31 protein-coding genes and 1 pseudogene are annotated in these 41657 nt (G+C 71.2%); 19 read left to right on the plus strand and 13 right to left on the minus strand.

Going from position 1 to position 41657, the window contains the following annotated elements; translation table 11 throughout:
• Positions 1-527: 527 nt before the first annotated feature.
• Positions 528-1010, plus strand: coding sequence for a cytosine permease (locus tag ACIHEI_RS06340; RefSeq protein ID WP_396605835.1), 483 nt, complete (start codon positions 528-530; stop codon positions 1008-1010).
• 162 nt (positions 1011-1172) lie between these two features.
• Here ACIHEI_RS06340 and ACIHEI_RS06345 read toward each other — a convergent pair whose 3' ends face one another.
• Positions 1173-1751 (minus strand): TetR/AcrR family transcriptional regulator, encoded by a 579-nt coding sequence (locus ACIHEI_RS06345; protein ID WP_396605836.1) that lies wholly within the window; start codon positions 1749-1751, stop codon positions 1173-1175.
• 90 nt (positions 1752-1841) lie between these two features.
• Here ACIHEI_RS06345 and ACIHEI_RS06350 point away from each other — a divergent pair, with 90 nt between their 5' ends.
• The 7 genes from ACIHEI_RS06350 (at position 1842) to ACIHEI_RS06380 (ending at position 9094) form a co-directional block, all read left to right on the plus strand.
• Positions 1842-2078, plus strand: a complete 237-nt coding sequence (locus ACIHEI_RS06350; protein ID WP_396605837.1) for a hypothetical protein — start codon at positions 1842-1844, stop codon at positions 2076-2078.
• A gap of 130 nt (positions 2079-2208) precedes the next feature.
• Complete coding sequence (locus ACIHEI_RS06355) at positions 2209-4065, plus strand: protein kinase (protein ID WP_396605838.1); 1857 nt, start codon at positions 2209-2211, stop codon at positions 4063-4065.
• Between the two features lie 189 nt (positions 4066-4254).
• On the plus strand, positions 4255-4683 hold the full coding sequence (locus ACIHEI_RS06360; RefSeq protein ID WP_387858719.1) for a nitroreductase family deazaflavin-dependent oxidoreductase: 429 nt from the start codon (positions 4255-4257) through the stop codon (positions 4681-4683).
• A gap of 3 nt (positions 4684-4686) precedes the next feature.
• Positions 4687-5001 (plus strand): alcohol dehydrogenase catalytic domain-containing protein, encoded by a 315-nt coding sequence (locus tag ACIHEI_RS06365; protein WP_396605839.1) that lies wholly within the window; start codon positions 4687-4689, stop codon positions 4999-5001.
• 69 nt (positions 5002-5070) lie between these two features.
• Positions 5071-5313, plus strand: a complete 243-nt coding sequence (locus tag ACIHEI_RS06370; protein ID WP_396605840.1) for a hypothetical protein — start codon at positions 5071-5073, stop codon at positions 5311-5313.
• Between the two features lie 156 nt (positions 5314-5469).
• Positions 5470-6705 (plus strand): low temperature requirement protein A, encoded by a 1236-nt coding sequence (locus ACIHEI_RS06375; RefSeq protein WP_396605841.1) that lies wholly within the window; start codon positions 5470-5472, stop codon positions 6703-6705.
• A gap of 1135 nt (positions 6706-7840) precedes the next feature.
• Positions 7841-9094 (plus strand): tyrosine-type recombinase/integrase, encoded by a 1254-nt coding sequence (locus tag ACIHEI_RS06380; RefSeq protein ID WP_396605842.1) that lies wholly within the window; start codon positions 7841-7843, stop codon positions 9092-9094.
• A gap of 369 nt (positions 9095-9463) precedes the next feature.
• Here ACIHEI_RS06380 and ACIHEI_RS06385 read toward each other — a convergent pair whose 3' ends face one another.
• On the minus strand, positions 9464-9877 hold the full coding sequence (locus ACIHEI_RS06385) for a hypothetical protein (RefSeq protein ID WP_396605843.1): 414 nt from the start codon (positions 9875-9877) through the stop codon (positions 9464-9466).
• Positions 9878-10013: 136 nt separating this feature from the next.
• On the minus strand, positions 10014-10610 hold the full coding sequence (locus ACIHEI_RS06390; RefSeq protein WP_396605844.1) for a restriction endonuclease: 597 nt from the start codon (positions 10608-10610) through the stop codon (positions 10014-10016).
• A 745-nt stretch (positions 10611-11355) separates the two neighbouring features.
• On the opposite strand from ACIHEI_RS06390, the gene ACIHEI_RS06395 reads away from it, so the two are divergent.
• The 4 genes from ACIHEI_RS06395 to ACIHEI_RS06410 all read left to right on the plus strand — a co-directional run bounded on the left by ACIHEI_RS06395 (position 11356) and on the right by ACIHEI_RS06410 (position 13328).
• Entirely contained in the window at positions 11356-11562 is a 207-nt protein-coding gene (locus ACIHEI_RS06395) for a hypothetical protein (RefSeq protein ID WP_396605845.1), read from the plus strand.
• Positions 11563-11615: 53 nt separating this feature from the next.
• Positions 11616-12305 (plus strand): restriction endonuclease, encoded by a 690-nt coding sequence (locus ACIHEI_RS06400; protein WP_396605846.1) that lies wholly within the window; start codon positions 11616-11618, stop codon positions 12303-12305.
• Positions 12295-12990 (plus strand): restriction endonuclease, encoded by a 696-nt coding sequence (locus ACIHEI_RS06405; RefSeq protein WP_396605847.1) that lies wholly within the window; start codon positions 12295-12297, stop codon positions 12988-12990. The genes ACIHEI_RS06400 and ACIHEI_RS06405 overlap by 11 nt, the downstream gene beginning before the upstream one ends.
• A 104-nt stretch (positions 12991-13094) precedes the next feature.
• Complete coding sequence (locus ACIHEI_RS06410; RefSeq protein WP_396605848.1) at positions 13095-13328, plus strand: hypothetical protein; 234 nt, start codon at positions 13095-13097, stop codon at positions 13326-13328.
• 508 nt (positions 13329-13836) lie between these two features.
• Here the strand turns inward: ACIHEI_RS06410 and ACIHEI_RS06415 are convergent.
• The gene (locus ACIHEI_RS06415) at positions 13837-21399 is read right to left on the minus strand and encodes a LamG-like jellyroll fold domain-containing protein (RefSeq protein WP_396605849.1); all 7563 of its coding nucleotides are present in this window, start codon (positions 21397-21399) and stop codon (positions 13837-13839) included.
• Positions 21400-21979: 580 nt separating this feature from the next.
• Here ACIHEI_RS06415 and ACIHEI_RS06420 point away from each other — a divergent pair.
• From ACIHEI_RS06420 to ACIHEI_RS06435, 4 genes are all read left to right on the plus strand, one after another.
• Positions 21980-22942: a hypothetical protein gene (locus ACIHEI_RS06420; RefSeq protein ID WP_396605850.1), complete on the plus strand. Its 963-nt coding sequence runs from the start codon at positions 21980-21982 to the stop codon at positions 22940-22942.
• Positions 22939-23160: a hypothetical protein gene (locus ACIHEI_RS06425; protein ID WP_396605851.1), complete on the plus strand. Its 222-nt coding sequence runs from the start codon at positions 22939-22941 to the stop codon at positions 23158-23160. Before ACIHEI_RS06420 ends, ACIHEI_RS06425 begins: the two co-directional genes overlap by 4 nt.
• A gap of 193 nt (positions 23161-23353) precedes the next feature.
• A complete protein-coding gene (locus ACIHEI_RS06430) occupies positions 23354-23680 on the plus strand; it encodes a hypothetical protein (protein WP_396605852.1) in 327 nt (108 codons plus the stop codon).
• 160 nt (positions 23681-23840) lie between these two features.
• Complete coding sequence (locus tag ACIHEI_RS06435; protein ID WP_396605853.1) at positions 23841-24110, plus strand: hypothetical protein; 270 nt, start codon at positions 23841-23843, stop codon at positions 24108-24110.
• On the opposite strand, the gene ACIHEI_RS06440 is transcribed toward ACIHEI_RS06435, so the two are convergent.
• Positions 24100-24273, minus strand: coding sequence for a hypothetical protein (locus ACIHEI_RS06440; protein ID WP_396605854.1), 174 nt, complete (start codon positions 24271-24273; stop codon positions 24100-24102). The two genes, ACIHEI_RS06435 and ACIHEI_RS06440, sit on opposite strands and share 11 nt — an antisense overlap.
• Before the next feature lie 263 nt (positions 24274-24536).
• Positions 24537-24902: a carbohydrate-binding module family 14 protein gene (locus tag ACIHEI_RS06445; RefSeq protein WP_396605855.1), complete on the minus strand. Its 366-nt coding sequence runs from the start codon at positions 24900-24902 to the stop codon at positions 24537-24539.
• A gap of 307 nt (positions 24903-25209) precedes the next feature.
• Here ACIHEI_RS06445 and ACIHEI_RS06450 point away from each other — a divergent pair, with 307 nt between their 5' ends.
• Positions 25210-26712: a SpoIIE family protein phosphatase gene (locus tag ACIHEI_RS06450; RefSeq protein WP_396605856.1), complete on the plus strand. Its 1503-nt coding sequence runs from the start codon at positions 25210-25212 to the stop codon at positions 26710-26712.
• Between the two features lie 99 nt (positions 26713-26811).
• Here the strand turns inward: ACIHEI_RS06450 and ACIHEI_RS06455 are convergent, their stop codons facing one another.
• From ACIHEI_RS06455 to ACIHEI_RS06485, 7 genes are all read right to left on the minus strand, one after another.
• Positions 26812-28617 (minus strand): beta-galactosidase family protein, encoded by a 1806-nt coding sequence (locus ACIHEI_RS06455; RefSeq protein WP_396605857.1) that lies wholly within the window; start codon positions 28615-28617, stop codon positions 26812-26814.
• A gap of 100 nt (positions 28618-28717) precedes the next feature.
• Entirely contained in the window at positions 28718-32347 is a 3630-nt protein-coding gene (locus ACIHEI_RS06460; protein ID WP_396605858.1) for an endo-alpha-N-acetylgalactosaminidase family protein, read from the minus strand.
• 24 nt (positions 32348-32371) lie between these two features.
• Positions 32372-33217 carry a carbohydrate ABC transporter permease gene (locus tag ACIHEI_RS06465; RefSeq protein WP_396605859.1) on the minus strand — a complete coding sequence of 282 codons (846 nt, stop codon included), beginning with the start codon at positions 33215-33217 and terminating at the stop codon, positions 32372-32374.
• Positions 33214-34170 carry a carbohydrate ABC transporter permease gene (locus ACIHEI_RS06470; RefSeq protein ID WP_396605860.1) on the minus strand — a complete coding sequence of 319 codons (957 nt, stop codon included), beginning with the start codon at positions 34168-34170 and terminating at the stop codon, positions 33214-33216. Before ACIHEI_RS06470 ends, ACIHEI_RS06465 begins: the two co-directional genes overlap by 4 nt.
• Positions 34171-34275: 105 nt before the next feature.
• A complete protein-coding gene (locus ACIHEI_RS06475) occupies positions 34276-35580 on the minus strand; it encodes an ABC transporter substrate-binding protein (RefSeq protein WP_396605861.1) in 1305 nt (434 codons plus the stop codon).
• Between the two features lie 405 nt (positions 35581-35985).
• Complete coding sequence (locus tag ACIHEI_RS06480) at positions 35986-37161, minus strand: ROK family protein (RefSeq protein WP_396605862.1); 1176 nt, start codon at positions 37159-37161, stop codon at positions 35986-35988.
• Between the two features lie 149 nt (positions 37162-37310).
• The gene (locus ACIHEI_RS06485) at positions 37311-38216 is read right to left on the minus strand and encodes a LysR substrate-binding domain-containing protein (RefSeq protein WP_396605863.1); all 906 of its coding nucleotides are present in this window, start codon (positions 38214-38216) and stop codon (positions 37311-37313) included.
• A 298-nt stretch (positions 38217-38514) separates the two neighbouring features.
• Between ACIHEI_RS06485 and ACIHEI_RS06490 the strand changes: the two genes are divergently transcribed.
• Positions 38515-40203, plus strand: coding sequence for an FUSC family protein (locus ACIHEI_RS06490; RefSeq protein ID WP_396605864.1), 1689 nt, complete (start codon positions 38515-38517; stop codon positions 40201-40203).
• A gap of 187 nt (positions 40204-40390) precedes the next feature.
• Positions 40391-41433: pseudogene (locus ACIHEI_RS06495) on the plus strand (hypothetical protein).
• The last annotated feature ends 224 nt before the right edge of the window (positions 41434-41657 follow it).

A 41657-nucleotide genomic window follows, 5' to 3' on the forward strand; every position in this document is an offset into this window, starting at 1 on the left:
ACCGGCGCTCTCCGAGCACTTGTCGCCTCATTAAGGGGTCGTCCCAGGTCAGGGTGCCTCTCGGCCAGCTGGTGGTCGCAAGCTGGTCGCGGGTAACCACTCAACGCGACCGACAATGGATACGCCGAACAACCTGCACATCCATCGTGCCGAGACCTCCCTGGCGGCGTGTCGTCCCGCGCGTGTTACGTCTCGGACTGCTCCCGATACCTCCCCGCGGACGTCCCGGCCAGGGAGGTCATCGGGTGGACGTACCTCGGCGCGACCGGCTCCGCGGTCTGGCTGATGTCGCTGGGAGCGCTGATCGCCTTCCGTGCTGCCGACCCCCGACGTGATCGCGAGCCTGCGGCAGGTGGGCAACGACATCCTGCCGGGCTTCGGGGCCTTCGCCGTGGTCGTCTCCTCGCTGGCGCTGATCTCGATCATGTCGGTCAACGCCTACGGCGCGATGCTGGCCTCCACCAGCGCGGTGGACGCCTTCCGCAAGATCCGCCAGACGGTGAAGTCCCGGATCGCCAGCCGGCATCGTGGTGATCGAGCTGGTCGTCTTCGTCGTCGCGCTCGCGCTGCCCGCCGACTACCTGAGCAACTTCAACAACTTCGTGCTGCTGATGCTCTACCTCCTGATCCCGTGGACCGCCGTCAACCTGGTGGACTTCTACTTCGTCCGCCGCGGCCACTACGCGATCACCGCGATCTTCGACCCGAAGGGCATCTACGGCCGCTGGTCCTGGCAGGGCCTGACCGCTTACACCGTGGGCTTCGCGGCGATGGTCCCCTTCTTCGCCACCTCGTTCTGGACCGGCCCGGCCGCCGAGGCTCTCGGCGGAGCGGACATCTCCTTCGTGGTCGGCCTGATCGTCTCCGGCGTCCTCTACTACGCGCTCACCCGCGGGCTGGACCTCGATGCCGAGGCCGACGCGATGGCCGCCAGCCACCGCGAACTGGAGGGCGAGGACGCCCACGCCCCCGAAGACGGCCCCAATTCTGCCCTGGGGGTCCGAGAGTGAGCCTCCACACCACCGGCACCACCCGCATCTCCTGAGCCCAGCTCACGCTGGCCGTCGGCAAGCCGGAATCCAACCGCGCCGCCGCCCGCGAGGCAATCGAGCGCGCGGCCGCCGCCGGCGACCTGTGGCAGCGGTCAGGTTTCGAAGGTGCCGCGCGCGGCGTTACGGGTAGACCGCGTCGAGCAGGTCGCGGACGAAACGGTCCAGGTCGTCCAGGCCGGCGGCGGCAAGGGTGTGGGGGCCGGCGTCGAGCAGGTGCGGGATGGCGGCCTGCAGGGCGAGGGTGACGGTGGCGGACCGTTGCGGGGTGACGGGCAGGCCGGCCATGTGCTGGGCATGCCCGAAGAGGGCGAAGTCGGCGGCGGAGATCGGGTCCAGGATCGCCGACAGCCAGGTCCGGCGGGCGGCCTCGGCCTGGAGTTCGAGGCAGGCGAGCATTCTGGCGCGGCCCGGTCCGGCGACGTTCTCCAACAGGCCTCTGATCATGGCCACCAGGCCCTCGCGGTCACTGAGTCCCGGGCCGGCGGCGGCGAGCTGCTCGGCGATCATGCGGTACTGCTCGACGCACCGTTCGGCGACCGTGCCCAGCAGAGCGTCCCGCGTCGGGAAGTAGTTCTTGGTGGTACCCGACGGCACCCCGGCGGCCGCGTCAACGGCCCGATGCGTCAGCCCGCGCCCGCCCGCCTCGGCCAGCACCTCGATGGCCGCATCGCGCAACAGGTCTCTTCGCTCATGGTTCATCGTCAACTTCGCTTTCTCAATGCCTACTTGAATGTATCACCCCAGCCGTGGTACCACATGTGTGGTGGTGATTTTCCGAGGGGGAAGTCGATGGCCAAGTTCTGTGGACACTGTGGTGAGTGCGGATTCAAGACTGGATGGACCACTGAAGCTACTGCGGCGCAGCAGCTGCTCGATCACTATGCCCGGCGGCACCCGCGCGTCGAACCGGGCGGTGTCACTCAGATCAAGCCCGGGAACCCGGAAGGGCTGGGGTGCTTTGCCTGGGTCGTCATCCTGATCGTCGCGTTCCTCGCCCTCGCCATGTGCGCGCGCAACGGCGGTTGAGCATCTGCGTGCCGTGTTGAGGCCGGGCTGCCGGATCGTCCCGCCGCCCACCGGGCCGGGGAACACTGATGGCAGGACGTGACATGCTACTGACAGCCGGTTGGGGCCGGGTATCGCGAAGGGGCGGGACATGACTGGTCGGGGGGCGGTGCTCGGAGGTCGCTACACGCTGACCGAGCGGATCGGCGGCGGCGGCATGGGTGCCGTCTGGCGCGCCGACGACGGGGTGCTGAGGCGGCAGGTGGCGGTCAAGGTCCTGCACGCGGAGCTGTTGGAGAAGGGGACGTTCGCCCGGCGCTTCCGGCGCGAGGCCCAACTGCTCGCGGCGATCAGCCACCCGGGCATCGTGGACGTCTACGACTACGGGGAGAGCAGCGGCAAGGCGGAGGGCGAGCGCATCGCGTACATCGTGATGGAGCTCGTCGACGGGCGGCCGTTGGACAAGGTCCTCGCCGAGGACGGCCCGATGCCGCCCGAGCGGGTGCTGAGCATGATCGCCACGGCTCTCGACGCGCTGCAGGCCGCGCACCGGCAGGAGATCGTGCATCGGGACGTCAAGCCGTCCAACCTGATGGTCGGGGCCGACGGCCGGGTGACGGTGACGGACTTCGGCATCGCACGGGCGCTGGTGAGCACCACGCTCACGGCGACCAACGTGGTGATCGGCACCGCGCTGTACATGGCCCCCGAGCAGGCCGGCGGCGGCGCCGTCACGGCGGCCTCGGACCTCTACTCGATCGGCGTGGTCTGCTACGAACTGCTCACCGGCACACCGCCGTTCACCGGCGAGAGCGTGGTCGAGGTCGCGCTCAAGCACGTCCAGCAGCCCGCGCCGGAGCTGCCGGAGGAGTTCCCGCCGGCGGTGCGGGAGTTCGTGGCGCGGGCGCTGGCCAAGCAACCCGGGGACCGGTTCGCCGACGCCGCGGCGATGGCGGCCGCAGCGCGGGCCGCGGTCGGTGACCGGTCGGTGCCGGTCGCCGCAGTGGTGCGGGCCGTTCCGCCCGCCGTCGCCGCGGCCGGGGCCCGGGCCGGGAACTCGTCGGTCGAGATCGCCCTGGTGGCGCCCCGGAGCGCCGCCGAGCCCGGCACGAGGCGGCCGTGGCGCCGCTTCCTGGTGCCCGTCGTCGTCCCGGTGATCATCACCACCGGCGCCGGCACGGTCCTGCTGGTCGACCGGGTCCCGTTCCAGTCGCGGGGCGAGGCCCCCGGCGCGCAGCCCGCCGTCTCCGTGTCCGCCGCCGCGATCACCGGCTCGCCGACACCGAGCACGCCGCCGGGCGGCGAGACGACGCCGGGCACCCTGCCGTCGGCCCCGTCCGAGTCCACCCCGGCGCCGGACCTAGGCGGCGGGTCGGCGGGCGGTGGCGGCAAAAGCATCGGAGGTGGCGGCAGTAGCGGCGGTGGAGGTGGCGGGAGTACCGGCGGTGGCGGGAGTACCGGCGGTGGCGGGAGTACCGGCGGTGGAGGCGGAGGTGGCGGTGGCGGGGCCGCGCCCAACCAGCAGACCCCGCCGCATCCGGCTCCCGGTGCGACCACGGCCAAGCCGCCCGCCTCGACCGTGCCGGCCGGGTGCGGCGGCGCGAACTGGGGCGCCATCGTCAACGTGGCCGACGGTCAGAAGCTCGGCCTGGCCACCGACAGCCCGTCGGCGGGCGCTGCGGCCGTCATGGGCGGGACGACCGCCTACGGCTGGGTCCGCTCGGCGCCGGACCCCGGCGGCTGGTACCAGATCCATCCGTGCAACCTGAGCGGTCCGGCCCTCGTCCAGGGCGAGAGCGACGGGGGCTGGCCCGCCCAGAACCGGAAGGTGCAACTCTCGTCGGGCTTCAGCTTCATGACGACCTGGTCGGTGGTCACGGCGAGCACCTCGGGCGCCTACTACCTCCAGGCAGGAGACACCTGCCTGACCAACAACGGCCCGGGCAAGCAGGTCACCATGACCGCCTGCACCCCGGCCAACAAGTTCCAGGAATGGCGGATCCCCTAGCCTGCGCGTTTCCTTCGGGGTCGCGTCCGGACCGGTCGTCGGCGGCCGGCCTGAGGGTCCGGTGACCCGGCACCCGGCCCGGTGGGGCCGCGATGCCCCCGGCCGTGCGAATCACCTCGATCCGGTGATGCCCGCTCACCTCGCCGGTGGTAGGGCTCAGTGACCATACCTCCCGGACAGGAGTCGGACATGAGTGAAGCACTCGACTGGAACGCGAAGACCATCGCGGAGTTCCGGGCGAACGAGGGACGGGTCGGCGGGGTCTTCGAGGGCGCTCCGCTGGTCCTGGTGCACCACCGCGGCCGCAAGAGCGGGCGGGAGTACGTCAACCCGATGATGTACCTCCCGCACGAGACCGAGCCGGACGTCGTCTACGTCTTCGCGACCAACGGCGGAGCCCCCACCGATCCGGACTGGTACCGCAACCTGGCTGCAGCCGGCACCGGCAGCGTCGAACGCGGAACCGAGACGTACCGGGCGACCGTCCGCGAGTTGACCGGCGCCGAACGCGACCGGGTCTACGCCGAACAGGCCCGGCGCTACCCGGGCTTCGCCGACTACGCACAGCGGACGGAAGGCATTCGCACCATCCCCGTGCTCGAACTCCGGCGGGCGTGACTCATGTCCACGGCGGTCAGGTACGACGGGTTCGGCGGGATCGACGTGCTGCGGGTCGAAGAGGTGGAGCGCCCGGTGCCCGCGGCCGGTCAGGTCCTGGTCCGGGTGAAGGCCGCCGGCATCAACCCGAGCGAAGCGGCCATCCGCAGGGGGGCGGTGGCAGACATCTTCCCGTCCACGTTCCCGTCCGGGCAGGGCAGCGACCTCGCCGGCGTCATCAAGGAGATCGGCCCCAGGGCCGGCGGGTTCCGGCCTGGTGACGAGGTGATCGGGTTCAGCAACGAGCGGGCCTCCCAGGCCGAGCTGGTCCTGGTCTAGACCGGCAACCTCACACGCAAGCCGGAGCAGGTCCCCTGGGAGGTCGCCGGCGGCCTGTACGTCGCCGGTGTGACCGCGTGGGGTGCGGTGCACGCAGTCCGCCCCGGGGCGGGCGAGACCGTCATGGTCTCCGGAGCGGCCGGCGGAGTCGGCTCGCTCGCCGTCCAGCTCGCCCGCCGCACCGGGGCCACCGTCATCGGCCTGGCGAGCGAGCGGAACCACCACTGGCTGCGCAGCCGCGGCGTGATCCCGCTCGCCTACGGTGACGGCGTCGCGGACCGGATCACACCGGCGCCGAGCGCGCGATCATGATGGCCGCCGTCCGCTGTCTCGACGAATTCGTCAAGCAGGACGGCGCGCGGTACTTCACCGAACGCCGCCCGATGGTCGACTGAACTGGGACCCGCCCGAGCGCACCCTGATCCGTGCAACCACCCGGCCCACGCCAGCCAGGGAGCCGATCATCCGATGAGCGACGACAGCACCCAGGACCGGGCCGGGTGGCCGATGCTCCGGCGGCTGGGCCGCCGGCTCTGGCAGCCGCCGCGCCCCCACGGTGAGCAGCCGCGCGAACGTGTCGTCGGCCCCCTGGAGCTCTTCTACGACCTGGTCGTGGTCACCCTGGTCACCCAGGCCGCCCATCACCTCGCGGGGAAGCTCACCTGGAGCGGCATCGGCGAGTACGCCGCGGTGTTCGGGCTGATCTGGATCGCCTGGGTCAACGGGAGCCTCCACCACGAACTCCACGGCCGCGAAGACGCCCGTGCCCGCAGCACCTTCTTGCTGCAGATCCTCATCCTCGTCCCCCTGGGCGCCGCCGTCCCCGAGGCCGACGGTGCGCGGGGAGCCGCCTTCGCCGTCACGGCCGGCGTCCTGTTCGCTGTACTCGCCCTGCTGTGGCTGCTGGCCTCCCGCGGCGACCAGCCCGAATTCCACCGGCCCAGCCGGCTGTTCGTCACCGGAACGGTCCTGTGTGCCGCCGCCCTCGGGACGAGCGCGCTGCTCTCCGCCACCGCCCGCGTCTGGGCGTGGGGACTGCTCGACCTGACCTACCTGGCCGGCTTCGCCGCCGTGACCGTGTGGGCGACGCCGCGCGAGACGGCAGCGCGCACCGTCACGGACGCACTGATCGAACGATTCGGGCTGCTCATCATCATCGTGCTCGGCGAGACCGTGACCGGCGTGGTCAGCGGGCTCGCGGCCGAGCCGGTCGACGCGCTCACGCTGACCGTCGCGCTGATCGCCGTCGTCGTCGGCTTCGGCGCCTGGTGGACGTACTTCGACTTCGTCGGCCGCCGGCAGCCGCGCCGGACCCCGGCGGCCACGGTGGAGTGGATGCTGGCGCACCTGCCGCTCACGGCCGCGGTCGCCGCCATGGGCGCGGCGATGGTCAGCCTGGTCGAGCACGCCCACGCCGCCCGCACCCCTGCCGCCACGGCCTGGGTGCTGTGCGGCGGCGCGGCCGTCGTGCTGGTCTGCACCATGCTTGTCGCCGCGACCCTCCAGGTCTGGCACGCCAAGCGGGAGCTCTACCTCGCGCTGTCCCGGACCTGCGCGGCGGCCGCCCTCGCCTGCCTCGCACTCGCCGCGGCGCAGCCGTCGCCGCCCGCGCTGGGCCTCGTCCTCGTCCTGATCTTCGCGATCCCGTGGGGGCTCGCCGTCACCTACCGCCTGCGCCGCCAGGAGAGAGCCGCCCGGGAATAGACCCCTCCAGGCGGTGAAGTACCGCGGCGGCCGCGCGCCGGCCGCCTCAAGTCCGGGCGCCCCTGGGCCCTGTCGCTAAAGAACAGAGTTCTGCCGGTCGCGGTCCACTACCGGACCTACCTCACGATGCGCCGGCTCGCGAATCAACGGCATCGCCTGGACCCTCGACACCGCCGACCGCGAAGAACTCGGCACCCCCGTCTGCCACGCCAGCCGTCCCACACACCAGCACCCGCGCCCCCACCGGCCACGCCCCGCCAACCGCACCCCGCGCACCGACGACCCCGCCGAGGACTGGCCAATGTGGCCAGGCGACCACCATGCGACCACCAGCTGACCCCGCAACAGAAAGAGCCGGCACCTGGTTTCCCAAGTACCGGCTCTCACAACCGACTTCACAGTCGGGACGAAGGATTTGAACCTGCGACCCCTTGACCCCCAGCAGGAATGGTTCCTCTATTCCTGCCTGAAATGTGCTCACACACACGTCGTACGTGTGCAGATGAGAACGTTTCGCGCACCTCGTGCGGAAGCGCGTATGACGCGTGGTCCCCAGCTGGTCCCCAGGTCGGGGACTTGACGGAAGGTCCGAGTGGCGTTCATGCCTCCAGAGTAGCGCCACTCCTACCGTGCATCCAGCGATTCCCGCGGATCTCCCAGAGAGTCATCAGACGGGGCCCCTGAGCGTCCAATCGAAATCAATCTGATCCAGGCCAAAATCCAGTCAGAAAATCGCCACCTTAAATCCCGCCCTCACCCATTTCTCTGCGGGCTGGCGGAATTCTCGGCGCTCGCCGTGACGCACTCCGAGGATCGATTCGAGGCTCGCCGCCACCGCACTGCGCGTGCTCCGGGTTGTACGAGCCCAACAACCCACGGCCAACCGGCAGACCGCCTTCTCCTGGTCCCGCCGCCGCTCTTCGAAACGGCGCCCCCGTGCGGGCCGACGCTGCGCGATCAAGCTGCCTTACCCATCGAACGTGCTCCGTGACCACCCTCGCGGCGTGTCGCCAGCGCGCGTCCTGGCCGGTCGATCTTGTCTGTGCTCCGCGCCCCGCCCCGCACGCTCTGCCGCCACACCCATCACTCCCGCGACTCTGGACACGCCATCACCACTTGGCTCGAGGAGGAGCCCATGGCGCAGTGTCCCAAGCGTGGTCGGGTGTACCGCAGGTGTGGGTGCAAGGACGGCACCAGCGGGAAGCAGTTGGGTTCGTGGTGTCCGCGGCTGGCCGCCGATACCGCGCACGGGCGGTGGACGTATGCGGTGGATCTGGCGCGGGAGGACGGCAAGCGTAGGACTCGGCGACGGGGCGGGTTCGCCAGCCGGGCGGAGGCGGCCCGGGAGATGGCGCGGGTGCTGGATGCCGAGTACCGGGGCGTGTACGAGGACCGGACGCTTCGTGTCGGGCTGTTCCTGTACGAATGGCTGGAGGCGAAGCGGCCGGCGCTGGCCCCGAACACCTGGGCCGGCTACCGGGCTTGCATCGAACGCGACCTCGTCCCCGCGTTCGGCGGCATGCTGCTCCTCGACCTCCGCCCGAAGCACATCGACGCCTGGGTGAGCGCGCAGCTCGCCGCCGGCCGCGGGCGCACCACCGTCCACCACGCGGTGGCCATGCTGCGCAACGCCCTGAACCACGCGGTACGGACGTGGCGGCTGCGCTACAACCCGGCCAAGCACTCCGTCCCGCCCAAGCCCCGCGCCGCGGTGCGCACTTGCTGGACTCCCGACCAGGCGGCGGCGTTCCTCCGCCACAACGCGGAGCACTACGCGGACCGGCTCACCGACCTGTTCGAGGTCATGCTAGGCACCGGGATGCGCCGCGGCGAGGTCCTCGCCCTGCACTGGTCCGACGTCCACCTCATGGACCGCAAGCTCTACGTCCGCTGGACACTGACCGCCGTGAACAACGGGAAGATCCACCTCGGCGAACCCAAGACCGAAGCCAGCCGCACATGGATCAGCCTCTCTCCTCGAGTGATGGCCGCCCTCCACCGCCAGGCCGCCATCCAAATGGCGGCCCATCCCAACAGCCGGTTGGAGGGCCTGGTCTTCGCCCGCCCAGACGGAGAGCCCCTTCGGCCCCAGTGGGTCCTCGACCAACTCCGCAAACGCACTGCCGAACTCGACCTGCCGAAGATCGGCCTGCACGACCTGCGCCACACTGCAGCCAGCATCATGATCGCCGCAGGCATCCCCCTCGCCGTCGTCTCAAAAACCCTGTGCCACTCCAATCTCGCCATCACCGTCGACCTCTACGGCCACCTCCTCAAAGACTCCGCCGACGAAGCCGTCAAGGCGCTCGCCATTGCCCTCGACCGGGCGGATGCCCAGTACGCCAACATCGACTCCACCGCGATCCCCAGCACCTGCCTCGCCGCATAGATCCGGAACCTGGTAGCACCCGACCGAAGTGCGTGGAACTCCTGGACCACGCACTTGCTCAGGGCATTCCCGCGTTGGGGACTGCCCTGTGCTTCGGCGGTGAGAGCGGTGCCCGGCAGCCGCGGGTCAGTACCGAATGCCTGGTCGGTGGGAGTCGCAGAACCAGCCACCGGGGTACAGGCGCGCGCCCGGCACGCCGCACGGGGTCCTGCCCGCGGAGCAGTAACCGGCGCGCACCGATCATCGGTGCGCGCCGGGGCCGGCACGCTCACGGCGACGACTGCGCAGTACGCCTCGCCGGTGTCCTTCCGCGGCATGGGTTCGAAGTCGGGCCCGCGCCGGTCTTCCCGCACCCGGATGCACTCCACATCACGCAGACCCGTCGATGACTTCCGCTCGCGCGGAACTGTCGGTGTCGACCAGTGCCCCGCCGTTCGAGACGAACACCTTCCGGTCTTTCTCCGGTGCCCAGAAGCGGAGCAGGCCGCCGGGTGTGGTCTTGAGGGTGATCGGGACGTAGAGGCCGCCGGCGATGCGGCGGACCATGTCGTCAATCTGCGGCACCTGGATGTCCCAGCTCGGGTGCCATTGGTAGCAGCGGCCGATCTTCTCGACGGGGCACAGAAGCGGGTTGGTGTGGTCGCACTTCTTCAGGTTGAGGGTGCGTACGCCGCCTCGGACGAGCAGGTCGCGGTCCTCGCGGATGGCTCGGGCCGGAAGGTTGTCGGTACGCGCCCAGTGGACCTGGTCGATGAGGGGAGCCTTCGGGTCGACGGTTGCCACACTGCGGTGATGCCGTCTTCCTTGGCGACTCTGTCTCGTTGACGCGCGGCCTGGACGGAGATGTACGACAGCTGGGGCTCACCCCGGCATCCGGGCACTCGGGATGTCCGGGGGCTTCCTTGCCGGGTCTCGGCTGTCAGGTGTACCGTCCCGGCCCGGGGTCGATGTCGAGGACCCGGTAGAGGTGCTGGCCGGCGCCCCAGCGGGCGAGGCGTTCGCGGTCGACGAGGTGAAGGCGCTGCCTCGTGGCGAAGGCGGCAGCGGGTTCGGTGAAGCCGTTGAGCGCCACAACGACCGGGACCGCGGCGCCGTGGACCGGCCGGGCGGTGCCGTTGAACCTCTGGACGGCCTCCGAACCCAGCGGAGCCGAGTATCGCTTGCACTGCAGCACCACCCTCCGTCCCAGACCGTCCACGGCGACGACGTCGGCACCGAAATCCCCGGCGCCGCCGACTCGTACGGCGTCGATGAACCCGTCGCGTTCCAGCAGTTCGCGGCACATCTCCTCGAAGCGGGTCGGTGAGGCGGCCTCGAACGCCTCCAGGGTGTGGTCGAGGGAGCGCCGGGTGTAGGACGCGTCGGGTTCTGCGGGCCTCGCCTGACGCACCGGCCGATGGGCCCACTGCTCGATGCGACTGGTGAGGAACGCCGCAGCTCTGGTACGGGCGAGCGTGAATCGCGTGGCGATGCCGGCGCGGACCAGGGCCCACAGCGGTTGCAGGAATCGGCGCACCGGTGGACCGAGGGCGGTATGTCGAAGTGCCGCACGTAGGGCGACGACTACCGCGGCTGCGCCGCCGAGTGCCGCCGTGGCGGCCAGCGGATGGCCCCACAGCCAGGCCGCTGTTTGCACGACGGCGCCGAGCGCAAAGAAGCCCATCAGGAGCGCAAGACCGCTGTCACTGTCGTCGTCGACGCCCGTACCGTCCTGGCGCCGCGAGCGTCCTTCGCCGGAAGTCACACCTGTCACCGTTTCCTTCCCGTCCGACGAGAGGGTAGAGCCCGGCCGTAGTGCCGGTTCACGCTTCTGATGAATCTCCGCGATTCGACGGCCTGTTCGCGGCTTTGACGGGCCGACAGGGGACGTGCGGCCGCTGACCGGCCCGTGGCGCGAACGCCCTCGTTCTGCGCCCCCGGCGTACGCCACCGGTTTTCGCCAGATGCATTGACGACGCCAGCGCACCGCCGGGGCCGGGCATTCGTCCAGCTGACAGATGGTTCATAGGGTGAAGGCCGTACCTGCGGCCGTCTCGTTCCTCACGGGCGCCACTGTGTTCGAGCGTGACCACGGCCTGGGCCAAGGCCGTCAACAGGCCCTACCGGGGAGGCCTGGATCGGCGCGAGGTCCGTGTCCGAATCCCGTTGCGGCTTGTGATCGATTGTCGACGTTCCGTCAGTTCGTGTCGGAAGGCGCTGCTACATCAGAGGGCGGAACGGGCCGCGAGGAGCGGCCCGCCGACGGGAGGGGAGCCCATCCGATGCCGGTGCCCGAGGGATACCACGTCGTCCGCAGCCACATCCGCCGCAACCCGCGGCCGAGCGCGAAGAAGATGAGCGGCTGGTCGATCGTCGGCGTCTGCGCGCTGGTGTGGCTGTGGAGTCACTTCATCGGCTTCGGCGACTCCGGCGCGGCCACGCCGAACAGTCCGGCGCCGACGGCCACCTCCGCCCCGGCCGCGCGCTGATGTCCCGCAAGCGACGCCGGTGGCCACGTCGGCCCCGGGGAGCCATCGAGCACATGGCGGCCGGTGTCACCGCCCTGGCGGTGGCCACGCTGCTCGCCCAGGCCGCGACCGCCGGCGCCCGGGCCGCCGCCCGGCACTGGCCCGTCCTCGTCGTTCTTGCCGCCACTGCCGTCGTCGGCGCAGCGGTGTGGTGGGTGCGGCGCCACTCCGCCGATCGGGCCCGCGCGACGCGACTGGCCGGTCTGCGGCTGCCCCTGAGCGGCATCGACGCGCTGGACGACCAGGAGTTCGAGTTCGCGTTGCGGGATCTGCTGGTCCGCGACGGCTGGACGGCACGGCAGGTCGGCCGGCAGGGCGACCAGGCCGCCGACGTGATCGGTCAGCATCCGGCGCTGGGCCGGATCGTGCTGCAGGCGAAACACACCACAGTCGGCGCAAAGGTCGGCTCCCCGGTGATGTACCAGGTCAAGGGCACCGCCAGCCCCGTCCACGGCGCCGACATCGCCGTCGTGGTCACCAACGGCTCCTTCACCCGCGACGCCAAGGCCTGGGGCGACAAGCACCAGGTGCGCTGGGTCGACCGCGACCGGCTCCGCCTGTGGGCCGAGCACGGCGTCGCCCTCCACGAACTGCTACGCCTGCCGACCCGAAGGCCCCAGCGACGAGCCCGCCGCCCCGCAGCCCGGCCGGTCCGGCCCCGGCGCCCTGAGACGACACCGGAGAGGCCGCACAGTGCGCCATGACGGCACATTCGATCCGCTGCTGAAGGCCATCGCCGGGGTGGTACTCGCCATCGCAGTCGCCAAGGTGGTCTGGCAGTGGCTGAGCACCACCTTCTGGCGCTGGCTCAGCGTGGACGTCTGGGGCTGGATCACCGATCACCCCTGGTGGTCGACTCTGATCGTGGCCCCGCTCGCGCTGGTCCCCGTCGTGCTCGCGGCCCGCCTCCTCACCCCACGCGGGTACGTCCGCTACGTGGACGACGACTTCGACGACGAGGTCCCGGCCATCCTGACGTACGGGATCCACCACCTGGACGCGATGGAGGCCACGGAGTTCGAGCGGGCGTGCGCCGCCCTGCTCGCCCGCGACGGCTTCACCCGGGTCCAGCACTCAGGCCGCGCCGGGGACCTCGGCGCGGACGTCATCGCCTGGGACCACCTCGGCCGCAAGGTGGTCGTGCAGTGCAAGCACTACGGCAAACCGGTCGGCTCCAGGGATGTCCAGACCTTCAACGGCACCGCCCGACCCGAACACCACGCCGACGTACCCGTCATGATCGGACTCAACGGCTTCACCCGGGACGCCCGCGCCTTCGCCGCCCGCCACGACCTCATCCTCGTGAACCGGCAGATCCTTCGCGACTGGGCCCAGGGCACCCACCTCTACGACGCCATCGACGACGAAGCGGACCGCGCCGCCGCCTGAGCACCCTCCAGCAACCTGGCGGCGAGGAAGGGGGAGCTCATGGTCAACACGTACGCCGGCTATAAGGCGTACATGGAGAGGGACTTGATCCCCGCGTTCGGGCGTTGCCGGCTTCTGGACCTGCGGCCGAAGCAGATCGAGGCAGGAATGGCTGCGCAGTCGTCTCCAAGACCCTGCGCCACGCCACCCTCGCGACCACCATCAACCTCTACGGCAACCCTTTCAAGGACTCCGCCGACCAGGCCGTCAAGGCACTCTCCACCGCCCTCGACCACGCGGACTCCCGTCGCTCCAGCAGGCCGAGCGCTGCTGTCGGCGATCTCCAGCGCGCGGCCTGAGCGGGCGCCCTGCACATCGTTGGATCCCCACGTGAGACTCCGCGTGCCGGCCCCGACTGTCGGTGAGGGGTGCCAGCCGGTCGCCACTGCGCATTGCCACCCTCCGCCATTTCCGCGGGTGTCGGACCGGCAGCCGTGAACCTCCGCTCCCGGGTTCGGACTCGCGCTGCATCCGGATACTCTGGATGTTCCGAAGCGCTGGCGCAGTTCCCGCATGGTGTTTGCGACCTTCGTGACCTCAATGGGCGATCTCTTCCACGCTCGGGTGCCGTTGTCGCTCGTCCGGGATGTCTTCCAGGTGTCGCCGAGACTCCTCAGCACACCTGCCAGGTGCCGACGGAGCATCAGTACCGCTTCGACGGGTCGCCGACCGGTTGGACTTGGCCGGCCATGTACGCGACGGATCCTCTGCCCACAGCTGGGCCGGCCCGGCTGTGCCGCCCGGGCTCGGCGGCGGGCCCGAGCGAGCAGTCCCCGGTGCGGGGAAGCCCGCACCGGGGAGCCAGGTTCAGGCTTCCACGCCGTAGTACTGGGCGAGGAAGCCGATCACGTCGTCGGCGTGCGGGAGCAGCTCCGGCAGTTCCCGGGCCAGGGTCGTGCGGGTGGCCTCGGCCAGGTCGGGGAGGCTGGTGGCGGCGCCCTTCACGTAGGGGTCGAGGCGGCGGACGAGCTCATAATTGCTCTCCACGTCCAGCTGCCGCATGGCCTTCTCCAGCGCGGGCGCGTCGGCGGGCGGGACGTCGGGCAGGACGCGGCTGACGAAGGTGACCCGGTGCAGGACCCGCCAGCACGGCGGCTTGCGGTCGGCCTGGCGGGCCTGGCGCAGCGCCGCCGCGTTGGGGTCGTGCCCGTTGTTCAGCCAGGCCGGGTCGACGACCTTGTTGTAAAAGCTGTCGAAGTGCTCGCTGTCCTCGCCGAGGTAGAAGCTGAGGAAGCGGTAGGCGTCGACCTTGCCGGGCACCTTAACGGGGTTCCCGTCCCGGTCGAAGACGGGGTTGCGGTTCTGGTCGTAGCTCTGCAGGTTGCTGCTGGGGGCAACCTCGACCTCCAGCCCGAAGGAGCGGGTGGCCTCCTTGCCGCGGGCGCGGGTGGCGGTCATCCCGCCGCCGACGGAGGCGTCGAGTTGGGCGCCGATGCCGATGCCGGCGATCTGGAAGGAGGTGCCGATGGAGGTGCCGACCGAGCCGGAGAGCGAGTACGAGCCGGCGGTGGTCTCGCTGACCACGTCGGTGGTCTCGGTGGTCTCGGCGAAGAAGCCGCCGGCGGCCGTCCACACGTAGGTGTTGACCAGGTCTCGGCGGGAGAAGCCCTGCCCGGTGGCGCTGTCGGTGGCGTCCCGGCCGCGGGCCGGGGCGGCGTCCGCGCCGATGGCGCCGCCGAGCACCCGGCCGGCCTTCTGGGCGAGCGGGTCCGGGGCGTGGGTCTCGGTGGAGACGCTGTCGTAGTAGCTGTGCAGGCGCTGCTGGTCGCGCTGGATGCGGCGCTTGAGCGCATACGCCTCGCGGGGCTTGAAGTAGCTGTACTCGCCCCGCTCGCGGACGCCCCGGTAGTCGGGGTCGGCGACCTTGCCGCGCTCGTCGAAGCCGACGGTGCCGTCGAGGGTGCCCTGCTTGGTGTAGCGGGGGTTGATCGGGAACGGGATGACGTTCCAGTCCTTGGGGATGTCCGGGTTGGGCTGGATCCGGTAGGCGACCAGCGCGCCGCTGTGCGCCAGGCGCAGCGCGAACACGTCCGCGGTCTGCGACTGGACGACGGCGAAGCCCGTGTTGGCCGGGACGTACCGGCGGCCGGCGGTGGGGTTGAGCAGTCGGCCCGGGTCCTCCCAGTGGCCGGTGAGCGAGACCTTGGTGGTGCGGGCGGTGTTCTCGCCCTGGGAGACGGAGGTGTCCTCGGCCCAGCTGTTGGAGAACTCCAGGTTGCCGCGCACGCTCGCGGAGACCCCGCCCTTGGCGATGGCCTTGGCGATGCCGAAGCCGAGCGGGGCGGTGATCATCCACACGTCGACGTCGACCTCGTTGGAGAGCGCGAAGCCGAAGGCGGCGTCCACGCTGCGTTCCTTGGCGGAGGACAGCGAGCGCACGACCTGTTCGGCCTCGGTGAGTTTGACGGTGGCGGCGCCGTCGAAGGTGTCGCTGCCGGGGTCGGTCAGGCCAACGGTGAGGTTCTCCGAGGGGATCGGCGGGGCGCCCTCGACGTAGCCGATCAGCTGGGGGTCGAACTGGATCTGGCTGACCCATTCGCTGACGAGTTCGCCGACCTTGTAGCCGGTGATCAGGTGCCAGCGGCCGTCCTGGAGGTAGCTGTAGGCGCGCTTGAGGACGCCGAACGCCTCGCCGCGCGAGCCGTACTGCATGTCGGCGTACTCGGCGACCGCCGGGGCGGCGGAGATGCTCTGGTGGAACGGGGTGCGCAGCCCGGCCAGGGCGGAGCGGACCTGGGCGGCGTCGTTGGAGACCGGCGCGCTGGAGAGGACGGTGCGCGGACGGGAGGCCGCCGGCCCGAAGTCCAGGTGGTTGCCGCGCAGGCCCTCGTCGCGGACCTGGGCGGCGCCCGCCTCGGTGGAGTCCCGGTCGAACGGCCAGTAGGCGACCAGGCTCTCCTTCTCGCCCTTGAGCCGGGTGAACAGGTTGTCCAGCAGCTGCTCGTGGGTGCGGGCGGTGCGCCAGATCCGCACCTCCTCCAGTACGCCCTCGAAGGCGTCGGCGGGCTTGCCGCCCTTGAGCACGGCACCCAGGGTCAGCTGCTGGTCTCCGCTGTCGGCGAAGGCGGCAGTGTCGGGCAGGCCCGGGGTGCCGGCCGCGTCGCAGGCCACCGCGACGCCGTTGCGGTACAGCCGGAAGACGCTGCCGCGCGGATCGGGGTTGCGCACCCAGCGGGCGCCGCGCAGCCGGGCGGGGTGCGAGCCCGTGGCGTCGGCCGCCGTGCTGCCCGCGTTCTCCTCGAAGCGCCAATGCGCGACCAGGCCGCGGTCGCGGGCGGTGACGGCGGTGCCGAGCCGGGCGGCGTCCCGGGCGGCGCCCCAGATCCGCACCTCGGCGAGCACGCCGGCCAGCTGCTGGACGGCGGCGCCCTCCCGGGCCCGGCCGAGCTCCAGCGGCGCGTCGTTGCCGCGCGGCCCGGGGCCCTCGTAGCGGGCGGCGCCGATCTCCCGGCCGTCCAGGTGGAAGCGGATGTCCTGCCATTCGCGCACGGCAAGGGATTCGACCAGCTCGACGCTCCTCGTGACGGGCTTGCCGTCGGCGCCGGTGGTGGTGATCTCCTTGGTGCCCTTCTGTTCCTGCATCGAGCGACCGCCCTTGCGGACCACCGCGATCCGGTGGAACTGCCCGGCCTTCACGCCCTCGGTGGAGGTGAAGCGCACGGCCCGGCCGTCGGGCTCCTCGAAGGCGAACTCCAGCCGCCCGTCCGGCAGGACGGCCAGCCGGTACGGCACGCTGCCGCCGACGCCGTCGGCGGTGCGGCCCTTGGAGAGCAGGCCCTGTGTCTCGCCGAGGCGGTCGACGCGGGCGAAGACCTCCAGGGTCAGGTCGTCGGCAATGTCCAGCGCGTCGTCGTCCGGGACTTCGAGGTGGGCGTCCCCGGTCAACTCGACCGCCCAGGACTGCTGGTAGGCCAGCGCGAGGTGGCCCCACTCGCGCAGCGCGAAGGTCTCCCGGCTGACCACCCGCCGGTCGCCGACGGCCGCGACGACCCGGTAGCCGCCGTCGGCGATCGGCGAGCGGGCCGGGACGGGGGTCGGCATGCCGCGCAGTTCGGCGTGCCGGTCGTTGCCGGAGCGGTCGGCGAGCACGGCCGTGGCACCGGGGGCCGGCGCCGAGTACGTCCAGTAGCCGAGCAGCCCGGGCTCGCTGCCGCTCAGCCGCCGTGCCTGGTCGGCGCGGACTTCGTCGCCGCCGCGGGCCTTGGACCAGAGCCGGACCTCGTCGATCCGGAGGGAGGCGAACTTGCCCGGCTGGTGCGGCACCGCGCCCAGCGAGAGCCGCCCCTGCCCGCGGTACGGGGCGTTGGCGGTGCGCCGCGCGATCTCCTTTCCGTCCATGTAGATCACCTGCTGGCGGGTCTCGCGCTGGAAGACGCAGGCCCAGTGGTGCCACTTGGTGTCGGGGTACAGCAGCGCCGTGTCCACGTCGTCGCCGTAGAACGCGAAGGTGAAGCGGCCGTTCTTACGGAAGCCGATGTGCAGGCTCTCGCTGTCGCGCCCCTGGTCGCCGCTGTGCCCGAGCACGTAGTGGTCCCGGTCGTCGATGTTGGTGCGCTGGGCCCAGAACTCGACCGTGAAGTCGCCGTCGCCGAAGCCGAAGGCGGCGGGCACCACGGCGGCGTCGTCCACGCCGTCGAAGACCAGCCCCGAGGCGGCCTGGGTGCCGAGCAGGCCGAGACCGTACGGGGTGTCCCCGGCGTTGGCGTGCAGCAGCCGGGCCGGGCCCTCGACCCGCTCCGGGTTGATCCACGTCTCCAGGGTGAGGTCGCCCGGGGTCGCCGCCCGGGGCAGCTGCCCGGCGGGCAGGGCGAGGAAGCGGCCCTTGCCGTCGAAGGCGTAGGCGCGGCCCGGCATGTCGGCCCGCCAGCGCCCGCCGTGGCCGCGCACCAGGCCGTCCGCGCTGCCGAGGGGCAGCTCGGCGACGCCGCCGGGGTCGACGGTGACCAGCCGGGAGCCCGCGGCGAGGGCGACGCCGGGCTGCGAGGAGGTGGACCAGCGGTGGTCGTAGCGCACCCGCTGCACGGTCATCCCCGGCTTCAGCGCCGTCAGCTCCGCGCCCTCGGCCAGGCGCAGCGACTTCGACCCTGCGGGGTGGCTGCCGTCGAAACGGAAGCCGTGGCCGCCGACGGTGACGAAGCCGGGGCCGGCCAGCGGGGCGCCGGTGCCCTCGGTGAACTGCACCACGTCGCCGTCGATCCGCAGCACGGTGCCGATCGTGACGGGCTGCTCGGGTGCGCCGTTCACCACGGCGGCGAAGTCCTCGGCCCGGCGGGGAAGGTGGCTCCAGCGCTCGGTCTGCCCGTTGTGCTTGATCTTCAGGGAGACCTGCGCCGCGTTGTCGCCCTCCGCGATGCCGATGACCGTCCCGGTGAGGTCGGTGGCGGCGTCCCGGGCGGTGAAGGAGACCGTCCGCTCGCCGTCGGCCAGCTGCCGGGAGGAGCGCAGCACCTGGGTGTCGTAGTAGGCCGCGAAGAACTGGCCGTTGGAGCCCCGGAAGTAGAGCACGACGTTGCCGGTGGCGCTGTCCAGCAGGAACGGGCGGTCGGCGGCGCGGGCGAAGCCGAGCAGCGCGCCGGAGCCGCTCAGGCCGGTGCGGTCGACGGTGAGTTGCGGCACCGGCAGGGCGATGTCGTCGGAGCCGCGCACGCCGCCGGTGAGCCGGCCCAGCTCCTCCTGTTTGGCGGCCAGCGCGGCCTGCTGGGAGGCCAGGCTGCGACGCAGCTGGCCGAGCCGGTCCTGCTTGGTGCCGAGCAGGTCGAGCCGGTCGGTGAGTTCGGCGATCCGCTGCTTGAGCCGGTCGGTGGCGGGGCCGGGCTTCGGTGTGTTGTCGACCCGTTCCAGGACCAGGATGCTCTCGCCGGAGGTGTTCACCGGCGTGTAGTCGTACTGGACGATGCGGTCACCCTGGCTGTCCCTGGCCGCGACTGCCTTATGGGTGTGGCGCACCACCAGGCTGTGGCCGTTCCAGGTGTCGAGCGCGAAGTGGGTGGCGGCGTTGCCGGATTCCCGGGAGTACTGGATCAGCGGCACGTTGTCGCTGGTCCCGCCGCCGTCGACATTCATGTCGTGCCCGGAGTTGGCGTTCTTGACGAAGTAGCAGGCGAAGTTGTTGAGGGTGGTGCCGGCCGGTTCAAAAGTCCAGACCGTCGACGCGGCCTGCTTGTTGGCGGTGCGCACCAGCGGGGCGAGGCGGTCCTTGCTGTCGCCCTGCACCGCGAGGTACTGGTCCTTGCCGTCCTTGGGCAGCTTGAACCGCAGCCGGTAGCGCCAGAGCGTGGGGTCGTCCTCCAGCGCGGAGCGGGCCTGGGCGCGCTGTCGCTCGACCTCAGGGATCTCGGCGGTCTCCGTCTGGAGGCGGGTGATCTCGGCCTCGGTGGCGGCGACGTCCCTGGAAAGCTTGGCCACCTGGGCGTCCACCTCGCTCGCCGCGTCCACGTTCCCGCTGGACTCGGGGGCCTCCAGCACCGGCAGGGCCAGCTCCTCCGGGAGCTGTGCGAGCCGGCCGTCCCGGCCCACGCCCAAGTCCAGGGTGGCGACGTACGCCTCGGCGGTGGACTTGCCGGTGGCCGGGTCGGGCCCGGCGGTGGTACAGGCGAGCAGCACTCGGGCCTGGCGCTTGACCGGCTTGGCCGCCCGGTCGTAGCCGGCCGGCGAGGCCTCCTGCTGGTGGTGCAGCAGGGCGGACAGGCCGGAGACCACCCGGCGGCCGGCGAAGGCGAAGCTGCTGCGGCTCACCCCGGAGTTCTCGCTGATCGGGGCGTCGGAGGTGACCCAGGCGGGGCCGCCGCTCATCGTGGCGTGCCGGGCGTTATCGGTCTGGTCGTGCAGGGTGTCTCCGGCGCCCTCGTCGAAGCGGTAGTGGGCGGCCAGGCCCGGCTCGTTGCCGACCAGGCGGCGGCCCCGGTCGGCGGCGATCTCCGCCCCGCCGCGGGCGCGGTGCCAGATCCGGACCTCGTCCAGTTCGCCGCGCCCGTACGAACCGATGGCGCGCCCCAGGGTGAGTTCGCCGACACCCGCGTAGGGGTTGTCGGCGGTGCGGCGGCCGATCTCGACGCCGTCGCGGTAGACGATCTGCTCCCGGGTGCTCCGCACGAAGACGCAGGCCCAGTGGTGCCATTCGCTGTCGGTGGTGCGCTGCGGGACGTTCAGGTCGTCGCCGTAGAAGGCGAAGGCGAAGCTGTCGTCCGGGCGGAAGCCGATGTGCAGGGTGCGCCGCTGCGCGCCGCTGGTGTCGCCGTGGCCGATCAGGAAGTCACGGCCGCCGGTGGCGGTGCGCCGGGCCCAGAACTCCACCGTGAAGTCGTGGTCGGCCAGGGCGAGGGCGCCGCCGGGCACCGTGGCCACGTCGTCGGCGCCGTCGAAGCGCAGCGCCGTACCGGCGTTGCCGCCCTCGTCCGCCGCGGGCACCAGCGGGCGGCCGGTGAACGGGCAGGCGCCGGGCGCGCTCTCGTAGACGGCGGTGCGGTAGCGCGGGTCGGGGCTGGTCCAGGCCTGGGTGCCCTGGGTGTTGAACAGGCCGTCGCGGCTGCGCTCGACGCTGAAGGCGTCGATCCGGCCGGTGGCGTCGTTGTGGGCGAAGATCTGCCAGCGCTCGCGGCCGTGCACGGCGGTGGGCACCAGCAGGGCGGTGAAGCGGCCGTCGGAGAGGTTGCGGACGAAGGACAGCTCCTGGGTCGGCTCGACGAACGGCTGCCCCTCCATGTCCTGGGTGCCGAGGCTGTCCTTGGCGGAGTCCGGACGGCCCTTGTGCCGGCTGCGCCGGTAGCGGACCTCCAGCACGGGCTTCAACTCGCCGCCGGCCAGCACGAAGCGGTCGCACAGCAGGGTCGCGTCGACCACCGCGAGCCTGGCCTCGCCGTCCTTGGCCAGGTAGTCGGTACGGGCCGGGTCGCCCGAGGAACCGGTGCCGTCGGCGAGCCGGAACACCGCGTCGGGGTGGTCGGCGCGCACCGACTGGCGCAGCACGTACAGGTGGGTGCCGTCGGACAGGACGTGCAAGGGGGCGGCGGCGCCGAGCCGGGCCGTGCTCGACAGGAACTGGTCCAGCTCCTGCTCCTCCAGCCGCTCCGCCGCGTCCGCCTCAACCCGCCCGCCGCGCTTGACGACGGGCATCCGCACCGCGCCCGCCACCGCGTAGCCGATCCGCGCCACCTCCGTCGGGAAGCGCAGCGGCAACGGGTCCTCCGACCAGTACGCGGCGTCCGCCTCGCCCTTGACCTCGTCGTGCTGCGACAGGTCCAGGACGCTGTAGACGACCCGCCGCTGATCGTCCATCGCGAACGCGACCGTACTTCCCTGGTGCCGCACGGTCGTGGTGTGCACGTAGGCGCGGTCGCTGTAGACCTTCGCCAGGTGCTGCGTCTCCGTCAAGCCTGTCACCTCACACCCGGTGGCTTCGGGATCACCGACAGCCACACAACACGGACCGTATACACGCTGTCACTTCACGTGACACGATATCAAGTCGTTTTCGCGCCACGGCATCCCCGCGATCACGCCATCACTCCGGAAACCGTCGGACTCCCCTGCGAGCGCCGGCGCGCCAGCCCCTCTGACGGAAACTCATTTCTGACTCCAGAAAAGAACGTTGACTGAATATCAGTTCCGCCCGACAGGATGAACGCACCGGCCGCCGAGACCTCCAGGCAGTCCGTCGAGCTGTGAGCAGCCGATGGCACTGCGGGCAGGAACGACCAGTAATTTGCCCTCCACGAACGCAATCCTCACCACAATTCGCCGACAGACGATCAGCTTTCGGTCATTTGCGGTCGATTACCGGCAGCCCGGAGCGGCATGCCGATCACGGAGCGGACGGCGGATTCAAGGACGGACGCACCACGAGGCAGGTGGTGCCGCTCGCTGGACAAGGAGACCGCGCAATGACCGAACCGAGCAGCTACCACTTCTACACCGCCCTGGACAGCACTGGCCGTCCGACAAGGGGCTGGCCGTGTTCGACCCGGATCTGGGCAGGATCAGGACGACCGCGATCGACGACAACTTCCGCAATCTCGTGGCACCCCCCGGAGGCACCGCCACCCGCCTCTACCACCTCCGGTTCGGCCTGCCCGCGAGCGTGGGGACGAAGTCCTTCGAAACGGACAACGTCATCCCGCCTTGGAGCCCCTCCGCGCAGCAGCCCTTCGCCAACGTGGGCGCAATCAACAAGGACGGCACCACCCTGTACCTCACCAGCGTTCCCGCCGGCGTCGCCGCGGTGAAACTGGCCGACGGCGAGGTGAAGACGTACGAGACGCCCGGGGAGCCGACCCCGTTCCGGCCCACGATCGCGGCCGGGAGCAGCGGCCGCTTCCACCTCGGCAACGAGGGGAACGCCACCGGCGGAAACCGGACCCCGGCGGTGTGCGCGTTCGAGCCGGCGGCCGGACCGATCGCCGTGGCGGCGGACAAGGACCTGTTCACCGTGCAGGTCCTGTGCAGCCCCGACGGCGCCACGCCTGGGTGCCCGGGCACTCCGGACCCATTGGCGGCCATCGACACCGCCACGATGACCATCACGGCACGCGGCACCGGCCCCGCGCCCGCCGCGGCAGCCGTGGCTCCCGACGGGAAGGCGCTCTACGCCCTGCACGCCGACGGCCGCGGGACGGTGCTCGACCCGACCGGCCTGGAGCAGACCGGCACCTTCACCGCCCTGCCCGACAGCGCCCCGGTCCTGGCCGTCGGACCGGACGGCACGCTGTGCATCGCCCACTCCAGCCGCAAGTGCACCACCGTCGCCCCGGGCGCCGACGCCACCTCGGCCCTGGTCCCGCTGGGCGGTGTCCCCGTCGCCGTCCTCGCCGCCGCGGCCACCGAAGCCGCCCCCAGCCCGAGCCCGAGTGGGTCGGGGAGTTCAAGCGGAAGGGGTGCGGCCGGCAATACGTCGACGACACGCTCGGCCACTCCATGAAGGCGACCGACGCGTTCTACGACAAGGGCACCCACATCCCCGCGTACGACAAGGTCTACCAGGGCCGCTACGAGCTGCTCGAATCCTACGAGAACAGCGAGAACGGCGGCCGCTGGCACAAGACCTTCCTCGGTGGCGAATACAAGTACTTCTACCGCATCCCCTCGTGGGGCGGAGTGCTCATCGACGGCGACCAAATCACCTGGAAGACCAACTAGCCCCGCACCCCACCCGACCGCCGAAAGGCATCGCCCCCGACCCGGCAACCGAAGGGGCCAGCTGCACTGGGGGATACATGAGTTGGCGCTCCTTTGAGAGGTCGGCGCAGCAGTGTGCTGACGAAGCGTCAGTGTTCACTTCGCACGCAAGCGTCAGTTTTCGCCCATCAGTGTTCATGGACATCCATCGGGTGTGGTCCCAGAACTGACCGACCTGTTCGAGGTCATGCTCGGCACCGGCATGCGCCGCGGCGAAGCCCTCGCCCTGCACCGGACCGACGTCCACCTCATGGACCGCAAACTCTTCGTCCGCTGGACCCTCGCCGCCATCGACAACAGCGAACTCACCTTCGGACAACCCAAGACCGAGACCAGCCGCGCCTGGATCAGCCTCTCCCCCAGGGCCATGACCGCCCTCCACCGCCAAGCCACCCTCCAGATGAACGCCCACCCCCCCGGCGGCCGGCTCGAAGGACTCGTCTTCCCGAAACCGGACGGCGCTCCCCTGCGGCCCCACTAAGTCCTCAACCAGCTCCGCAAACGCACGACCGGGGCCGGCCTGCCCGTCATGGGCTGGACGACCTGCGCCACACCGCCGCCAGCATCATGATCGCCGAAGGCATCCCCCTCGCCATCGCCTCCAGGACACTGCGCCACTCCACCCTCGCGTTCAGGGCTCCTTGGAGGAGGTTGTCGAGCTGGGCCTTGCCCTCGTTGAGCAGGAGGTCGCGCAGGCAGGCGCAGCCGTTGATCGTGCCTGCGTCGGTGAAGCAGATGAAGATGCCAGCCGCCTGGAGGCCGCGGGCAGCGAGGGCGATCTCGTGTCCGAACGGGAGCGGTACGCGGCTGGCGAGTTCCTGGGCGAAGACCTGCTCGATGCGGGGACGGCCGAGCGCGGCCAGCAGGGCGCCGACGAGGGCCCGGTGAGGCGCTTGGCTGTCAGCAGGTGAGGGCTGTGCAGGAGGCGGTGGCGGTGAGGGTGGAGCCGGTATCGGGCTTGGGGTCGGCGCTTTCGACTGTGGCGGTGGCGGTGAGCTGTCCGAGGGTGATCAGGCCGGGGCGGGCGGTGAAGGTCGCGGTGGCGGTCTGGCCGGACGCGGGGTGAGGATGCACAGGGCGGCGGAGCCGTTCCGGTCGGTGCAGCCGATACCACTGTTCGGGGTGGCGCCGGAGCCGAAAGTGAGACCTGCCGGGAGCTTGACGCCGACCCTGACCCACAGCGCGGGTTCGACAGCCGAGGTTCCGGTCACCGTGACGGTGTAGGTGACGGCGCCTTCGAGGAGGTTGACCCCCTTGGGCCCGGCGGTGAGCGAGACGGCCAGGTGTGAGGTGCCCTCGTCGACGGTGCCGCCCTCGGCGGTGCTGCCGGGGTAGTCTCAGACCTCCAGGACCGGATCGTACTCCAGGCCGTCCGGGCAGTGCATCAGGATCGGTGTGCCCCAGTCGCACGCGTAGAAGAAGCTCCGGTCGTCCGGGTTTCGGCAGCAGGACGGACTGCCTGGAAGTGGGCGGGCAGACCACGGGTTCGGAAGCCGTCGTCGCGGTCGCGCTCGGCGCGGCGACGAGGACGCCGGCCGCAGTGGACAGCAACACGGCGGTGGATACGGCGAGTTCGCGGAACGAGCGCACGGCGGTGCCCTTCGGGAGCGGGGGCGGGCCGGCCGGTTGGGGGGCCGCCCGGCGGACCGGCCGGCGTGGATGAACACCTCGCGCATCCGGAAGACCACAGGCGGGGGCGGCATTCAGCTCGCCCGCACCATCGCGATGCCCGTAGCAGCGTTGCGTATTGGGATCGACAAGCGGCCCGAACCGCGTCGAACCGCAGCGGCGGGCGCAACAGGCAGGCCGGGACGGTCGATGCTCTGCCGTCCCGCCCGCGCGCCGGTGCGGCCAGGACGGGCGACCGGGCACGGGCCGCGCGCCGGGCGGGCTGGTGACCGCCCGGCTTATGCTGGCGCAAGGGGGCCGAGACCTGGCGGTCCGGTCCGGCAGCGGCACCGGATCCCCTGGCCGGAACGGCCCCCATCACCCTTCGCACTGAGGTGGACCATGGCCGCCAGCGGTTCCGCCACGCCGAGCCCGCCCCCCGAGCCACAGCCGCAGCCGCAGCCGCAGCCGCAGGGCGACGCCATCGCGGTCGTCGACGCGGCCGGTCGGCTGCTGCGCTGGAGCCCGGGGGCCGAGCGCCTCCTGGGGTACCCGGCCGGTGAAGTCCTCGGCACCGCGGCGACCGATCTCCTCGGCGACCGCGCGGACACGTCCCGGTTCGACACCGACCGGCCCGGCTACCTCGGCAGCACCGGCCTACGCCATCGCGACGGCGGCGCTGTCGACGCCGCGCTCTGGGCCACCCCTCTCGACGACGGCTGGCTGCTCCAGGCCGACCGCGGCAGTGCCGTCCGGCAGACCGAACTCGACCGCGCCCTGCTGAACGGGGCCCGGGACCTGCGGCGCTGGCTGCTGCCCAGGCGACTGTCCGACACGGACGCCGTCGACGTGGCCTACCGGCACCTGCCGGCGCGGGGCCCGGCCGGGGTCGGCGGCGCCTGGTACGACTACATGAGGCTCTCCGGCGCCCGAATGGCCCTGATGGTCGGTGACACCGCAGGGGACGGGTTGCACGCCGCCGCCTACATGGCCCGCTTGCGGACGGCGACCCGCGTCCTCGCCGACCAGGACCTGAGCCCCGAGGAAGTGCTCACGGGACTGGACGCACTGGTGAAGCGCTTCCTGGCGGACTTCGCGGTCCCCCGGCGCGGCCCGAGTACGACCACCTGCCTGTTCGCGATCTTCGACCCGATCAAGCAGGAGCTCTCGCTGGCCAGCGCCGGCCACCCGCTGCCCATGATCCGCGCCGCCGACCAGGGCGCACGAGCCCTCGACGCGCCGATCGGCCACCCGCTCGCGGACCCCGGCACGCCCTATGAGCGCACCACCCTGCCCTGGACCGACGGGGACATGCTGATCCTCACCACCAGGGGCCTCGCCGCCGCCGACGGCGACGACCACCCAAGGCCGCTGCTGGCCGCGCTGAACTCGTTGGCACCGCCGACCGGGCCGCACGCGCAGGACGATCCGTCCGCCCTGTGCGACCGCCTGATCCACCGACTCGACCCGGACGGCCGGGTCAGCGACGCCGTGCTGATGATCGCGCGGCTGCGCCGCCTCGCACCCGATCGCTACACCGCCTGGGACCTGACGGACAACCCCGAGGAGGTCGGCCGCGCCCGCGCGCTGGTCGCCGGGCAACTGCGCACCTGGGGCCTGGAGGACCTCGACTTCGGCACCGAGCTTATGGTCAGTGAACTGGTCACCAACGCCCTGCGATACGGCAAGCCGCCCATCCGGCTGCGGCTGATCCGCGACCAGCACCTCATCTGCGAGGTGCTCGACAGCAGCAGCACCTCCCCGCACGTGCGGCACGCCGCCGACACCGACGAAGGCGGCCGCGGGCTCTACATGGTCGCTCAGCTCGCCGACAGGTGGGGAACTCGCTACCACGACCGCGGCAAGACCATCTGGGCGTGGCAACCGCTACCGGACGCGGCCTGACCGGCGGAAGGCCGGCCGGCGCGGCGTCCGTCGTGCGGCGTGGTACGCCGCACCGGCGTGTCCAGGGTGGTCGCCTCGTGGAGGCCGGGTTCGGCCGGGTCAGTACTTGGGTGCCGCGGCGACCGGTCCCAGGTCGGGTTCGGCCCGCAGCTCCACCGTCAGCGGCGCGCTGCTTCCGGCGAGGTCCAGCACCAGCACCTCGTTGGCGCCCGTGCGCCACAGGGGTGCGGGGGCGTAGAGGGTGCGCTGGGGGCCCTGCTCGGTGCGCAGGCGGCCGAGCAGGAAGCCGTTGACCCAGACCAGGGTGCGGTCGCTGCCCGGGACGGCGAGGAACGCGTCGGCGGCGGCAGGCAGTTCGACGGCGGCGCGGTGGAAGGCGGGGCCCCCGATCGTCGCCTCGGCAGCAGGACCGGCGGGCAGGACGGTCAGGTCGTCCAGCGGCAGCACCCGGGCATCCCACCCGAAGAGGTGCTGGTGGTCGAGCCGCACGCCCCCGATCAGGCCCTTGCGGTCGGCGAGGTGGGGGCCGTAGTTGACCCGCCCGAACGGCTCGACGAGGATCTCCAGCTCGGCGCCGCCCTCGGGGACGGTCAACTCGACGGTGGGGGACGGGTCGTCGCGTTCGAGTACGCCGACCGGGCGCCCGTCGAGGAAGACCTGGGCCAGGTCGCGGATGCCGTCGACGGTCAGCGTGGCCGGGCCGGCCGGGCCGGTGATGCGGTGGCGGTAGTGGACCAGGCCGCAGTGGTGGCCGAGCTTCTCCATCGGCTCGGGCGCCGGGCGGTGGGTGGCGTTGGAGAGCAGGTCCAGGCTGTCGCGCAGGGCCGCGATCCGGGTGGCGGGAACGGTCTGCGGGGTGACGCGCGGCGGCCGGGCGGGCAGTTCGGTGTCCGGCAGCGGCAGGTAGCGCCCGATGATCTCCCGGAAGGCATGGAACTTCTCGGTGAGTTCGCCGGCCTCGCCGATCGGCGCGTCGTAGTCGTAGCTGGTGATGGTCGGCATGTAGCCGGGCTCGTTGAGGGTCTTGCCGGTGTGGTTGGCGCCGGCCCACCAGCCGAAGTTGGTGCCGCCGTGGCCCATGTAGATGTTGACCGATCCGCCGGCGGCGAGGATGCCGTCGAGTGCCTCGGCGGCGTCCGCGGCGTCGCGGACGTGGTGCGGGTCGCCGAAGTGGTCGAACCAGCCGTTCCAGAACTCCATGCACATCAGCGGTTCGTCGGGCCGGAACGCGGCGAGCTCGGCGAAGGCCTCGGCGGGGCGGGAGCCGAAGTTGGCGGTGGCCAGGACGCCGGGGAGGGTGCCGCCGGCGAGCATCCGGGCCTCGGGGCCGTCGGAGGTGAAGAGCAGGGTGTCGATGCCCCGGGCGACGAGGCCGTCCTTCAGGTGCCGCAGGTAGGCCTGGTCGTTGCCGTAGCTGCCGTACTCGTTCTCGATCTGGACGGCGACGATCGGGCCGCCGCGCGAGGTCTGGAGGTCGGCGAGGACGGGGACGAGCTGGTCGAACCACTGGTCCACGGCGGCGAGGTAGGCGGGGTCGCTGGTCCGCAACTGCATCGACTCGTCGGCGAGCAGCCAGGCGGGGAGGCCGCCGAGGTCCCATTCGGCGCAGATGTAGGGGCCTGGGCGGGCGATCACGTCCAGGCCCAGTGCGTCGGCCTCGCGGACGAACGCGGCGATGTCGTGCCAGCCGTCGAAGCGCGCGGGGCCGGGGGTGGGCTGGTGGAAGTTCCAGGCGATGTAGATCTCGACGGTGTTGCAGCCCATGGCGCGCAGTCGCGTCAGCCGGTCGCGCCACAGCTCCGGGTGGATGCGGAAGTAGTGCACGGCGGCGGAGACGACGCGATGTTCACGGCCGCCGCGCAGGAGGCGGGGGCCGTCGACGGTCAGTGCTGAACGGGGGTGCATGTGTCTGGCTGCTTTCGGTGTGTCGTTGGGAATGCGGCACCGGGCACCCCGGCAGGGTGGTGCCCGCCGCCGCATTGGTGACGCAGGTGTCAGTGGAGCGTCACGGATGGGTCCACTGCTGGTTGGCACCGCCTGTACGGCTCCAGATCTCCAACGGGGTGCCGTTGTCGGTGGCGGCGTCGGTGGCGTCCAGGCAGAGTCCGGACTCGGCGCCCGTGAACGTCCCGGTGGCGGAGTCGTAGGTCCACTGCTGGTTGGCGCCGCCGTTGCAGTCCCACAGTGCGACGCGGGTGCCGTTGGTGGTGCCGTGGCCGGCGACGTCCAGGCACTTGCCGAGGGAGCGGATGGTGCCGTCGCCGGGGAAGGTCCAGGTCTGGTTGGCGCCGCCGTTGCAGTCCCACAGATCGATGCCGGTGCCATTGGTGCTGTCGCTGCCGGGGATGTCGACGCAGCGGTGGGAGGCGGCGCCGACGATCGGCCCGGAGGTCGGGACCGGGCAGGTCGGCAGGCCGGTGGCGGTGGCGCCGAGGTCGTCCACGACCAGGTTGTCCAGGGTCGCGGCACCGCTGTTTCCGGTCGCGGCGGTGAGGGCCAGGTAGGCGTCGCCGCAGTCGCCGGCCGTGAAGGAGGTGTCGATGTGGCCGGAGGGGGCCGATCGCTGCGGCGGCAGGCTGTCGGTCCAGCTGCCGGTCCACCACGACGGGACGGGGCCGGGAGCGGGCGCGCCGGTCAGGGGTTGGGTGGTGGTCCGGTTCAGGGTGACGTCGGTGATCGGGGCCCCGGCGCTGTCCGCGCCGACCTGGAAGTGGTACTGCGAGGCGGTGTCGCTCTGGTAGTCCGCCTGCACCCGGTAGGAGTGGCCCGGGACGAACCGGATCGATCCGGGCCAGGTGCGGAACTGCAGTCCGGAGCCGTTGTTGATGGTCTCCAGCGAGTAGTTGCCGCTGATGGTGTCGCGGGTGTAGCCGTCGTGGAACTCCGAGAGGATCTCACTGGGCTCGCCGGGCTTGCCGATCAGGAAGGGGCCGAATCCGCCGCCGGTGTTGTGCTCGAAGTCCTCGGTGTAGAAGTGGCCGTCGGCCTGGTGGGTGGCGCCGGGGTCGGCCATGGCACGCACGTCGGACCAGAGCACGGCGTCGTCGGCGTTGGTGGCGCCGGCGGCCATCAGGTGCAGGGTGGCGGTGGTGGCGCCGGCAGGCTGGGTGAACAGCACTTCCAGGCGCTGGAATCGCTGTCCGCTGAACCGGTTGTCGGCGTCGGTCTGGACCGGGGTCGGCCTGTCGATCCAGTTGCCGACCGGTGTCGCGCCGTTGCCGTCGATCCGAAGGGTGGCCTTGCGGGTTCCCGTCACCGAGACGTAGGCGGACGCGGAGTAGGTCTGCCCCGGAGTCAGACCGGTCAACTGCTGGGTGACCTGGCCGTCGCCGGTGCCGGAGATCCGCAGGTTCTGGAAGCCGTTGGCGTCGGTCACCACGGAGAGACCGGAGGTGTCACCCGAGGCGGAGGACGGGGTCCAGCCGCTGAGGTCCCGGGTGAAGAACTCGCCGTTCTTGACGATCGCGCCGCTGCCGAAGGCCACCGAGGAAGCGGTGTCGGTGCGCAGCACCGGGGTGCCGGTGTTGCTGCCGTCCGCGAGGCTGCCGGCCGTGGTGGCGGCGACCGGGGTGCCGGGGTAGATCACGTACGGGGTGTCGGCGTCCAGGTCGAGGGTGATCCGGCCGCCGCTGACCGTGAGCTTCGTGCCCGCGTCCTTGCCGGTGTCGGAGAGCTTGTACAGCGTCACCGTGCTCTGTCCGGACCATGCCTTCGGCAGGGTCCAGGTCCGCGACTCGGCGGTGTCGTCCCAGGCGTAGATCTTCTGCTGGCCCTGCGGGGACCAGGGCAGGAAGAGCTTGTTGCCGTCGCGCTCGAGGGCTCCGTCGCGCCAGATCTGCGGCGTGGCGCCGTTCATCGTGGTGGACACGCCGCCGGTGAACTGGATGGCGCCGGGCTGCCAGCCGGTGATCCGGAAGTTCTGCAGGTACTTGGTCGGCAGGTTGTTGGTGAAGACCTCGGCGATCTCCTGGGGTACCGAGTTGTTGCTGTGGTAGCCCATGAACCCGGCCTTGTTCTGCTCACCGCCCAGCATCGGCTGGCTGCTGTTGACCCAGGCGTCCATGTCCTGGTTGTAGAGGAAGCGCAGGATCGTGCTGTTGATGCCGGTGTCGGTGCGTTCGTTCGAGGTGTGGTACCAGGACGCGTACGGGAACATGAAGGCCGCCCACTCGGTGTAGATCGGCAGGCCGTGCTTCGTGACGGCGTCGGCCTCCTTCCACGCGTTCCAGTCGACGTCCTCCCGGTTCACGAAGGCGTCGCTGTAGACGAAGCCGAGGTGCGGGATGTCGTGGACGAGCGCGTCGATGCGTGAGGCGTAGTCGCCGCCGGCGAGGTCCTTCGACGTGTCGAGGTTGTAGGCCGTGTCGCCCCAGATGTACGGGGAGCCGGGGCTGGTGGGGTTGGTGGTCCTGTCCCAGCGGAAGGCGTGGCTGCGCGGTGCCGCGCCGACGTCGCTGATGTGGACGCCGACGATGGTGTTGTAGGCCCTGGCGGCGTCGACGAGGGTGTTGATGTCCGCGAGTCCGCCGGCGGCGGTGTTGTAGTGGCCCGCGTAGTCGGGGTGGCCGGCGTCGTGGCCCTCGTCCTGGTAGCCCTTCAGTTCGACGGCCTGGCCGAGGCCGTCGGTGTAGAGCGCCGTCTTCTTGATGTCGTCGAGCGTCTTCAGGAACGGGTTCTGTGCCTGGGACACGAAGTTCATCGAGATCTGGGAGACCACGTTGTTCTTGGTCTCGGCGGCCTGCGCAGGTTCGGGCATGATCTGCCGGTAGGCGACGGCCGCGTCCTGCCAGTCGACGCTGCCGCTGCCGTTGACGTCACCGGTGAGGACGACCTTCTCCTCCGGCAGCGCGACGACCTGGCCGTCCGGCCCGCGGTAGGTCCACAGGTCCGAGCCGATGGCGGTGGTGTTGACGCCGCCGGAGACGGTGGTCTGCACCAGCAGGTTGCCGCCGCAGTCGGGGGCCACCGGATCGCCGAAGGTGGTCAGCGAGTTGCTCGTGACACCGGCGGCGATCGTCGAGGTCGCGACCAGCGCGACGGCCTTGTGCCGGGGCGCGGAGTCGGCCGGCAGGGAGGAGACGGCGCCGATGGTGTCCGTGTCGGGGCCAGGCGGATTACCCGACCCGACGGCGTTCAAGGAGTTGCAGAGGGCGGCGTCGGCGAGCTGCGAGCCGGTCTGGTCGCCGCGCACGGACAGCAGGTTCTGCCCGGGGATCGCGAGGGTGGTGACCTTCGTGGACCGGGTCTCGGTCACGCCGGTGACCTTCCAGTCCAGGACCGGACCGGAAACCGACACCCGGACGTGAAGCGTGACGCCGATCGAGGTGAAGCCGAGCGTGTAGTCGACGTGGTCGGCCGCGACCACGGAGCTGACGCCGGGCGTGTACGCGGTGCCGTTGATGCTGACCCGGGGCGTCGCACCCGTGTTGCCGGGCAGGGTCCCGGTGCCCAGCCGGTACTGGAGCACCTGGGGGAAGGCCGTGTCGACGGTGGCGCTCAGGCTCCCGGAGCTGATGGTGGCGGTCCTGGTGGCGGGGACGGCAGCCTGCGCTGCGGTCGTGGGGGTGGCGCCGAGAAGCAGGAGCGAGGTGCTGAGCAGTGCGGCACCCGCTCTGCTCGTATGCGGTTTGGGCATGGCCGGCCCTTCGGAGGTGGGGGGCTACTTGACGGCGCCTGCCGTCAGACCACTGCGCCAGAAGCGTTGCAGTGCGACGAAGGCGATGAGCAGGGGGACGAGCGAGACGAAGGCCCCGGTGATCGGGAGCATCGGGGAGACGCCGTTGGCGAACTCCGAGCGCCACTGCACCAGTCCGACGGTGACCGGGAGTTTGCCGGCGTCGTTGAGCATGAGTGCGGGCAGCAGGTAGTTGTTCCAGACGCTGACGAACTGGAAGAGGAAGATCGTGACCAGCGCCGGCGTCATGACCGGCAGCGCGATCCGGAAGAAGGTGCGCTGTTCGCCGGCGCCGTCGATGCGCGCCGCCTCCAGCAGCTCGTCGGGGACCGACGCCGAGGCGTAGACCCGGGAGAGGTACACGCCGAAGGGGCTGACGAAACTGGGGAGCAGAACGGCCCAGTAGGTGTCGGTCAGTTGGAGTTTGGCCAGCATCAGGAACAGCGGCAGGGCGAACATCGGCGCCGGGATCAGCACCGAGGCGAGGACCACGTTGAAGATCGCCTCACGGCCGCGGAACCGGTACTTGGCCAGCGCGAAACCGGCCATCACCGACAGCAGGGTGCTGACCGCCGCGCCGATCAGGCTGTAGAACGCGCTGTTGGCCAGCCAGGAGGAGAAGATCCCGCCCTGGAAGGAGAAGAGGCGGTCCAGGTTCCCGCCCAGGTCGAAGTTCGAGAACCACAGCGGATGGCCGTGGTAGAGGTAGCCCTCGCCCTTGGTCGCCGAGACGAACAGCCACCACAGCGGGACGAGGGTGTAGAGGGCCATCAGCCCGAGCAGGGAGTTGACGACCACGCGGGTGGTCAGCGGGTCGCGGTTGGTGCTCATGCGTCGGCCGTCTTTCGCTGGGTGAACTTCAGGAGCCCGAACGAGAGAACCAGCGTGACGAGGGCCAGCAGAACCGATTCGGCGGCGGCCAGGTTCGAGTCCGCCTGGGAGGCGGTGAGCGTGGTGTTCATGATCGGACTGAACTTGTTGGAGGCGCCGGGAATCCGGGCGGCGGCGAGCACGGCGGGCTCGGTGTAGAGCTGGGCGGTGCCGATGATGGAGAACACCGTGGTGAGGACGAGGGCGGGTCGGATCATCGGGATCTTCACGTACCAGGCCAGGCGCCAGCCGGTGCAGTTGTCGAGCGCCGCGGCCTCGATCACCTCGCCGGGCAGGGCCTGGAGCGAGGAGTAGATGATCAGCATGTTGTAGCCGGTCCAACCCCAGGTGATCATGTTGCCGATCGACACCGGGATCCAGCCGGCCGACAGGAAGTCGATGTGGAGACCGATCGCCGCCAGTGGACCGGTGAACGGCGAGAGGTCCTTGATCAGCAGGAACGACCACATCACCGCGGCGATCGCACCGGGCAGCGCGTACGGCAGGAAGAAGGTCAGCCGGAAGGTCTTCCGCAGGCGGGCCGAACGCGAGTCCAGCAGCAGTGCGAGGAGCAGGGCGAGCCCCAGCATCACCGGCACCTGGACGACGCCGAGCAGTGCCACCCGGCCGAGCGAAGCGGTGAAGTCGCCGTCGCGCAAGGCCGCGGCGTAGTTGGCGAACCAGGCGAACCGAATCGTCTGCGCACCACCGAACAGGCCCTGCCGGTGGACCTGGAAGAAGCTCTGGTAGATCGCGTATCCGATCGGAGCGAGCATCATCGTGGTGAACAGGATGCCGAACGGGAGCAGGAACCCGGCCGCGTTGCGCGCGGTCCGACGACGGTGGCGGCGGCTCGGCCCGGCCCCGGCACGCGCGGGCGCCGGTGCGGGCGGAGACGATGTCAGGGTGCTCATGGTGATCTTTCCTCGGACTGATGCAGGACTGCCGGGGCGGTTCCCGCGGTGTCGCACCCCCGAGCGGCACCACGGGAACCTGTGGGCGGTTGACGGTCCTTCGGGTCAGCCGCTGGTGACGGAGAGCCCAAGGCTCTTGATCTTGTCCACCGTCTTCTGCTGGACGGCGGTGGTGGCCTGGGCGTAGCCGCCCTTGCCGATGGCGTCCGAGTAGTCCGCCTCGACCTGGCCGAACGTCGGCCCGACGACCCAGTTGGCGGGGACGTTCGCCGCCGACTGCTTGAAGACGTCGTAGATCTTCTGGCCGCCGAAGTACGGGTCGCCCTGCGACAGCAGCGGATTGTCCAGGCCTGCCTTGGACGCCGGGTACAGACCGCCGACCGTGATGCCGGTGCTCACGGCGTCCGGGTCACCGGACAGGAACGCGGCGAACTGCTCGGCCTCCTTGGGCGTCTTGCAGCCGGTCAGCACCGAGGTGGCGGACCCGCCGGAGTTCGAGCTGGTCGTCTCGCCCGCGGACCAGGTCGGCAGCGGGGCCACGGCCCACTTGCCGCTGAGGTCCTTGAGGTCGCCCTTGATGCCCGGGACGGCCCACGCGGCGTTGACGAACGTCATGACCTTGCCGGCTTCCGATGCCTTGCCGAAGGCCGGATCCCAGGCGTTGCCGTTGTTCATCACCTGCTTCTTGTCCTTCAGGCCCTGCCAGTACGCGGCGACCTTCTGGGTGCCCGGATTGTCGACGGACACCTGCCACGACGAACCCTGGGTGCCGAACCAGGACTTGCCGGTCTGCCAGGTCAGGGCGGCCATGTCGTAGGCGTCCTGCGGCGCGGTGCCGAAGGCGACGCCCGGGTCGGCGTTGTGGACCGCTTCGGCGTCGGCGGCGTACTCGTCCCAGGTCGCGGGGGGCTTGGCGATGCCGAACTTCTGGAACAGGTCGGTGCGGTAGTACAGGGCCATCGGGCCGGTGTCGACGGGGATGCCGTACACCTTGCCGCCGGCCGAGGATGCCGCCACGGTCCAGTCGAGGTACTTGCCGGTGTCACCGGAGGCGTACTGGCTGATGTCCAGCAGTGCGTTCTTGACCAGCATCGACGGGATGTCGTTGTAGGTGACCTGCGCCAGGCACGGGCCCTTGCCCGCCTGGATCGCATTGGTCATCTGGTCGTAGCCGCCCTTGGCACCGGACGGGATCTGCTTGAACGTCACCTTGACGTCCGGGTGGGACGCGTTCCACTGCTCGGTGATCTTGTCGTAGCCCGGGGCCCAGCCCCAGAACTCCATCGACACCGGCCCGCCCTTCGACGGACTGTCGGTGGTGCCGGAGCTGGAGCATCCGGTCACCAGCAGGGCAAGGGCGACGGCTGCCGCACCGGCGGTGGTTCTGGAGAGGGAGGTGGAGGTGGACATGCGTATGGCTTCCTCTGGGGTGGGCGGGGCTGCCGGGGAATTCGGAGAAGGCAGCGAGACATGTGCGGGTCTGCGGTGACGGGGATTCTTCGACACGGCCTGGTGAGCCGGTCGACCACCTTGCGTCCTGATTTCCGGGGAATACCGGTGGGGCCGGTTCCCGGGCACTCTTCGTCAACCGACGTCACCGGACTGCCGGTTCGCGGCGGAGCGGAGTCGGGTACGGGTGCATCGCCGCACCGGCAGCGGTGGCCGGAGCGGGGTCCGCGAATGGTGCGCAGGTCATGGGTGTCGCACCCTGCGGCTGTGCGAATTACGGCAGGCGGCTGGTCCTTCGGTACATGGTCAGGGGTGGTCGATCAGGCCGTGGCGGTCGCGGCGACGGACGCGGACTCCGACGGACGTTCAGGACAGCCGGGCACGGACACTCTCCCGGATGACCAGGCAGGCAGCGCCGCGCGCCCACAGCGTCTCACTGGCTTCGTCGACCTTGATCACGCAGTCGCGTGCCGCGGTGGAGACCGTGTGGCGCTCCAGCGCCTCGGTCATGGCGGGCCCGAAGTACTCGTAGGCCACCACGCCCTCGCCCGCGAGCACGATCAGTCCGGGGTTGAGCAGGTTGTACAGGCAGGCCAGCCCTCGTCCGAGCGCGTCGCCCGCCACGGCGAACGCGTCGAGTGCGGCGCGCCGTTCGGGCCCCTCACCCGAGCGCGCGAGCTCCACGACGGCCTCGAAATCGGCGTCCTGCCGGCCACCTGCCGCACGGAACGTCCGCAGCACTCCGTCGGAGGAGGCCAGCGCCTCCACGCAGCCCAGGTTGCCGCAGGCGCATTCCGGCCCGTCCGGCGCGATCGGCAGGTGTCCGAACTCGACGGCCAGACCGCTGGCTCCGGAGTGCAGGGCTCCCTGGAGCATCAGCCCGCCGCCGACACCGCGCCCGACCGCGATCACGGCGAACGACTCGACGTCCCGGCCCTCGCCGAACCAGCGTTCCGCGATCACCAGGGCGTTGACGTCGTTGTTCACCACCACGGGCAGGCCGGTGGCCGCGCTCAGCGGTGCGGCCACCGCGACGTCCCTCCAGCCCAGCCGCACGGCCGAACGGCACACACCGTTCTCCACGTCGACATGCCCGCCGACACCGACCCCGATACCCAGGACCCTGGCACCGGCAGTGGGTGCCCGCTCGACCAGTCGGGCGGTCAACTCCGCTGCCACTGACAGCACATGGGCTGGCTCGGTGGACTCCAGAGTGCGTTCCAGACGGAGCATCGGATGCGCGCCGAGATCCGTGAGCACGGCTGCGACATGGGTGCGCGCGATCTGGATGCCGACGACCAGGTGCTGCTCGGTATTGACCTGCAGCAGCCGCTGCGGGCGGCCCAGGCCGGTCTCGCTCTGCTGTCCGGTCTCGCTCAGATAGCCGTCCTGGATCAGCGGCGCGAGCAGGCGGGTCACCGTGGACGGTGACAGCCCGAGCCTGCGCGCGATCACCGTCCGCGAGACCGGGCCCGCCGTAAGCACTTGGGCGAAGATCTCGGCTCCTGTCTGATCAGGGACCAGGGCCGTCAGCGCGGTCACCGTGCACCTCCCGTCGCGTTGCTTGGCCGACTCGCCGCCACCAAGTTCGATGGAGATACTTTTGCGCAACAAGAAAAGAATGACAAGAGGCCGAGACCAGAACGTCACACACCCCGAGCCCGGCCCAGAAGCGTGGCCGCCGGACCGAATCACGGCCGAGGGCTCAGCCCCGGGAAGCGCCGCATGTGGTGGTCGCAGTAGGCGCGCAGGCCGTCGACCAGGGCACGGATCGAGGAGTGGGCGTAGTGGGAGGCGTCCCATCCCGCGTACAGGGGGATGGTCAGCGGACCGTCCGAACCGTGGACGATCAGCTCGGAGAGGTCGAAGCGGGCGTCGTCGGTGACCAGGCAGACGCCCCGGCCGGCGGCAGCGACGGCCTGGGCGAGGGCCGAGGAACCGGTCTCGGTCACACCGGCAGGGACGAGGTCCGCCCGGCCGAGCGCCTCGTCGACGACCAGGCGGGCCATGTTGGAACGGGTCAGCAGGATCAGCGGCTCGGTGACCAACTCGGCGAGCGTGATCGCGGCGCGCCCCGCCCAGGGATGACCGGCGGGAACCTGGGCCAGGACCGGAGCAAGGCCCAGGAACGCCGACTCCAGTGGCGGCGGGGCCGGACTGCCCGCGATACCGAGGTCCGCATCGCCGCGCGTCAGCGTGTCGAAGACCTTGTTCGGCTCCTCCTGAACGGCGTCCCGCAGCGTGGGCCCCTCGGCGCCACCGCCGGCCATGAACGGGGCCAGCAGGTACGCGACCGTCGAGGGGGCCGCGACCACAGTGAGTGCCGCCGCGTCCCCCCGGCCCACGGCGGTCATCGTCTCGGCGGCCCGCTCGGCGCGGCGCACCAGGTCCTGGGCGATCGGGCGAAAGCGCCGCCCGGCCGCGTTCAGGGTGAGCGAACCCGGGCGGCGGGTGAACAGGGAAACACCCAGGTCCCGCTCCAGCGCCCGAAGCTGGCGCGAGAGAGCCGGCTGGGTGACATGCACCTGGCGGGCCGCTGCGGTGACCGACTCGGCCTCGGCGACGGCGAGGAAGTAACGCAGCACTCGAAGTTCCATGACGGCCTCCCGGGCGCCTCGAACGGGTTCATGCCTGAAAGGCATCGACGTGAGAACAATCAAGTATTGGACGGCATGGTCGGCTGAAGTCAAAACTGGAACCGCCCGACCCACCGTCCTGTTCGCGCCACCACAGGCCCCAGCGCCCGGCGCCTCCGGGCGCGGCAACCGCCGGACCCATCCCAGAGGAGTTGACCACCGTGCGCCCCGACGCCGAGTCCCCCAACGGACGATTCACCGCCCTCGCCCCGGACCACCCCGCGGCGAACTGCGCCGACGCCCCGGGCGGCCGGATCCGATGACCGAACGTCCCCCGACCACCCCGCGCGTGCGCCGCACCCCCGTGCCGTCCCTGCGCCAGGCCCTGCGACTGGCCGGCCCGGCGGACATCTGGCACAAGTCCGCCGTCAGCACCACCGTCGCCGTCACGCTGCTGAACCTCACCCTGCTCGCGCTCGGCCGCCTCGACCTCGCGCTCTTCACCTCGGCCGGCGCCCTCTGCGCCCTCTACTGCCACGGGCTCCCCTACCCCGCCCGGGCCCGCACCCTCGCCGGAGTGGCAGTCGGCACCCTCCTCAGCACGGCCTTCGCACTCACCGCCGCATCGCTCACGCATTCCGTTGCCGCGCTGGTCGCGGTCAGCGCCGTCCTCGCGGCGCTTCACAAGCTCGGCTGCGACGCGGCCCGGGTCGGCTCGCCCGGTGCCATCACCATGACCTTCACCAGCACCGGCTGCGTCTTCGTGCCGCAGCACCTCGGCGACCTGCCCGCACACCTGGCACTCGCCGCCCTCGGTGCCGCCCTGGCCTGGCTGGTCTGCATGGCTCCGGCCCTGATCCGGCCCTTCGGGCCCGAACGGGTCCTCACTGCGCGCACCCTGGAGGCCGCCGCCCGCCTCCTGACCAGCGAGCCCGACCGGCACCCCGCCGCCCGCACGGCGCTCGCCGCCACCCTCAACGCCGCGCACCACACCCTCAGCCTCGACTCGACGGCCGCCGCCGAACCACGCCGCCAGGCCATGGCGGGCCTGGAACGCCTGCTCGTCCGCGCCGAGTCCGCCCTGGCCTCGCTCCCGGCACACCCGGACGCCGACACCGCCGCGCGCTACCAGGACTGGGCCCGCGCCCTACGGCGCAACCGGCCGCTGCCCGTCGTCGACCTCACCCCCGCCGAGGCCGCCGAGCTGCGCGGCGCCGCTGCCGAAACGACGACGGCCGCCGATCAGACGTCCCGCCGGCACGCGCTGCACCGGGACTCGCCGCTGCTGCCGATCGGGCTCAGGATCATGCTCGGCTGCGCCGCCGCCGGTTGGACCTCGATGGCGTTGGGCGTCGGGCGCCCCGGCTGGGCGGTGATCACTGCCGCCGCGGTCTTCCAGGCCAGCACCGCACTGTCCTGGCAGCGCGCGATCCAGCGCGTGCTGGGCACCCTGCTGGGGCTGCTGGTCTTCACCGCGCTGCTGCCCGTCGCCCGCTCGGGACAGCTCGCCCTGGTACTGGTCATGCTGCCCGTCATGCTCGCGGCCGAGGCGACATTCGCCCGCAACTACTGGCTGGGGGCCGCCTTCCTGACACCGCTCGTCCTGCTGATGACGGACCTGGCCCGCTATCAGCCCGCCCGCCCCCTGCTGGCCGACCGCTGGCTGGACACCTGCCTCGGCGCCCTGACCGGCCTCGCCGCCTGCCTCCTGGTCACCAACCGCCGCACCGCGACCCGCCTCGACCGCGCCCTCGCCGCGCTCCTGGCAGCCACCGAAGCCGCCCGCCCCGCCGCCTCCCATCCGCCGGCCGCCGCCGCGGCGGCCCGTGTGCGACTCTCCCGCGCGCTGGTGGAACTGCGCGAGGCCGCCGACATCGCCTCCGGCGAATGGTGGCAGCGCGCCCTGCCCCGGATCCGAATCGCCGAAGCCGAACAGGAAGGCCACCGCCAACTCGCCGCCCTGCTCGACCACCGCGCCGGCCACGAGCCCGCCTTGGCCCGCCCCTGAGCCTCCCCCGTCGCGCGGGAACCTGCGCTTCTCGCAGCAGCTGGTGCGGGAGCGGACGAACGGGGCGAAAGCCAGTCGCCGGCGCCACGTGCCGCCGGCCCGGCATCGCTTGCCCCGCCTCGCCGTCGGCCCTCGCCGCGGCAGCCACCTGCGGCACCTGACGATCCACCTGCTCACCCCGCTCCTGATGTGCCTGGGGATGGCCCTCGCCCACCAGAGCGCCTTCCACCAGCCCCAGCCGCACCACCTGCGCGTCGCCGTGGTCGGCACGACACCGCAGAACCAGGTGCTGGCCCAGGTCATCAAGGACAAGGCCGGCGACGCCCTGGACGTCACCACGGTGCCCGACCGGCAGGCGGCCCAGCAGCAACTACTCGACCGGACCCTGGTCGGCGCCTTCGTGCGGACGCCGAGCACCCTGACCTGCTGGTCGCCAAGCACCCTGACCTGCTGACCGCCAAGGCCAACTCCGACACCTCCGAGATGGCCGCCGAGAAGGTCTTCCGCACCGTCACCGACACTCAGGGGCTGCCGCTCACCGTCACCGACGTGGCACCACTCGGCAGCGGTGACCCGACCGGGCAGGGCCTCTTCTTCCTGCTGGTCGCGCTGAGCATCGGCTCGTACGCCAGCGTGGCCGCGATCGGCGCGGCGGGCGCGCCGCTCGGCATGCCGGTGCGCGCACTGGTCGGCCTGGTGACGTCGCTGCTGGTCAGCGTGATCGGGATCGTCACCGCCGGCCCGGTGTTCCGCGTCGTCGACCACAACCAGCTCCAGATCTGGGCACTCGGCTGGCTCTACTCGGCCGGGATCATCACCGTCGGCATCGGCCTGCACACGTTCTTGAAGCGCTGGACCACGCTGACCCTCATGGTCCTGTTCGTGATGCTCAACTTCACCTCGTCCGGCGGGATCTACCGTCCCGACCTGCAGAACGGCTTCTTCGGCGCGCTGCACGCGTTCTGGAACGGCGCCGGATTCCTGGAGGGCGCCCACAGCATCCTCTACTTCGACGGGGGCGCCGGACTGGGCGGGCGGGTGCTCTCCCTTGCCCTGTGGCTGGTCGCGGGCCTTGCCCTGCTGGCCGTCGCGGGCGGTTACGAGCGGCGCCGCACGGTGGCGGCGTCCCTGCCCGCGAACGCGTCGGCCGTCACGGTACTGGACGCCGTGGACGGGTCCGGCGAGTCGGAAGAAGAGGAAGAGGAGATGGAAGAGGTCGTCGGGGTCTGAGCCGACACGGGACATGTCGCTGACCCCGACCGTACGGAGGAGACGGAGGAGGGTAGGGAGGAAGTCGTCGGGTTCAGCCGGCAAGGGACTGCCGCTGACCCCGACCACACGCACGGCCCGCCCCGCAGTCCTTAGGTTCTAGAGATCGTCGCAACACCCCAGTGCAGGGGGAGCGATGGACTTCGAGATCCGGGACCGGTCTGTGAACCGGGGGTGCCGGGCGC

This window comes from Kitasatospora sp. NPDC051984 (assembly GCF_044593455.1).
Taxonomy (GTDB): Bacteria; Actinomycetota; Actinomycetes; order Streptomycetales; family Streptomycetaceae; genus Kitasatospora.

What these genes read in the sequence shown, in the direction of transcription:
- ACIHEI_RS06350 (WP_396605837.1), top strand. Translation starts at nt 1,842, where the DNA reads ATGGCCAAGTTCTGTGGACACTGTGGTGAGTGCGGATTCAAGACTGGA.
- ACIHEI_RS06490 (WP_396605864.1), top strand. Translation starts at nt 38,515, where the DNA reads ATGACCGAACGTCCCCCGACCACCCCGCGCGTGCGCCGCACCCCCGTG.
- ACIHEI_RS06355 (WP_396605838.1), top strand. Translation starts at nt 2,209, where the DNA reads ATGACTGGTCGGGGGGCGGTGCTCGGAGGTCGCTACACGCTGACCGAG.
- ACIHEI_RS06345 (WP_396605836.1), bottom strand. Translation starts at nt 1,751, where the DNA reads ATGAACCATGAGCGAAGAGACCTGTTGCGCGATGCGGCCATCGAGGTG.
- ACIHEI_RS06485 (WP_396605863.1), bottom strand. Translation starts at nt 38,216, where the DNA reads ATGGAACTTCGAGTGCTGCGTTACTTCCTCGCCGTCGCCGAGGCCGAG.
- ACIHEI_RS06380 (WP_396605842.1), top strand. Translation starts at nt 7,841, where the DNA reads ATGGCGCAGTGTCCCAAGCGTGGTCGGGTGTACCGCAGGTGTGGGTGC.
- ACIHEI_RS06400 (WP_396605846.1), top strand. Translation starts at nt 11,616, where the DNA reads ATGGCGGCCGGTGTCACCGCCCTGGCGGTGGCCACGCTGCTCGCCCAG.
- ACIHEI_RS06375 (WP_396605841.1), top strand. Translation starts at nt 5,470, where the DNA reads ATGAGCGACGACAGCACCCAGGACCGGGCCGGGTGGCCGATGCTCCGG.
- ACIHEI_RS06425 (WP_396605851.1), top strand. Translation starts at nt 22,939, where the DNA reads ATGAAGGCGACCGACGCGTTCTACGACAAGGGCACCCACATCCCCGCG.
- ACIHEI_RS06445 (WP_396605855.1), bottom strand. Translation starts at nt 24,902, where the DNA reads ATGCCGCCCCCGCCTGTGGTCTTCCGGATGCGCGAGGTGTTCATCCAC.
- ACIHEI_RS06455 (WP_396605857.1), bottom strand. Translation starts at nt 28,617, where the DNA reads ATGCACCCCCGTTCAGCACTGACCGTCGACGGCCCCCGCCTCCTGCGC.
- ACIHEI_RS06475 (WP_396605861.1), bottom strand. Translation starts at nt 35,580, where the DNA reads ATGTCCACCTCCACCTCCCTCTCCAGAACCACCGCCGGTGCGGCAGCC.
- ACIHEI_RS06395 (WP_396605845.1), top strand. Translation starts at nt 11,356, where the DNA reads ATGCCGGTGCCCGAGGGATACCACGTCGTCCGCAGCCACATCCGCCGC.
- ACIHEI_RS06465 (WP_396605859.1), bottom strand. Translation starts at nt 33,217, where the DNA reads ATGAGCACCAACCGCGACCCGCTGACCACCCGCGTGGTCGTCAACTCC.
- ACIHEI_RS06365 (WP_396605839.1), top strand. Translation starts at nt 4,687, where the DNA reads ATGTCCACGGCGGTCAGGTACGACGGGTTCGGCGGGATCGACGTGCTG.
- ACIHEI_RS06450 (WP_396605856.1), top strand. Translation starts at nt 25,210, where the DNA reads ATGGCCGCCAGCGGTTCCGCCACGCCGAGCCCGCCCCCCGAGCCACAG.
- ACIHEI_RS06360 (WP_387858719.1), top strand. Translation starts at nt 4,255, where the DNA reads ATGAGTGAAGCACTCGACTGGAACGCGAAGACCATCGCGGAGTTCCGG.
- ACIHEI_RS06470 (WP_396605860.1), bottom strand. Translation starts at nt 34,170, where the DNA reads ATGAGCACCCTGACATCGTCTCCGCCCGCACCGGCGCCCGCGCGTGCC.
- ACIHEI_RS06460 (WP_396605858.1), bottom strand. Translation starts at nt 32,347, where the DNA reads ATGCCCAAACCGCATACGAGCAGAGCGGGTGCCGCACTGCTCAGCACC.